Annotated in this window: 37 protein-coding genes; 18 read left to right on the forward strand and 19 right to left on the reverse strand. The window is 65.4% G+C overall.

What is annotated here, in order from left to right:
- The first annotated feature begins 199 nt into the window (after nucleotides 1–199).
- Both N5D45_RS19325 and maiA read left to right on the forward strand, forming a co-directional pair.
- A complete protein-coding gene (locus tag N5D45_RS19325; protein ID WP_043398812.1) occupies nucleotides 200–1,189 on the forward strand; it encodes a fumarylacetoacetate hydrolase family protein in 990 nt (329 codons plus the stop codon).
- Nucleotides 1,190–1,203: 14 nt separating this feature from the next.
- Nucleotides 1,204–1,887: a maleylacetoacetate isomerase gene (gene maiA / locus N5D45_RS19330; RefSeq protein WP_057502877.1), complete on the forward strand. Its 684-nt coding sequence runs from the start codon at nucleotides 1,204–1,206 to the stop codon at nucleotides 1,885–1,887.
- 49 nt (nucleotides 1,888–1,936) lie between these two features.
- Here maiA and N5D45_RS19335 read toward each other — a convergent pair whose 3' ends face one another.
- From N5D45_RS19335 to N5D45_RS19345, 3 genes are read right to left on the reverse strand one after another with little or no spacing between them, the layout of a single operon-like run.
- Entirely contained in the window at nucleotides 1,937–3,397 is a 1,461-nt protein-coding gene (locus tag N5D45_RS19335; RefSeq protein WP_057502875.1) for a UdgX family uracil-DNA binding protein, read from the reverse strand.
- Nucleotides 3,378–4,661, reverse strand: a complete 1,284-nt coding sequence (locus N5D45_RS19340; RefSeq protein WP_057502874.1) for a putative DNA modification/repair radical SAM protein — start codon at nucleotides 4,659–4,661, stop codon at nucleotides 3,378–3,380. Before N5D45_RS19340 ends, N5D45_RS19335 begins: the two co-directional genes overlap by 20 nt.
- Nucleotides 4,662–4,719: 58 nt before the next feature.
- Complete coding sequence (locus N5D45_RS19345) at nucleotides 4,720–5,847, reverse strand: PilT/PilU family type 4a pilus ATPase (protein WP_043398800.1); 1,128 nt, start codon at nucleotides 5,845–5,847, stop codon at nucleotides 4,720–4,722.
- A gap of 121 nt (nucleotides 5,848–5,968) precedes the next feature.
- On the opposite strand from N5D45_RS19345, the gene N5D45_RS19350 reads away from it, so the two are divergent.
- The 10 genes from N5D45_RS19350 (at nucleotide 5,969) to N5D45_RS19395 (ending at nucleotide 17,948) form a co-directional block, all read left to right on the forward strand.
- Nucleotides 5,969–6,334, forward strand: a complete 366-nt coding sequence (locus N5D45_RS19350; protein WP_010480631.1) for a DUF4398 domain-containing protein — start codon at nucleotides 5,969–5,971, stop codon at nucleotides 6,332–6,334.
- Nucleotides 6,331–7,215, forward strand: coding sequence for a hypothetical protein (locus N5D45_RS19355; RefSeq protein WP_109814926.1), 885 nt, complete (start codon nucleotides 6,331–6,333; stop codon nucleotides 7,213–7,215). Before N5D45_RS19350 ends, N5D45_RS19355 begins: the two co-directional genes overlap by 4 nt.
- Nucleotides 7,216–7,539: 324 nt before the next feature.
- Entirely contained in the window at nucleotides 7,540–7,776 is a 237-nt protein-coding gene (locus N5D45_RS19360; protein WP_005407964.1) for a YdcH family protein, read from the forward strand.
- A 300-nt stretch (nucleotides 7,777–8,076) separates the two neighbouring features.
- Nucleotides 8,077–9,447 carry a pyridoxal-phosphate dependent enzyme gene (locus tag N5D45_RS19365; protein ID WP_010480640.1) on the forward strand — a complete coding sequence of 457 codons (1,371 nt, stop codon included), beginning with the start codon at nucleotides 8,077–8,079 and terminating at the stop codon, nucleotides 9,445–9,447.
- A 123-nt stretch (nucleotides 9,448–9,570) separates the two neighbouring features.
- Entirely contained in the window at nucleotides 9,571–10,755 is a 1,185-nt protein-coding gene (locus N5D45_RS19370; protein WP_057502872.1) for a cystathionine gamma-synthase, read from the forward strand.
- Nucleotides 10,755–11,549 carry an ABC transporter permease gene (locus tag N5D45_RS19375; protein WP_010480643.1) on the forward strand — a complete coding sequence of 265 codons (795 nt, stop codon included), beginning with the start codon at nucleotides 10,755–10,757 and terminating at the stop codon, nucleotides 11,547–11,549. Before N5D45_RS19370 ends, N5D45_RS19375 begins: the two co-directional genes overlap by 1 nt.
- A complete protein-coding gene (locus N5D45_RS19380; RefSeq protein WP_279939480.1) occupies nucleotides 11,539–12,894 on the forward strand; it encodes an ABC transporter ATP-binding protein in 1,356 nt (451 codons plus the stop codon). Before N5D45_RS19375 ends, N5D45_RS19380 begins: the two co-directional genes overlap by 11 nt.
- Nucleotides 12,894–16,271, forward strand: a complete 3,378-nt coding sequence (locus tag N5D45_RS19385) for a glycosyltransferase (protein ID WP_164193520.1) — start codon at nucleotides 12,894–12,896, stop codon at nucleotides 16,269–16,271. Before N5D45_RS19380 ends, N5D45_RS19385 begins: the two co-directional genes overlap by 1 nt.
- 156 nt (nucleotides 16,272–16,427) lie before the next feature.
- Entirely contained in the window at nucleotides 16,428–16,898 is a 471-nt protein-coding gene (locus N5D45_RS19390; protein ID WP_197656637.1) for a hypothetical protein, read from the forward strand.
- 54 nt (nucleotides 16,899–16,952) lie between these two features.
- Entirely contained in the window at nucleotides 16,953–17,948 is a 996-nt protein-coding gene (locus N5D45_RS19395) for an acyltransferase (RefSeq protein WP_231298599.1), read from the forward strand.
- 89 nt (nucleotides 17,949–18,037) lie between these two features.
- Here the strand turns inward: N5D45_RS19395 and N5D45_RS19400 are convergent, their stop codons facing one another.
- From N5D45_RS19400 to N5D45_RS19460, 13 genes are all read right to left on the reverse strand, one after another.
- Nucleotides 18,038–19,951, reverse strand: a complete 1,914-nt coding sequence (locus N5D45_RS19400) for a hypothetical protein (protein WP_279939481.1) — start codon at nucleotides 19,949–19,951, stop codon at nucleotides 18,038–18,040.
- Nucleotides 19,948–21,081: a dTDP-4-amino-4,6-dideoxygalactose transaminase gene (rffA, locus tag N5D45_RS19405; RefSeq protein ID WP_082587823.1), complete on the reverse strand. Its 1,134-nt coding sequence runs from the start codon at nucleotides 21,079–21,081 to the stop codon at nucleotides 19,948–19,950. The genes N5D45_RS19400 and rffA overlap by 4 nt, the downstream gene beginning before the upstream one ends.
- A gap of 30 nt (nucleotides 21,082–21,111) precedes the next feature.
- Nucleotides 21,112–21,738 carry a class I SAM-dependent methyltransferase gene (locus tag N5D45_RS19410; RefSeq protein ID WP_010480654.1) on the reverse strand — a complete coding sequence of 209 codons (627 nt, stop codon included), beginning with the start codon at nucleotides 21,736–21,738 and terminating at the stop codon, nucleotides 21,112–21,114.
- 3 nt (nucleotides 21,739–21,741) lie between these two features.
- Nucleotides 21,742–22,107, reverse strand: coding sequence for an EamA family transporter (locus tag N5D45_RS19415; RefSeq protein WP_010480655.1), 366 nt, complete (start codon nucleotides 22,105–22,107; stop codon nucleotides 21,742–21,744).
- A gap of 4 nt (nucleotides 22,108–22,111) precedes the next feature.
- On the reverse strand, nucleotides 22,112–23,335 hold the full coding sequence (locus tag N5D45_RS19420; protein WP_164193514.1) for an acyl-CoA reductase: 1,224 nt from the start codon (nucleotides 23,333–23,335) through the stop codon (nucleotides 22,112–22,114).
- Nucleotides 23,332–24,438, reverse strand: a complete 1,107-nt coding sequence (locus N5D45_RS19425; RefSeq protein WP_164193511.1) for an acyl-protein synthetase — start codon at nucleotides 24,436–24,438, stop codon at nucleotides 23,332–23,334. The genes N5D45_RS19420 and N5D45_RS19425 overlap by 4 nt, the downstream gene beginning before the upstream one ends.
- Nucleotides 24,435–25,835: an AMP-binding protein gene (locus N5D45_RS19430; protein ID WP_010480660.1), complete on the reverse strand. Its 1,401-nt coding sequence runs from the start codon at nucleotides 25,833–25,835 to the stop codon at nucleotides 24,435–24,437. Before N5D45_RS19430 ends, N5D45_RS19425 begins: the two co-directional genes overlap by 4 nt.
- Nucleotides 25,836–26,579 (reverse strand): SDR family NAD(P)-dependent oxidoreductase, encoded by a 744-nt coding sequence (locus N5D45_RS19435; protein ID WP_010480662.1) that lies wholly within the window; start codon nucleotides 26,577–26,579, stop codon nucleotides 25,836–25,838.
- Nucleotides 26,580–26,581: 2 nt separating this feature from the next.
- The gene (locus tag N5D45_RS19440; protein ID WP_010480664.1) at nucleotides 26,582–26,830 is read right to left on the reverse strand and encodes an acyl carrier protein; all 249 of its coding nucleotides are present in this window, start codon (nucleotides 26,828–26,830) and stop codon (nucleotides 26,582–26,584) included.
- Nucleotides 26,827–27,585: an N-acetyltransferase GCN5 gene (locus N5D45_RS19445; RefSeq protein ID WP_010480665.1), complete on the reverse strand. Its 759-nt coding sequence runs from the start codon at nucleotides 27,583–27,585 to the stop codon at nucleotides 26,827–26,829. Before N5D45_RS19445 ends, N5D45_RS19440 begins: the two co-directional genes overlap by 4 nt.
- Entirely contained in the window at nucleotides 27,582–28,505 is a 924-nt protein-coding gene (locus N5D45_RS19450; RefSeq protein WP_010480666.1) for a glycosyltransferase family 2 protein, read from the reverse strand. The genes N5D45_RS19445 and N5D45_RS19450 overlap by 4 nt, the downstream gene beginning before the upstream one ends.
- A 532-nt stretch (nucleotides 28,506–29,037) precedes the next feature.
- The gene (locus N5D45_RS19455; protein ID WP_164193508.1) at nucleotides 29,038–29,979 is read right to left on the reverse strand and encodes an electron transfer flavoprotein subunit alpha/FixB family protein; all 942 of its coding nucleotides are present in this window, start codon (nucleotides 29,977–29,979) and stop codon (nucleotides 29,038–29,040) included.
- On the reverse strand, nucleotides 29,979–30,725 hold the full coding sequence (locus N5D45_RS19460; protein WP_012509979.1) for an electron transfer flavoprotein subunit beta/FixA family protein: 747 nt from the start codon (nucleotides 30,723–30,725) through the stop codon (nucleotides 29,979–29,981). Before N5D45_RS19460 ends, N5D45_RS19455 begins: the two co-directional genes overlap by 1 nt.
- 262 nt (nucleotides 30,726–30,987) lie before the next feature.
- On the opposite strand from N5D45_RS19460, the gene rfbB reads away from it, so the two are divergent.
- Genes rfbB through rfbD form a run of 4 tightly spaced genes read left to right on the forward strand, consistent with a single transcriptional unit; the run spans nucleotide 30,988 to nucleotide 34,389 of the window.
- Nucleotides 30,988–32,043 (forward strand): dTDP-glucose 4,6-dehydratase, encoded by a 1,056-nt coding sequence (gene rfbB / locus N5D45_RS19465; RefSeq protein ID WP_164193505.1) that lies wholly within the window; start codon nucleotides 30,988–30,990, stop codon nucleotides 32,041–32,043.
- 14 nt (nucleotides 32,044–32,057) lie between these two features.
- Nucleotides 32,058–32,945, forward strand: a complete 888-nt coding sequence (gene rfbA / locus N5D45_RS19470) for a glucose-1-phosphate thymidylyltransferase RfbA (protein ID WP_057502860.1) — start codon at nucleotides 32,058–32,060, stop codon at nucleotides 32,943–32,945.
- Entirely contained in the window at nucleotides 32,942–33,499 is a 558-nt protein-coding gene (gene rfbC / locus N5D45_RS19475) for a dTDP-4-dehydrorhamnose 3,5-epimerase (RefSeq protein ID WP_010480673.1), read from the forward strand. The genes rfbA and rfbC overlap by 4 nt, the downstream gene beginning before the upstream one ends.
- Nucleotides 33,496–34,389: a dTDP-4-dehydrorhamnose reductase gene (gene rfbD, locus N5D45_RS19480; RefSeq protein WP_164193502.1), complete on the forward strand. Its 894-nt coding sequence runs from the start codon at nucleotides 33,496–33,498 to the stop codon at nucleotides 34,387–34,389. Before rfbC ends, rfbD begins: the two co-directional genes overlap by 4 nt.
- Nucleotides 34,390–34,522: 133 nt before the next feature.
- On the opposite strand, the gene N5D45_RS19485 is transcribed toward rfbD, so the two are convergent.
- The 3 genes from N5D45_RS19485 to N5D45_RS19495 form a co-directional block, all read right to left on the reverse strand.
- Nucleotides 34,523–35,926, reverse strand: coding sequence for a mannose-1-phosphate guanylyltransferase/mannose-6-phosphate isomerase (locus N5D45_RS19485; protein WP_279939482.1), 1,404 nt, complete (start codon nucleotides 35,924–35,926; stop codon nucleotides 34,523–34,525).
- Between the two features lie 12 nt (nucleotides 35,927–35,938).
- The gene (locus N5D45_RS19490; RefSeq protein WP_057502857.1) at nucleotides 35,939–37,285 is read right to left on the reverse strand and encodes a phosphomannomutase/phosphoglucomutase; all 1,347 of its coding nucleotides are present in this window, start codon (nucleotides 37,283–37,285) and stop codon (nucleotides 35,939–35,941) included.
- A gap of 97 nt (nucleotides 37,286–37,382) precedes the next feature.
- Nucleotides 37,383–40,013, reverse strand: coding sequence for a DEAD/DEAH box helicase (locus N5D45_RS19495; RefSeq protein ID WP_345782136.1), 2,631 nt, complete (start codon nucleotides 40,011–40,013; stop codon nucleotides 37,383–37,385).
- A gap of 158 nt (nucleotides 40,014–40,171) precedes the next feature.
- On the opposite strand from N5D45_RS19495, the gene N5D45_RS19500 reads away from it, so the two are divergent.
- Nucleotides 40,172–40,903, forward strand: coding sequence for a CoA transferase subunit A (locus N5D45_RS19500; protein ID WP_057502855.1), 732 nt, complete (start codon nucleotides 40,172–40,174; stop codon nucleotides 40,901–40,903).
- 1 nt (nucleotide 40,904) lies between these two features.
- A partial coding sequence (locus N5D45_RS19505) for a 3-oxoacid CoA-transferase subunit B (RefSeq protein ID WP_279939484.1) occupies nucleotides 40,905–41,501 on the forward strand: 597 nt, incomplete at its 3' end.

Consider the following 41,501-nt stretch of genomic DNA (forward strand, 5'->3'; position numbering starts at 1 on the left):
CCACACCGCCCCACCCAACTCACAGGAAACCAGAGCCGCTTTGGCATTTGACGTTGCCTTGGCTTGACGCAGGTGCAGGGCTGCAAGCCCTGCCGACCCCCACTACGGTAGGGTGGGCCGATGCCGCGCTGCAGCTTGGCGCCGCCGCAGATTTGATTACACTTGAAACTTGTTTGCCCACGACTCCGGACACCCACCCATGAAGCTTGGTTCTTTGAAGGAAGGCGGCCGCGACGGCACCCTGATCGTCGTCTCGCGCGACCTGCGCCACGGCGTGCGCGCCACCGGCATTGCCGCCACCCTGCAGCAGGCCCTGGAAGACTGGAGCCACATCGCGCCGCGCCTGAACGCCCTGTATGAATCGCTCAACGCCGGCGACGCCGATGGCGTGTTCGACCTTGACCCGCAGGCACTGGCCGCGCCGATGCCGCGCGCCTATGAGTTCGTCGATGGCAGCGCGTACCTGCCGCACGTCGAACGCGTGCGCCGTGCCCGTGGCGCCGAGGTGCCGGAGAGCTTCTACACCGATCCGCTGATGTACCAGGCCACCAGTGCCGGCTTCCACGGCCCGCGCGATGCGGTCAAGGTGGTCAGCGAGGACTACGGCATCGACCTGGAAGCGGAGATCGTGGTGATCACCGACGACGTGCCGATGGCCGCCACCCCGGAACAGGCGGCGGGCCATATCCAGCTGGTCGGCCTGGTCAACGATGTCTCGCTGCGCAACCTGATCCCGGGCGAGCTGGCCAAGGGCTTCGGCTTCCTGCAGTCCAAGCCGCGTTCGGCGCTGTCGCCGGTGTTCGTCACCCCGGATGAGCTGGGTGCGGCCTGGCAGGACAGCAAGGTGCACCTGCCGCTGCTGACCCACATCAACGGTAAGTGGTTCGGTGCGCCGGAAGCGGGCGTGGACATGCAGTTCAACTTCGCCGAACTGGTCGCGCATGCGGCCAAGACCCGTCCGCTGGGCGCCGGCACCATCGTCGGCTCGGGCACCATCGCCAACGAAGACACCAGCAAGGGCGCATCGTGCTTCGCCGAGCAGCGCGTGGTGGAGACCCTGCGCGACGGCAAGCCGAGCACACCGTTCATGTCCTTCGGCGACGTGGTCCGCATCGAGATGCTTGATGCCGCGGGCAACAGCATCTTCGGCGCGATCGAGCAGCGCATCGAACAGGCGGCCAAGCCCTGAGCATGGAGGCGGCGATGGACATCCTGGTTGACGACGGCCCGGTCGGCGACGGCATCGTGCTGTACACCTACTGGCGATCCAGCGCCGCCTACCGCGTGCGCATCGGCCTGGAGCTGAAGGGCCTGGCCTGGGAGGCGCGGCCGGTGCACCTGGTGCGCGAGGGTGGCGAGCAGCACCTGGACGCCTATCGCACGCTCAATCCGCAGCAGCTGGTGCCGACGCTGCTGCATGAGGGTCAAGTGCTGACCCAGTCACTGGCGATCGTGGAATATCTGGATGAGCGCTTCCCGCAGGTACCGCTGCTGCCGGCCGACGCCGCCGGCCGCGCGCGGGTGCGGGCGCTGGCCCAGCTGGTGGCCTGCGATATCCATCCGATCAACAACCTGCGGGTGATGCAGTACCTGGAGCGCGACCTGCAGCTGCCGGCCGACGCCCGCGCGCAGTGGACCCTGCACTGGATGGCCGAAGGCTTCCAGGCCATGGAAACGCTGCTGGCCAACAGCGGTGACACAGGCACGTTCTGCCACGGCGATCGTCCGGGCCTGGCCGACCTCTGCCTGCTGCCGCAACTCTACAACGCACACCGCTTCGGCCTGGACCTGACGCCGTACCCGACCCTGCGCCGCATCGAAGCGGCCTGCCAGGCGCTGGACGCGTTCGACCGCGCCCGCCCGGAAAACCAGCCCGACGCCGCCTGAACCCAAAAAAAGGGGACGGAGGGGATTACGTCGTAAATGCATATACGACTTAATCCCCTCCGTCCCCTTCTTGCAGCAGTTGCGCGAGATCATCGCGGAACAGCGCATAGGCCTGTTCGCGGCGGGCGCCATCGCCCTGCCGCAGCACCCACGCCGGATGCACGGTGGCGTAGCCGCGGGTGCCGTCCTCCAGCGTGTGCCAGCGTCCACGGTCGCGTGACAGATTGACATCACGGCCAAATACCGAGGCTGCCGCGGTTGCGCCGAGGCAGACGATGACCTGCGGCCGCACCCGCGCGATCTCGCCCATCAGCCATGGCCGGCAGGCCTGGATGTGGCGGCTTTCCGGACGCTTGTGCAGCCGGATCTTGCCGCGGCGCTCATGGTGGAAGTGCTTCACCGCATTGGTCAGGTACAGTGCCGCGCGATCGATTCCCAGTTCAGCCAGCGCACGGTCCAGCAACTGGCCGGCCGGGCCGGCGAATGGCTGGCCGCGCAGATCCTCGACGTCGCCCGGCTGCTCGCCGACCACCATGATCCGGGCATCGACCGGGCCTTCACCGAACACCCCCTGCGTGGCCGCTTCCCACAGCGGGCACTGGCGGCAGGCCAGCGCCTGTTGGCGCAGTGTCTGCAATCCCTTGGCGTCGGCGGCGGGCATTGGCGCCAGCGCCCGCGCAGGTATCTTCCGTTGCGGTGCCTGCGCGGGCCGGTCATGCATTTCCTGCACGCGATCGCCCGCATCGCGCACCAGGCGCGGCAGCAGCTGCGCCTCGGGCAGGTGGCGCCAGTACTTGGCAGGCATCTCCTGCATCATCATCCGGGTATTGAGCCGGGCCGGATTGAAGATGCTGGCGTAATAGGTCTGCCACAACGCCTCCCGTGCATCCTCTGCCGGGGCGTCCTCGCGCCGTGCGCCGGGGCCGAAGGCCAGCGCTTGTCCATCCCATGCCACGCTGCGTGACGGCGTCAGTATGGCCCAGTGCATGCCGGTGAAGCGGCGCGCGAAAAACGGCGCCACCCGATCGACGATGTGGTGCTCTGGCTCGAACCACGCGATGAACGCCTCGGGTTGGCCGCGCACCTCCCGGAAGCGCACGAACGCTTTCATCTTGTGGGTATCGCGGCGAACGGCCTGGGCGAGGGCGGTTGCGCGCAGCACGTCGGCATCGGCGGGATTGGTCAGCACCGAGCGCTCGCCATGGGTGATGCGCCACAGCAACCGGTACAGCAGGGCCATGCGTTGCACATCGCGATGGCACAGGCAGGTGGCCGCCAGTTCAAGGAAGTCGCGCGGTACGTTCGGCACGCCGGCATCGGCCAGGACGGGCGCGGAGCTGACCGCCGGCGCATCCAGCAGTGATGCCTCGCTGCCCTCCAGCCAGTCGAGCTGTTCCGGTGCGATGCCGCGCAACAGGGCATCGCGCGCACCGTTGCGCCAGGCCTCCAGCGACCACGGCGGGTCCACCCGCAGCGACCAGCGCTGTGCGTCAGGCTGACGGTGGGGCATCGAACAGCGATCCCTGACGGGGCGGTGGGGCCAATTGGGCGCGCAGCGCCGCCGGATCGTCCAGCGCCCTGCGCGGGTGGTGGTCGGCCAGCAGCACGAATGGCAGCAGTTTGCTCATCGGCGCCTTCAGGCGTGCCACATCGGCAACCCGCAGGCGACCGTGGCGGCGCGCCATCAGCACCCGCTTCACATTGCGCACGCCCAGCCCGGGTACGCGCAGCAGCATTTCCTTCGGCGCGCGGTTGAGATCCACGGGGAAGCGTTCGGGGTGGCGGATCGCCCAGGCCATCTTCGGGTCGATGTCCAGATCGAGCATGCCGGCCTGGGTGGTATCGGTGATTTCATCCACGCCATAGCCGTAGAAGCGCAGCAGCCAGTCGGCCTGGTAGAGGCGGTGCTCGCGCTGCAGGGGCGGCGGCTGCAGCGGCAGCTGGCGGCTGGCATCCGGAATCGGGCTGAAGGCGGAGTAGTACACCCGGCGCATGCGGTAGTTGCCGTACAACGCATCGGCGCTGGCGAGGATCTGCCGGTCGTTGGCGCCGTCGGCGCCGACGATCATCTGCGTGCTCTGCCCGGCCGGTGCGAAACGGGGAGGGCGCGGGCGTGCGCTGCGGGTGGACACCGGCCCGACCACCGCTGGCACCTTACGCGCTTCCTTCGCTTCCTCGATGCGCCAGCGCAGCTCGCCCATCGCACCGCGGATGGACTGTACGGTCTTCTCCGGTGCCAGCGCGCTCAGCCCGGCTTCGGTGGGCAGCTCCACGTTGATCGACAGCCGGTCGGCGTAACGCCCGGCGCTGGCCAGCAGTTCCGGCGACGCTTCGGGAATGGTCTTGAGGTGGATGTAACCGGCGTAGCGGTGTTCCTCGCGCAGTTGCCGTGCTACTTCCACCATCTGCTCCATGGTGTAGTCCGCATTGCGGATGATGCCGCTGGAAAGGAACAGGCCCTCGATGTAGTTGCGCTTGTAGAAGTCCAGCGTCAGCGCGACCACCTCGTCCACGCTGAAGCGCGCGCGGGGCACGTTGCTGGACACGCGGTTCACGCAGTACGCGCAGTCGTAGACGCAGAAGTTGGTCAGCAGGATCTTCAGCAACGAAACGCAACGGCCATCCGGCGTATAGCTGTGGCAGATGCCCATGCCTTCGGTGCTGCCGATGCCGCCGCTGGCGCGTGAGTCGCGCTTGCCCGAGCCGCTGGAGGCGCAGGAGGCATCGTATTTGGCGGCGTCAGCCAGGATGGCAAGCTTGCGGATGGTTTCCATTGCGGAAACCTACGGATCGGCGGTCTCATTGGATGAGACCGCCCCTGAACCCTTCAGGTCAGAACCCGTGGGTGATGCTCGGCGCGCCGGCCGAGAAATCCGCGTAAGGGTCGTGTTCGCCGCTGCTACCTTCGGACAGGCGGAACTTCAGCGCCAGGCCATCGCGCGAGTCGGCCGCGCGCAGGGCCTCCTCCTGCTCGATGGTGCCAGCCTTGGCCAACCGGAACAGGCACTGGTCGAAGCTCTCCATGCCTTCCTCCAGCGAGCCTTCCATCGCCGCCTTGATCTCGTGCACCTGGCCACGACGCAGCAGGTCGCGGATCATCGGCGTGTTGATCAGCACCTCGGTGGCCGGCAGGCGACGGCCTTCCTTGTTCTTCACCAGGCGCTGGCTGATCACTGCACGCAGGTTTAGCGCGAGGTTCATCAGCACGTTCTTGTGCGCGCTTTCCGGGAAGAAGTTGAGGATGCGCTCGATGGTCTGGTCGGCGTTGTTGGAGTGCAGGGTGGCCAGGCACAGGTGGCCGGTCTCGGCGAAAGCGATGGCGGCCTCCATCGTTTCCGCGTCCAGAATCTCGCCGATCAGGATCACGTCCGGCGCTTCACGCATCGCGTTCTTCAGCGCGTTGTGGAAGGCATGGGTGTCCAGCCCGACCTCGCGCTGGTTGACGATCGACATCTTGTGCTTGTGCAGGTACTCGATCGGGTCCTCGATGGTGAGGATGTGGCCGGTGGTGGTGCTGTTGCGGTGGTCGATCATCGACGCCAGCGAGGTGGACTTGCCGGAACCGGTGGACCCCACCACCAGCACCAGCCCGCGCGGGGTCATGATGACGTCCTTCAGCACCTGCGGCAGGTTCAGCTCCTCGATGCTCGGGATGCGGCTGCGGATGGCGCGGATGACCATGCCGACCTCGCCGCGCTGCTTGAACACGTTGACGCGGAAGCGCCCGGCATCGGGCAGGGCGATGGCCATGTTGAGCTCCAGCTCGCGCTCGAACTGCGGCACCTGGCCTTCGTCCATCAGCGAGTAGGCGATCTTCTTGACCATGCCCGGCGGCAGGCCGGTGTTGCCCAGCGGATAAAGCTTCCCCTCGATCTTGATGTAGACCGGTGCTCCGGTGGTCAGGAACATGTCCGAAGCGTTCTTTTCGGTCATCAGCTTCAGGAAGTAGCCGATATCCATTGCGAATTTTCCCCAACGAAACGGCCGACGCCCGTTGCCAGCACGGTGTCGGCTTGACGACAATGGCCGTGAACCGACAACCGGTACGGCCTCCCCAATGAAACGACTTAGCTTCGCACGAATGCGCCATGGCCTGTATGTGATGGCGTTTGCATTCGCACTGTCTGCCCCCGCCTGGGCGCAGGACGGCGCACTGGAACTGGCCCAGGCCCGGCAGGCGGTCGACAAGGCCACCCAGGCCGATGCCGACCAGTACGCCCCGGACCTGATCGGGCTGGCCCGGCAGGGGCTGGAGCAGGCCCAGCGCGCCGCCGGCGACCGCCGCGAGCGCAAGAACGCCCCGGCGATCGCCCTGCGCGCCGCTGCCGATGCCGACCTGGCCCGCGTCCGCAGCGAGGAAGCCACCGTGACCGCGCAGCTGCAGCTGCGCCGCAACGAGGTCAACCAGCTGCAACGCCAGCTGTCGACCGGGGAGGACCGCCGGTGAAGCCGATGACTGCCGCAACCCTGGCCGCGCTGCTGGCGCTGCCGCCCCTGTCCATGGCCGCCGACAACCCGATGGTGGCGCAGCTGAGCCAGCGCCTGATGGCCATCCAGGCCAATCCCGACACCGCTGAGCTGGGCGCCTTCGAGCGCATGCAGGCCCAGCAGGCCATCGCCACCCTGGACAAGGCCAAGCGCCGCGACCAGGAGCTGGCCACCTACCTGGCCGAGCGCCGGGTGGAGATCGCCGAGACCGCTGTGCGCACCGCCCTGGCCGCGCGCGAGGTCGACCGCCTGGAGCGGACCCGCAGCGACCTGCTGATCGAGGCCAGCCGCCGCGACGCCGCCCGCGCCCGCCAGGAAGCCGAGCAGCTGCGCATGCAGGCGCAGATGCAGGCGGAGGAGGCCGAGCGCCTGCGCCAGGCCGCCGAGGCCGAAACCCTGGCCCGCCAGGACGCCGAGAACGCCCTGACCAGCGTGGCCGGCAAGCAGCAGCAGCGCCTCAGCGCTGCCCAGCAGAACGCCGCCAAGCTGGCCCGCGAGGAAGCCGAGCTGGTGTCCGGTCAGAAACTGCCGGCCTCGAAGTTCGATGGTCGCGGCGAAGTCTTCACCTTCCGTGGTGACGCGTTCACCGCCGGCGCCTCCAGCCTGTCCGGCGGGGCCCGCAACCAGGCCAAGGCGTTGGCCGAATACCTGAACATCGGCAAGAAGGGCCGCCTGCGCATCGAGGCCTACGACAACGCGAACGGCGTAGGCCAGAAGCGTGCCGAAGCGCTGCGCGATGCGCTGGTCGCGGCCGGTGTCGCCAGCAACCGGATCCAGCTCGCTGGCAAGAAGGCGGCCTCCACCCAGGCGCGTTCGGCCGAGGTCATCATCGCCCCGTAATTGCTTGATATTGTTTGTTTTTCGTTGCGATGAGCATTCAGCCTGAACCCCGCCCCGGCGGGGTTCGGTCTTTTTGCCGCAGGGGTCTTGTTCCCCGCCTTGAGCAGGCGTAGGGTCAATCGTCCGGGACGCAATGCCGCGGACCGGACGATGGGAGGGCCGGGCCGATGCAAACAGGGCGCGAACCGCAGCGAATCGACGTGCGCAGGCCAGTGCCGCAGGTCGTTGCAGGCGTCCAGGTGGCCATCGACCGGCGCTCCTCCATGAACAACGCCCCGTGCCTTGCGGCCGGGGCGTTCGTGTATCTGTCGAAGGAGGTCCATCATGTTTGAAGATCAGCCCCAGAGCGAGATCGACGCCCGTCGCGCGCGTGATCCGGAGTTCAGGGCACTCCATGACCAGCACCGCAAGTTGAACAAGAAGTGCATGGACGCGGAGTTGGGTGTACTCCCGATCGATGATGTCACCCTGGGTCGCATGAAGCGCGAAAAGCTGCTGGCCAAGCAACGACTTCTGCGAATGTACGAAACACCGCTCCCAACGACGTCCCCCACGCTTTGACGCACCCCGTCACGCCCGGAACGGCGTGACCCGGCCATCGATGGCCCCGCCGGGCGCTTCTGCCCCGGCATCGCGGCACCGCCGATGAGGCGGCCGCGCCAAGGCACCACAAGCGGTGGTGCCTTGGCCTGCAGGCACGACTCACCGATGCGGGCGGTACCGGTCTCCTCGTCGATCCGGGGCCGTCCGCATCTCTTTTTTACGGCGGGCACGCCGCTGCCGCAGCGACCTGACTTTCATCGCCATCCGTCGGATAATCATCGGTCCGGCCCTGCGTGGCGCGAACCGAAAGTCCTCCGAATGCCCATCCATTCTTCCGTCCTCGAACTCATCGGCCAGACCCCGATCGTCAAGGCCCAGCGCCTGGACACCGGCGTCTGCGAGCTCTACCTGAAGCTGGAGAGCGCCAACCCGGGCGGATCGATCAAGGATCGCATCGGCCTGTCGATGATCGAAGCGGCGGAGAAGCGCGGCGACCTGAAACCTGGCGCGACCCTGGTCGAGGGCACCGCTGGCAACACCGGCCTGGGCCTGGCCCTGGTGGCCCAGCAGAAGGGCTACAAGCTCATTCTGGTCGTTCCCGACAAGATGAGTCGGGAAAAGATCTTCAACCTGAAGGCGATGGGCGCTGAAGTGCGTCTGACCCGCTCGGACGTGGCCAAGGGCCACCCTGAGTACTACCAGGATCTGGCCAAGACCATTGCCGAGCAGACCCCGGGCGCGTACTTCATCAACCAGTTCGGCAACCCGGACAATCCGGCCGCGCATGAATTCGGTACCGGCCCGGAGATCCTCGAGCAGATGGGCGGCGACCTCGATGCCATCGTGTTCGGCTGTGGCAGCTCCGGCACCATGACCGGCCTGTCGCGCGCCTTCGCCAAGCTGTCGCCGAAGACCGAGCTGGTGCTGGCCGACCCGGTTGGCTCGATCCTGGCCGAGTACATCAACGACGGCAATCTGAACGACAAGTCGGGCAGCTGGCTGGTGGAGGGCATCGGCGAGGACTTCCTGCCGTCGATTTCCGATTTCAGTCGGGTGAAGAAGGCCTATGCCATCACCGATGCGGAGAGCTTCCACACCGCGCGCGAGCTGCTGGGCAAGGAAGGCATCCTGGGCGGCTCGTCCACCGGCACCCTGCTGGCTGCGGCACTGAAGTACTGCAAGGAACAGACCACGCCGAAGAGGGTGCTGGTACTGGTCTGCGACACCGGCAACAAGTACCTGTCGAAGATGTACAACGACTACTGGATGCTGGACAACGGCTTCCTGCAGCGCCCGCAGCACGGCGACCTGCGCGACCTGATCCTGCGCCCGTACGGCCAGCGCGACACTGTCGTGATCGGACCGAACGACCTGCTGACCACCGCCTACCAGCGCATGAAGCTGTACGACGTCTCGCAGCTGCCGGTGATGGACGGCGACCAGCTGGTCGGCATCGTCGACGAAAGCGACGTGCTGCTGCATGTGTATGGCGATGAGGCACGTTTCCGCGACACCGTCGCCACCGCGATGGTCAGCAAGCTGGACCGGCTGGACGTGAAGTCGCCGATCGAGGCGCTGTTGCCGGTGTTCGACCGCGGCCAGGTGGCGATCGTGATGGACGGCGACACTTTCCTGGGCCTGATCACCCGTATCGACCTGCTGAACTATCTGCGCCGTCGCGTGCAGTAAGCCGCTGATCGCAGACGTTCGCTGCTGAATCCCGGTTTATCCGCGTCAAAGGTCGTTAAGGCCGCGCTGGTAGACTTCCGCACCTTCGATGGCGCCGCGTGTCGGCGCCCCTCAGGAAAGAACATGTCCAACGCTACTTCCCAGGATCGCGCCCTGGCCCTGGCCACGCTGGCCATCCACGGCGGTCAGTCGCCCGATCCCAGCACCGGCGCGGTGATGCCACCGATCTACGCCACCTCGACCTATGCCCAGTCCAGCCCGGGCGAGCATCAGGGCTTCGAGTACTCGCGTACCCACAACCCGACCCGCTTCGCCTATGAGCGGTGCGTGGCGTCGCTGGAAGGCGGTACCCGTGGCTTCGCCTTCGCTTCGGGCATGGCGGCCAGCTCGACCGTGATCGAGCTGCTGGACGCCGGCAGCCACGTGGTGGCGATGGACGACATCTACGGCGGCAGCTTCCGCCTGTTCGAGCGCGTGCGTCGCCGCACCGCCGGGCTGGACTTCAGCTTCGTCGACCTGACCGACTTGGCCGCGTTCGAGGCAGCCATCACGCCAAAGACGAAGATGGTCTGGATCGAGACCCCGACCAATCCGATGCTGAAGATCGTGGACATCGCTGCGGTGGCCGCCATCGCCAAGCGCCACGGCCTGATCGTGGTGGTCGACAACACCTTCGCCTCGCCGATGCTGCAGCGCCCGCTGGAGCTGGGCGCGGACCTGGTGCTGCACTCGGCCACCAAGTACCTCAATGGCCACTCGGACATGGTCGGTGGCATGGTCGTGGTCGGCGACAACGCCGAACTGGCCGAGCAGATGGCCTTCCTGCAGAACTCGGTGGGTGGCGTGCAGGGCCCGTTCGACAGCTTCCTGGCCCTGCGTGGCCTGAAGACCCTGCCGCTGCGCATGAAGGCGCACTGCGCCAACGCGCTGGCCCTGGCCCAGTGGCTGGAAAAGCATCCGGCGGTGGAAAAGGTGATCTACCCGGGCCTGCCGTCGCACCCGCAGCATGAGCTGGCGACCCGCCAGATGGGCGGCTACGGCGGCATCGTCTCGATCGTCCTCAAGGGCGGTTTCGAGGCGGCCAAGCGCTTCTGCGAGAAGACCGAGCTGTTCACCCTGGCCGAGTCGCTGGGTGGCGTGGAAAGCCTGGTCAACCATCCGGCGGTGATGACGCACGCCTCGATCCCGGTCGCGCGGCGGGAACAGCTGGGCATCAGCGATGCGCTGGTGCGGCTGAGCGTGGGTGTGGAGGATCTGGGGGATCTGCAGGTGGATCTGGAACGGGCGCTGGTGCAGCAGGCCGGCTGATGGGAATCCTCTCGGTTTTCGGCAAGCATCGTTCGCTGACGTTCGAACTGAGCCAGCGCGAAGTGCTGGGCCGCTATCGTGGCGCCAGCTTTGGCCTGTTGTGGTCATTGATCAGCCCCTTCCTGATGCTGCTGGTCTACACCCTGGCCTTCGGCTTCGTGATGAAAGGCCGCTGGCCGGGATCGACCGGATCGACCACCGACTTTGCACTGATCCTGTTCGCGGGCCTGACCGTGCACGGGTTCTTTGCTGAGTGCTTCACCCGCGCTCCGCAGTTGATCGTAGCCAACACCGGCTACGTGAAGCGTGTGGTGTTCCCGCTGGACATCCTGGTGTGGAGCATGACTTTCTCGGCGCTGTTCCACCTGTTGATGAACATGGTGGTGCTGCTGCTGCTGCAGCTGGCGATCAAGGGCAGTATCCCGGCTACGGCCATCCTGCTGCCGGTGGTAGTCATCCCGCTTGTGATCCTCACCGCTGGCGTGGGCTGGATCGTCTCGTCGCTGGGCGTATACCTGCGTGACATCGGCCAGTTCGCCGGGGTGATGGCGGCGGCGATGCTGTTCCTGTCTTCGGCCATCGTGCCGGTCGAATCGGTGCCGGAAAGCTATCGCATCGTGTTCGAGCTGAACCCGCTGACCTTCATCATCGACCAGGTACGCGAAGTGGTGATCTGGGGCCGCCTGCCCGACTGGGCCGGCCTCGGTGTCTACACCCTGATCGCCTGCGCGGTGGCTCTGCTGGGCCATCGCATGTTCAACAAGCTGCGCGTGGGGTTTGCCGATGTCCTCTGAGCTGACCGACGGCGACATCGTCATCGATGTGCAGGGCGTGGGCAAGGCGTACCACATGTACGAACGCCCCTCGCACCGCCTGTTGCAGGCCCTGGCCGGCAAGCGCAAATCCTTCTACAAGGATTTCTGGGCGCTGCGTGGCGTCAGTTTCTCGATCCGCCGCGGGCAGACGGTGGGTATTGTCGGCCGCAACGGCTCGGGCAAGTCCACCCTGCTGCAGATGATCGCCGGCACCCTCAACCCGACCGAGGGCCGCATCACAGTCAAAGGGCGGGTCGCGGCCCTGCTTGAGCTGGGTAGCGGCTTCAATCCCGAATTCACCGGGCGTGAGAATGTCTATCTCAACGCCACGATTCTCGGCCTGACCCGGCCGCAGATTGAAGCGCGCATGGACAGCATCCTGGCCTTCGCCGACATCGGTGAATTCATCGACCAGCCAGTGCGCAGCTATTCCAGCGGCATGTCGGTACGCCTGGCCTTTGCCGTGATTGCTCATGTCGATGCCGACATCCTGATCATCGACGAGGCGCTGGCCGTAGGTGACGCCTTCTTCTCGCAGAAATGCATGCGCTTCCTGCGCGAGTTCCAGAAGAACGGAACGCTGCTGTTCGTCAGCCATGACGCGGCCGCGGTAACCAACCTGTGCGAAAGCGCGGTGTGGCTGCAGCACGGCCAGATGCGCCTTTCGGGCACGTCGCAGGAAGTGATCGAAGCGTACATGACCGAGCAGCACGTGGTAGGCCGTCGCGAGGCGGGCGTGGACGACGTGGTGGTCGAAAAGAAACAAAAACGCCTGGCCACAGATGCGCCGGACTTCCGCCTGGAGGCGCTGCAGGCCGCTGGCGCCAGCAACCGCATCGCGTTGTTCCAGTTCGATCCGGACAATGTAGGGCAGGAATTTGGTGCCCAGGGTGCGCGCATCGTTGATGTGGCGCTGAACGATGAGGCGGGGGCGCCGCTGGGCATGGCCGAGGGCGGCGAGCTGGTCCGGCTGCGCATCCGTGTCGAACTGGTGCAGGCGCTGGACAGCGTGATCGTCGGCTTCTACTTCAAGGATCGCCTGGGGCAGCGCCTGTTCGGCGACAACAGCTACTTCGCCTGCAAGGACAGCCCCGTGGGCGGCCAGGCGGGTGAAAGCATCGTCGCCTCGTTCCTGTTCCGCATGCCGGTGATGCCATCCGGCTCCTACATGATCGATGCTGCGGTGGCCTCCGGCGACCAGCACGATCACACCCAGCAGCACTGGATCCACGACGCGCTGGAGTTCCGCGCGATCGACGAGACGATGCGCTTCGGCCTGGTGGGCCTGCCCATGCTGGCCATCGATGTCACCAAGGAATCCTGATGATCGAGTTCACCGGCGAACGTTTCGTCCCCACCGAACAGGGTGTCATCCGCCAGGAGCACCTGCACCGGTATGCGTGGTGCCTGCCCCTGGTGGAAGGCAAGGACGTGCTGGATGTGGCCAGCGGCGAAGGCTATGGCAGCGCGATGCTGGCCAGCCGCGCGCGTTCGGTCAGGGGCGTGGACATTTCCCATGACGCCGTTGCGCACGCTGCGGAGCGCTACGCCGACCGCACCAACCTGCAGTACCTGCAGGGGTCGGCTGCAGCGATTCCGCTGCCGGACGCCAGTGTTGACGTCGTGATCTCGTTCGAGACGATCGAACACCTGTACGAGCAGGAAGAGATGATGGCCGAGATCCGCCGCGTGCTGCGGCCGGATGGTGTGATGATCATGTCCTCCCCGAACAAGGAGGTTTACTCCGACCGCGCTGGCTACCACAACGAGTACCACGTGAAGGAGCTGTACCTGGGTGAGTTCCAGGCATTGGTCTCGCGGCATTTTCCTGCCTCGCGCCTGTGCGGGCACCGCATGTCGGTCTGTTCGACCATCACCCTGCTCGATGATGGTCCGGCACAGCCGGTGTACCAGGCGTTGACCGATACCGGCGAGGGTGTGCAGGAGCGCGCCGCGGTGATTCCCGATGCGGTGTACTTCGTCGTCGTGGCCGCAGCCGATGCCTCGCTGCTACCGCAGTTGCCCGCGTCCATCCTGTATACCGAAGCCGAAGACCTCTACGCCCACCACCATGAAGTAGCGCGTTGGGCGCAGGCGCAGGACGCCGAAATCGGTGAGCTGCGCGGCCATGTGGTACGCGAGCAGGGTGTGGTGGCTCAACTGCATGGCCAGCTCGATGCGGCGCGTGAGCAGCAACAAGCGCAGCAGGATGCACTGGCTGCCGAGAAGGCCAGGGCCGACCGCCTGGAAAGGGCGATGGCCGAAATCTGGGATGCGCGCGCGCACCTGCAGCAGCAGATCAACACCATCTCCGGTCTGACCGATGCCGCGCGCAGCGCCCTGCAGCAGCAGCATGCGCAGATCGAGCAGCTGATCCAGCGTTCCGGGGTCACCCAGCCTGCGGCGGCAGGAGGGCTGGCTGCGGGAGGAGAGTCGCAGGACGTCTCAGCGGTACTGGAGTCGTATCGTGCCGAGCTCGAGTCACTGCAGGCCCTGACTGCCTCGCTGATCGCCTCCCGCTCCTGGCGCATCACCAAGCCGATCCGCTTGGCAGGCCGCGTGCTGCGAGGCGAGTGGCACGCGGTGTTGCAGTCATTACGCAACTCCGGGTTGGCTCGCCATCCCTTGATGAAGCCCTTCGTTCCGATGGCCAAGCGCATGCTGCTTAGCCAGGCAGCAGCGGTTCCTGCGCCGCTGGATGGGCTGCTGCTGGAAGAAGTACACCGCGACCCGCAGTCGGTGCAACAGAGCCTGCGTTTTGCCGATGTCGTAGATCCGGTCGTCAGCATCGTCATTCCTACCTACGGCAACTACGAGCAGAGCCTGGCCTGCGTGGCCTCGATCGCGCGCGTGGGTGCACGCGTATCGTTTGAGGTACTGGTACTGGAGGACGCTTCCGGTGATGCGCGGATCGATGCGCTGGGCAGCATTCCGGGCCTGCGCTATCACGTCAATCCGAAGAACCTCGGTTTCCTGCGCTCCTGCAACCAGGCGTTGACCTTGGCCAAGGGCCGTTACGTCTACCTGCTCAACAACGACACCGAAGTGCGACCGGGCTGGCTGGATACATTGGTGGACGTTTTCCAGTCGCATCCGGATGCCGGCCTGGTGGGCTCCAAACTGGTCTACCCGGATGGCCGACTGCAGGAAGCCGGTGGCATCGTCTGGTCAGATGGCAGCGCGTGGAATTTCGGGCGCCTGCAGGATCCATCCCTGCCGGCCTATGGCTATCTGAAGGAAGCAGACTACATCTCCGGTGCCTCGATCATGCTGCCGCTGCAGCTGTTCCAGGAGCTCGGTGGCTTCGACGAGCATTTTGCGCCTGCCTACTACGAAGACACCGACATCGCCTTCCGTGTGCGCGAGCGTGGGTTGAAGGTCTACATGCAGCCGGCATCGGTCGTGGTGCATTACGAAGGCGTGTCCAGCGGCACCGATGAGGGCAGTGGGGTCAAGGCATGGCAGGCGGTCAACCGTGACAAGTTCCTCGCACGCTGGATGCCGACCCTGGAGCAGGGCCAGTTCGCCAATGGCGAGCATGTGTTCCTGGCGCGGGACCGTTCGCGCAACAAGCGCCACGTGCTGGTGGTGGACCACTATATTCCGCAGCCTGACCGCGATGCCGGCTCGCGTGCGACCTGCCAGGTGCTGCATACCCTGCTGGAAGAGGGATGCCAGGTAACCTTCTGGCCCGCCAATGCCTACTACGATGACCAGTACGCGCCGCCACTGCAGCGCAAGGGCATCGAAGTGATGCATGGGGTCGGCTGTGTTGGCGCGGCTGGGTTCGAGGCCTGGATGACCGCTAATGGCCAGTATCTGGACGTGGTGATTCTCAACCGGCCACATGTGTCGGCTGAGCTGGTAGCCAGCGTACGCCGCCATAGCAGGGCCACCCTCGTCTATTACGGACACGACATCCATCACCTGCGCATGCAGCAGCAGCTGCAGCTGCAGCCGGATGAGGACCTGGCACGTGAGGCCGCGCGCTTCCGTGATTTCGAGTACGCCCTCTGGCAGCAGGCAGATGTGGTGTTGTATCCGTCCACGGACGAAACCGCCCATGTACGTGCGTGGCTGGCCAGCCATGCGCCATCGGCCGGGACCCGCGCCGAGACCATTCCGCTGTACGCCTATGAGCCTGTTGCCGATGCCGATGTGCCGGGCCCGGAGCAACGCCATGACATCCTGTTCGTCGCCGGCTTCGCGCATGCGCCCAATGTCGACGCGGCACAGTGGTTTGTCAGCGAAGTGCTGCCCCGAGTGCAGGCACAGGTACCGTCGGTCCGGTTGAGCCTGGTTGGCTCCAACCCGCGTCCGGAAATCCAGGCGATGGCGTCTGAACGCATCGATGTGACCGGATACGTCAGTGACGAAGTCCTGGCCGGTTGGTACCGGCGTGCGCGCGTGGCGGTTGCGCCGTTGCGTTTCGGCGGGGGGGTGAAGGGCAAGGTGCTGGAAAGCCTGCGCAATGGCCTGCCGTGCGTGACTACCTCGATTGGCATGCAGGGCTTGGGCAATGCGTCGGCATTCATGCCCACCGCTGAGGACGCTGAAGGCATGGCTGCGCAGATTGTGTCGCTGCTGGGCGATGATGCGCGGTGGCAGCAGGTGTCTGATGGCGGCCGAGCATTCATTGCACAGCACTACTCCGATGACGCACTGCGCCGGATTCTGACCGCCGCTGTTGCGGCACGCTGAGGCACCGTTTCGTCCCCGCCCGCACTGACGCTGGCGGGGACGAGGCCAGTCGCCGGGGCTGCGGGGGACGTGAACGCGGGCTTTACGCTGTGGTGCGCATGGGTAAGAATGCCTCGTTTCCGCCGCCCTCCGGTGGCGATGGGTAGGGAGCACTGCATGGGGATTCAATCGCGCGCGCTGCTGGCATGCGTGCTGGCGCTGGCCCTGACGGCCTGTTGTGACGAGGCTGGCCGCCGTCGCGCAGGAGCTGTCGGAACCACGTCCGAGGCGCCCGGCATGCAGGCTGCTGTGACTGACGCGTCCGTTGCCGGCCTGAACCTGGTCCATGCCAGTGTTGCAGGCATGATGGTCGAACCTACAGTACTCAAGCTGGATTGCAGCGGCGCGGCCGGTGCGTCAGCCGAGGTGCAGGTGGTATGGAAGTCCGAGGTTCCGAACGCCGCCTTCGTGCAGATCACGGTTGGCAGCCTCACGCAGACACCCAAGGTCTGGGTGGAAGGTGCGGCTGCTGGCACGGAGGTCACCGGACCATGGATCAATGACGGTTCGGTATTGACCTTCAGTGACGGCAACGGCAATACCCTTGCCACTGTTCGCGCGGTAGCCACCGCATGCCCGTCCCGTTGACGGCATGCCGACCCTGCGTCCTCGTTTCCTGCCCATTGGAGCAGTTCCTTGAAAATGCCTGTGTTTGGATTCGGCGCAAGCCGGTTCGTCCTCGCGTCATTGGTCGCGGCGTCCCACTTGTGGTCGAACATGCCGCATGGATATGCCGCCTACGCGGTATGGGCATTCTTCGTGCTCAGCGGCTTCCTGATGACGCTGGTGTTGACCACCAAGTACGGCTTTGATCGCACCGGCCTGAAGGCATATGCGTTCAACCGCTTCATGCGGATCTTCCCGCTGTATTGGCTGGCCGCGATCATGGGCCTGCTGACGCTCTGGTACTATGGCAGCGTCGGCATTGACCTGCGCCCGATCAATGGCGAGTTCCACATGCCTCGTGGCCTGCAGGATTGGGCCTACGTTGTCACGCTGTTCCCGGGCATTACCCGCGGAGGCCTGCCGGTTCCGGTGGCGAATGCGCTGGCCATTGAAGTGGGCTTCTATCTGTTGATGCCGATGATGGCAACCTCACGTGGTGCAGCCGCACTTGGTGTGGTCATCGGCGCCCTTATCAATCTCAAGCTTGGCATCCATCAGGACAGCTTCGGTGAGCGCTACGCCACCTTCCTGCCTTGCCTGCTGCCGTTCGCGACGGGCGCCCTGGTCTGCCATTACCGTGAATCCCTGGCGCGAATCCGCATGCCGGCCATCAGCTGCGCGGCCTGGTTACTGCATGGAGCGGTCTGGTTCTTCGTGCCGAGCTGGCCGTGGGATTGGGGCCTGTATGCGTCCTTGCTGCTTTCGGCGTGGATGGTGGTGTCACTGCATCAGCAACGTGGCGGCAAGCTGGACAAAATGCTGGGCGACCTGAGCTATCCGATCTATCTGATCCACACCACGGTGGCAGCCTGGTTCGTCTGTGCCTGCGGATTCACTCGTCCGTTCACAACCTTTTTCCTCCCAGCGTTCGCGGCCACAGTCGCGCTTTCGTGGCTGATCGTCGTGTTGATCGATCGCCCCTTGTCGCGGCTGAAGCGCAAGCCGCCCACGCACGTGGTTGAAGCGCGCTGAGAAAGGGCAGCGCCAGGAAGGCTTAAGAAAGCCGGTGCGCTGAAGTCCGCACCGGCTTTTTTTTTTGGCCGGGGTGTTGTGGCTCAGCGTCAGCGTGCTGTGGAGTTGCTTGTGCAAAGAGGCAGATCGAGCTGCTGCTGGGCCAGGACCCCTTGGCTGTCCGAGCGGACCAATGACAGTACCGAGTGATCGGGGAGCGCATGCTCCACGGTCAGCGCTGGCTCCGCCGGATCAGTGCTTGCCAGCAGCGTGCGTTGCGCACCGACCGAATCGACCCACAGCTGGGCGCCGAATGGTGCCAGGTCACGGGTGTCCAGGTGGATGCGCACCGGCTGTACAGCGGAGGTGTCATCGGCGCAGGATCCGGAAAGCGGCTCCGCAAGCAGCGATGCCTTGACCGGCGCGCCAGCGATTCGATGATCGAAGCGCTGCTCCTGTACCGCCCCGGGGCCAAAACCCGGCACCGTTGCCAGTGACGGATACAGGCGGTTCCGGATCTGGAAACGGTTGGAGAAGATATTCAGCTGCTTGTCCACCAGCAGCGAAATCAACTTGACCCGCTCTTCCTCGGGGTAACCGCACACCGTCATGATGTCGGGGCAGGCGGTCGGCGGCGTGCGCGGATCGGTGGCCAGGCGTTGCATGGCCAGGGCGGTGTTCTGCCAGTAGGGGATCAGGTAATGCGGCAGCTTCCAGTTGTAGCGCGATGCCTGCCACTGCACGGCCAGCAGGCCGGCGATCAGCAGCAGGATGCCGCCCTGCTCGACGAAGCGGGCCTTGGGTGATGTGTGCGCCGAAGCCGGCGCCGATGCACCGGAACGTGTCAGCCGGTAGTGGAACATCACAGCGATGGCGACCAGATTGATCTGATAGGACATCACATAGCGGGGCTGATGCAGGTAGTTCCAATCGAATGCCGGCACGCGGCTGAGGATGATGCCAGCGGTCAGTGCATACGCAACCAGCATCAGGAACGTGGCCATCGCCAGTGTCCGGTTGTAGGTACGCCTCCGCCAGGCACCGAATACGGTCACCCAGAAGAACACCTGCAGGGCCAGTACGGCTCCGGCGCAGACCAGGACCGCTGCCTGCGTGGCCTTGGGGAATCGAGCCGACAACAGTTCCAGATGGATCAGGCCGTCCGAGAACGGAATCAGCAATCCTTTCAATGCATCGGCGGTCAACAGTGATTCGGCAAGGCTTCGGCTGGGCAGCATGGTTGCACCCGTGCCTGCCCGCATGGCGACCCACCACAGGAAACCCCGGACCAGCATCAAGGCGACCACCGCAGCAACGAGGGCGGTTGCCTTGTCGCGCCGCGAGGCGGTGAGCAGGGGCACGCAGGCGAGCGCGGTTGCGATCACCATTACCAGCGCGATCTCGTCGGTACACAGCCCCAGCAGCAGCGTGGCAGCAAACACGAGCCACGGGCGGGCCTGCTGCAGCTGGGTCATCACCAGCGAGAAATACAACGCGCCCAGTAGCAGTGGGATGTATCCAAGCGTTGCCAGCGGCCAGGTGAAGATGTTGGAGCTGTTGAGCGACAGGCCCAGCGCGAAGACCAGGCCGATGCACAACCAGGCGTACGCATTGCGCATCGGACTGGCCAGTGCGTGGCGTGGCATTTCACGTGCCACGGCACAGCACCAGGCGATACCGACGAGGATTCCGATCAGGCCTTCAACGCGGAAGTCCATGTCGAAGTACTTGGTGTGGAACAGCAGTACCAGTTTCTGCAGCGGTTGAGCATGGTCGCCCACGCCGCGCTGCATGAACAGGTCCAGGAAAGTCAGCGAGCCGTCGAAGTAGCGCGGCAGAAAACTTTCCAGGAAATACCAGGCATCGGACTGCACCAGCGGTGTAGCGACAGCATCACTGAACAACAACGCGTTGCAGGAGGCGGCGATTGCAAGCAGCACGCCGAACGCGCGCAGCATGAACGCGAGCGACCCGATGCCAGGCCGGGTCAGCAGCCTGGCGGGTGCCTTGTGGGCCTCACTCATGCGTACTGCCTCAGTGCCGCGTCGGCTGCCTCCATGACCGCGTCCAGTTGCGGTTCCACGCCAATCCATAGCGGCATGCGCACCAGCCGCTGGCTGATGTCATCGGTCACGGTCATCGGCGAGCCGGTGCGACCGTAGGTCGTGCCCGCCGGAGAGGAGTGCAGGGGGATGTAGTGGAATACGGTCTGCACGCCCCGCGCCTTCATCTCCTGGATGAACTGGCTGCGAGCTTCCAATGACGGCAGCAGCATGTAGTACATGTGCGCATTGTGGCTGCAGTGCGCTGGAACTGTCGGACGGGTCAGACGTCCTTCTGCTTCGTGCGCGGCCGCCCATCGGTGGTAGCGCTCCCAGATGGCAAGGCGGCGCTGGGTGATGTCCTCGGCCGAGTCCATCTGCGCGGCCAGGAATGCAGCGGTGATCTCACCGGGCAGGAAGGAAGAGCCCAGGTCCACCCAGGTGTACTTGTCGACCTGGCCGCGGAAGAAGCGGCTGCGGTTGGTGCCCTTCTCGCGGATGATCTCGGCGCGCTCGGCATGCTGGCGGTCGCGGCACAGCAGCGCCCCACCTTCGCCGGAAATGATGTTCTTGGTCTCGTGGAAGCTCAGTGCGCCCAGATCGCCGATGGTGCCCAGCGGGCGCCCCTTGTAGGTGGACATGATGCCTTGCGCGGCGTCTTCCACCACTGCCAGGCCATGCCGTGCCGCAATGTCCAGGATTGCATCCATTTCGCATGAGACGCCGGCGTAGTGCACTACGCAGATGGCCTTGGTGCGTGACGTGATGGCCGCTTCGATGAGCGTCTCATCGATGTTCAGGGTATCGGCGCGGACATCGACGAAGACCGGTACCGCACCGCGCAGCACGAATGCGTTGGAGGTGGAAACGAACGTGTAGGACGGCATGATCACTTCGTCGCCCGGAACCAGGTCCAGCAGCAGGGCCGCCATTTCCAGCGCAGCAGTGCACGAGTGCGTCAGCAGCGAAGCCTGCGCGCCGGTACGCTCGTTCAACCAGGCGTGGCACTGCTTGGTGAACGGGCCGTCGCCACTGAGATGACCATTGGCATGGGCGTGGGTGATGTTGACCAGCTCCTGGCCAGTCATGTACGGCTTGTTGAACGGAATCACTGCTGCTCCTGAACGTGACTGGGCCGCAGCTCAGCGCACGCATTCCATGATGTAGTGGGTGTAGGGTACGTAAAGCATATCGCCCCTGACCCGGCCCGATACCGCCGAGAATTCGGCTTCGGCCAGGGCCCGATAGGCGTCGGGGGTGCGGATGCTCTGCCCGCGGTCACGGGCGATCAACGCGTGTGCGATGGCTGATTGGCCTTCGACATAGGCACCGTCAAGCGAGATGAAGCGGCCGCCTGGCTTGAGCGCCGCGCGCGCGGTACGCATCAGCGCACGGGCGCGGTCGTCGTCGAGATGGTGGAGGATGCCGATGGCCAGTACCAGATCGGCCTGCTGCTGCTCGCCACCGGTCAGCTGGTAGTCGGCCACGTCCATGCACTCGAAGCGTGCACGCCCACCAAAGCGCTGGCGGGCCGCCTGGATGTAGGCTTCGGAGAGATCGAAGCCGACGTAGTGCAGGCCATCGGGCATCTGGCTGAAAAGCTCACCCGTGCCGCAGCCGATGTCCAGAACCCGGTCACCGGCACGCGGCCTTATGTGATCGCGGATCAGCCGGGCGCGGGAGCGTCGGGCCCCCAACAGGTTCTGCAGCAGGTCGTAGACCGCTGGGTGTGATAGCACTGCGTGCAACCCATCGGTCTTCTGCGACATGGTTCAGGCTCCGGAGCGAGACAGGACGATGACGCCCAGGATGATCAAGGCGGTGCCGGCGATCTTATGCGAGTCGAAGGACTCGCGGAAGAGCCATACGGCAAGGGTTGCCACCAGTGGGAAACTCAACGCGGTGAAGGGATAGGCCTTGCTCAGCGGCATCCGGCCGATGGCCGCCATCCAGCACAGTGAAGCGCCGAAAGCCGCCGCGAAGGCACTGATCACCCAGGGATTGAGCAGCAGGGTGATGACCGCGCGCGGGTTCAGGCCGTCGATGGTCGCCCCGGGATTGAGGCTGACCTGCCACTTCAGCATGAGCTGGCCGTAGACGGTCAGCAGGATGGTCAGGGCAATGAAAACATAGCTCATCGGATCAGGTCGCAGGCAGGGTGATCTTGCGGGTAAGGACATCGAGCAGGTCGGTGCCGTCCCAGACCGGATGGAAGTCCAGGGCGCGGCCGAATGGTACGACGCGGTCGATGGCACGATTGCGGAGGCCGCACAGGAAGCCGCGCAGGTCGGACGCCGTGAAACCATGCTGGACAAGCGTCTGGTCACGGTCGTCGAGTTGTGGCGCCAACGCATCCAGCGTGGGCAGCTCGATCTCCACCACCAGGCCGTGGCCAGACTGGATCTCGCGGATCCCGCCATCGGCACGCGAGGCTTCCAGGCGCAGCGGATACAGGCCGATGGCATCGGCGGAATGCACGCCATGCCCGGTGGCCGCCAGCAGGTTGGCATCGGTCACCCGGGCCATCAGTGCTGCGGGCTCGTCGTCCAGGCTGGCGGCCTGGGTGCGTACCGCCGGCCAGAAACGTGCCTTGGCCGCTGCGGTCTCTGCCTCGTCGCCAACCCAGTACAGGGTGCGCGGCGAAGAGCAGGCCTGCTGGCCGAACCAGAGCACGTCGTTGCAGAAGCGATGGGCGAGTTCCTGCAGATCGGCATCGTTGGCTTCGACCAGCGTGCCTGCGCGCATGACAGCCACGCCGAACCGGTCCGGGAAGGCCAGCTCGAGAGCCTGTGGCGCGATCGGCAATGAGCGGATCTTGGCGACCGTGGCGTCACCGCCCCAGATGATGCGCGCATGGCAGTGACGGGAGATCGCCGTGGTGATCGCATCGTCATGCGGATACGTCAACAGTACCGCACGTTCCAGTACCTGCGGATGCAGGCCTTCATGCTGCATGTCATGCAGGATCGAGACCAGCGCATCGCGCTGGGTGCTCTGCTTCTGCGACAGGCGGGCCACATTGGTGTTGCCTGACAGCACCGACATCAGCCAAGCGTACGCGAACAGGACGTCCACGTTGGCCGGAGCAAGATGGAAGACCAGTCCTCGGGCCAGATCCAGCTCGGTCGGGCGCGTTCCGATGCGCTGCGAAAGCTGATTGACCGCGGCGCCGCGGAACCAGTGGGCAAGGGTGGCCAACTCGGGATGCTGGCGCAGCTGCGGCAGTGTGAATACGCGACGGGAGAAGTCCGCAACGAACTCGCGCAGTGGCGCGCTGAACGGCAGCAGCGGTGGCAGTACCGACAGGCGTGCCAGTTCCGCATCCAGCGTGGCGTCCGGGTGGATCGAGAAGAGCAGTCTGGTCATGCGTTGGGTACCGTGCGGGTATCGCTGCAGCCGCGGATTTCCACGTTCTTGATACGGCCAAGCACGGCGAAGTGCTTGCCCGGGCGGCCGCAGGCGCAGTCGTCCTCGCCATGAATCACGCCAAGGTCTTCGGTCAGCAGGCTGTGGCCGGGATAGCTTTCGGGCAGCAGGCTCAGCACCTGGATCGCACCGGTGGTGCCATGTGGCACCGGATGCAGGTCCTGCAGGTCGCGAACGATCACGTCGGCGTAGGCCGGCGCGTGCAGGTGGCCATGCTCACATTCGAAGAAGATCGAGCCGACCTGTTCAACCATGCCGTAGTAGTTGTGAACGCGTTCGATGCCAAAGGTCTGCGACAGCGCGGCCTTGTAGGCAACGTTGTCGACCTTCTGCTCGTCCATTTTCTTCCAGCCGCCGCCGTGCACCAGCATGCTGCCGGCCGGGAAGCGGATCTGCCGGCCATCACGGCGTGCTGCCTGCACGAACGATTGCCAGACGATGAACGTGAAGCCGAACAACAGCACGGGCTCATCCGGATGTGCCTGCAGCCATTGCTCCAGTGCAGTCCAGTGCGGTTGCAGGTCTTCGTCCAGCAGATACAGATGGTCACGGCCGAAGTTGGAGAAGCCGAGGATGCCTGCGGCGCGCGCGTTGAAGCGGCTGCGATCACGCAGGAAGCTGGAATCGTCGACCACCAGCATGCGCAGGCGCCTGTTGCCCGCGAAATGGGAGAAGATGCGGGTCAGTGCGCGGGTCTGCGCGCGCGCGGTGTCGGCATCGAGGAAGATGCGGGAAACCGCGGCGCCCGTGGTGCCACTGGACACCAGTGTGCGCGACACCTTGTCGTCGTCGATGCTCTTGAGGTCCAGCAGCTTGAACATGCGGACCGGTAACCACGGCACCTGCTCCAGACTGGCCGCATCGTCGGCCGGCCATAGGCCGTCGAGGATGCGTGCATACGGCGCGCACTGCGCTTGATGGTGGCGGGTCAGTCGATTGAGGCCTTCCAGCAGCCAGGCACGTTTCTGGCTGCGGTCCAGGCCGAAGACGTCGACTTCCAGGGCAGCGGCCGCGTTGGCAGCCGGCGCGGCGGGCAGGGTCACCTTGCAGCTCCTTGTCCGGCCATCTGCCGGAGACTCTGGTAATCCACCTTGCCGCTGGCCATCAGGGGCAGCGCATCCAGATGGAGGGTACGGACGTGGCCACCGAACAGCTTGTAGCGTTCCTGCACCAGCTGGCGTACCTGCGCCTGCTCGGCGACCTGGGCACCGTGACTGAATGCCACCAGGTCGTCGTCGTCGCCCGAGCAGACGATCTGCTGGCGCAGCGCTGCCGACAGCATGGCCTCGACTTCGTCGAGGTTGACCCGGTTGCCGGAGATCTTCAGGAAACGCTTGGCGCGTCCGGTGATGTAATGGAAGCCGTCCTCGTCAACGCGGGCCAGGTCGCCGGTGCGCAGCACTCCCTGCAGCTCGTCACCCTTGGCCAGATCGGCACGCGTGGTGGCATAGCCCATCATCACATTGGGGCCGGAATAGACCAGTTCGCCAGTCGCTGCATCCACTTCCATGCGACCTCCAGGAACCGGTACACCGATGCTGCCGACCTTGTCGATGATGCGTGCAGCCGGAACATAGCTGATGCGTGGAGAAGCCTCTGTCTGTCCGTACATCACGAAGAACTCCAGGCCATGGGCCTGGCTGGATTCGGCGAAATGCGCGACCAGTTCATCGCGCAGGCGGCCGCCGGCCTGGGTCAGCATGCGCAGGCTGGGCAGCTGCAGGCGGGCCAGACCCATGCGCCGCAGGATCTCGAAGGTGGCCGGAACGCCGGACAACGAGGTGATGCCGTGGCGACGGGCGCTGTCCCAGAACTCCCGGGTCATCAGGCTGTCCTCGCTCAGCACCACCGAGCCGCCAGCGGCAAGGTGGCTGTTGAGGATGGACATGCCGAACGAGTAAGCCAGCGGTAGCGTAGTGATCGCACGATCATCGGCACGCAGGCCCAGGTACTGGACAATGGCGTTGGCATTGGTGTCCAGACCCGCCGCGGACAATCGCACCAGCTTTGACGAGCCGGTACTGCCGGACGTGCTCAGCAGTAGCGCCAGATCGGCGTGTGGTACTTCGTTGACCGGGCCCGCGACGCGCAGATGCAAGGCCAGCGCCTGGCCCTGATGCACGGTCTGGTAGCCATCCGGCGCGGGACCCGTGGCGGCGACCCAGTCAGGCTGGTAACGCATCACCAGCGCTGCCAGCAGTTCCGGATCGGTGTCGGGTTGCAGCAGTAGTGGAACCTGGCGCCCGCTGCGCAGAGCGCCCAGGTAAAGCGCCACGGCCTCGGTATGGCTGGGCATGCACAGCAGGCCCATGCCGCGTCCTTCGGGCAGCCGCGCGGCGTGCTGGTCGGAAAGGCGGGCCAGCGACGCGAAGTCCAGCGTCTGCCCGCCATCGATCAGCGCGATTCGCGACCCGTGTTGTTCAAGGTTCCAGAACGGCATTCAGACCACCATTTGTCCGTCGATGCCAATTACCTGCCCGGTGACATAGGCGGAGGCATCACTGAGCAGGAAGCCGACCAGTTCGGCCACCTCTGCAGGGGTGCCGGCGCGCCCCATCGCAATCGAAGCGACACGCTTGGCGTGCGCGGCCTCCGGCATGCTGCGCGTCATGTCGGTATCGATGAAGCCCGGTGAGACCGCGTTGACGCGGATGCCACGCGGTGCCAGTTCCTTGGAGGCCGAGCGGGTGGCGCCGACCAGTGCGGCCTTGCTGGCAGCGTACAGGCTGAGCCCGGCGGCACCGTTGACGCCCATGATCGACACCAGATTGACGATGCTGCCTGCGCCACTGCGCGCCATCAGGCGCGAGGCGTACTGCATCGCCATCAGCGGTGCCTTGACATTGACCGCCAGCACCTTGTCGATGTCCTCTGCACGGATCATGCCGAGCAGGCCTTCGTGCAGCACACCTGCATTGTTGACCAGCCCATCCAGCCGGCCGAAGCGGGCGAAGATCTGCTTGAACAGGCCCGCGAGGGCATCGGCATCGGTCAGGTCGAGCGCGGCACAGAGCGCAGCCGGTGCACCCAGCGCCTGAATCTGTGCATCCAGCCCGGCCAGTGCCTCTTCATCGCGGGCTACCAGTACCAGCTGCGCATGCCGGGAGGCCTGCTGCAGGGCGATCTCGCGACCGATGCCGCGCGATGCACCGGTGACCAGGATGACGGGTGCGGCGCCGGCCATGCTCAAACGGCTGCGCCGTGCTTGCGCAGGATTTCGCGCGCTTTGCCCACCGAGCTCATGTCGATCACTTCATCCATATCGATCATCACACCGAAGGCTTCTTCCAGTGCGGCGACCACCGACATATGGGCGATTGAATCCCACTGCGGGATGGTGTTGTAACGCAGATCGTCGCTCACGCTGTCGGCTGCGATGCCCAGCACACGGGCGAACACGGCAACGACCTGATCTTCGGTAACGGTATCGTTCATAGGAATTTCCTGAACCCAAACAGGGTGCTGTTGAAGTGGAAGCCAAGGCGGGCATACAGATTGATGATGCCCGTATTCGCGGCGGAAACGAGGGTCGTGCAGTGCGGGATGCCACGCGCGCCCAACGATTCGAGCGCGGTGATCCACAACGGGAGGGCAAGCATGGCGTAGGGACCTGAAGCGCCGGTCAACAGCAGTTCGCAGTTGCTGCGGTCTGCAGCAATGCGTTCGGCATGGAAGCCGATGACGCGGCCGCGCGATTCGGCCACGTAGGCCAGTCCCCCGGTGACCATGTCTTCGATCCAGTTGGCGGTGCGCAACGCGGCCCGCTGGGGGTCGATGGCGGGATCTTCCAGGAAGCGGCCGTGCGCGAAGTCGGTGGCGGCAATCTGCCGCAGCTCGGCCACATCGCCAGCGACTGCGGGACGTAGCGTCGGCAGCATGCCGCGCGGAACCTGGGGCAGGTTGGCGAAGCCGCTGCGCGAAACGGTCAATGAGGTCTCCACGAAGGCGAAGCCGTGCTGGAGCAGGGCCGCCTTGGCCACCGGTTGTGTGGCGTCGATGCGGCCGAAGAGGTAGTGCACCGAGTGGTTGGCGCACCAACGCTCGAGTTCGACCAGCAATGGCGCTGCATGTGCCGCGGTGGCGACGTCCAGTGCGGTCACCTCTGCGGTAACGAAGCCGAGGGCGCGCTCGTCCCAAGGGGTCAGGCGCGCGGCGATCCGTCCTTCGCCGTTGTCGATGAGCAGGTTCATCGGGCTTCCTGTGCATCGTTCACCGCGTCGGCGACGATGTAGTACGGGCGCTTCTGCACATTGCGGAACACTTGGCCGACATACAGGCCGACGACGCCCAGGCAGAACATCACCAGGCCGCCGATCAGCCAGACCGAGCCGATGATGGAGGTGTAACCGGCCACTTCGATATCGCCATCCCACCAGCGCAGCAGGCTTAGCGCCACCAGCACGAAGGCGACCAGCGAACAGGCGATCCCAGTGCCGGCCACCATGCGCAGTGGCTTTTCCGAGTAGCCCAGCGCAATGTTGGTCGACAAGGTAAGCAGCTTGCGCAGGGTGTAGGAGGTTTCGCCCACGGTACGGGCCTGGTGCTGGACCGGTAGCTTGCCAGTACGAAAGCCGGCCCATTTGACCATCAACGGGAACGAACGGTCTCGTTCGGGCATCCTGCATACCGCATTGATGACCTTGCGATGGTAGATGCCGAAGTTGGCCGTGCTGGGGTCCTGCGGTACGCCGGTGAGCCAGCCCAGCAGGCCGAAAAAGGCCCACGAAGACAGTCGCTTGAGCGCTTTGTCCTGACGTTCCAGGCGTTGTGCGAACACAACATCGAGTTGTTCTTCGTTGGCCTTGCGGTACAACGCGGGAATTTCGCGGGGAACGTCCTGCAGATCGCAGTCCATCACTACCGTCCAACGACCACGTGCGTGCTCTATCCCGGCCGAAATGGCCGAATGCTGGCCAAAGTTGCGCGACAGGCGCAGGCCACGCAGCCAGGGCCGGGTAGCGGCCAGTTCGGCGATCCGGGCCCAGGCGCCGTCGGGGCTGGCGTCGTCGACCAGGATCATCTCGAAGCTGACGCCCAGGGTTGCGATCGCGGCCTCGACCTGGTCCACGAGGTCTTCCAGGCATCCCTGGCAGCCATAGACAGGTGCCACGACCGAGATTTCCAGTGGGTGTTCTCCACCATACGGCGGAGAGGGCGTCGCTTCTGTCATGGCGTAGTGGACCCTTGCGCGCCCTGCCTCGGCACGTGAATGACACCGCGATGGTGTGCGAGGAGGCAACAGGGAGTCTCCCGGCCTTCCGCCGCGCGCCACGATCAGTGTCGGCAGTCGTCGATTATAGCTTTACCGGCTGCGTGCACAGCGGCCCATCGCCATTCATGGGCCCTGCGCGGGGCAGCGCCCTACGGCTCCATCGCGTGGCCTGCTCGTAGGCCGAAGCGGACCCGCAGGCAGGTCCAACCGGCTGCCACATCACGGGTTTCGGGAGCGAGCATCGAGCTCACTCTTCCATTCATCTACATGATTGCGGCATGACGCGCCAGGCGTTTCCGGCTGCAGCAGGAAGCTTCCGGGACGTGGATGCCGGAAGACGGCCGAACGTACCAAGAGACAGCAGAAACCCCCGGCGGAACGGATGCTCCAACCGGGGGCAGGGCCTGCGGCTGCAGGGATCGGGCCTGCGTCAGCCCAGCGCGGCTTCCAGCTCCGGCAGGAGCGCAAACAGATCCCCCACCAGGCCGATATCGGCGATCTCGAAGATCGGCGCGTCGCCGTCCTTGTTGATCGCGACAATCGTGCCCGCATCCTTGATGCCGGTCAGGTGCTGGATGGCACCGCTGATACCCACGGCCACGTACAGCTCCGGCGCGATGATCTTGCCGGTCTGGCCGACCTGCAGGTCGCTGGGCACGTAGCCGGCGTCGACCGCGGCACGCGAGGCACCCACGGCGGCACCGAGCTTGTCGGCCAGCTGGAAGATGACCTTGAAGTTCTCTTCCGAACCGACACCACGGCCGCCGGAGACCACGCGCTTGGCGCTCTGGAGGTCCGGGCGGTCGCTGGCACCGGCGGCCAGGCCGACGAAGCGGGTATGGGTCGGCAGGGCAGCGTCAACGCTGGCTGCTTCGATGGCGGCGCTGCCGCCCTGGGCAGCTTCCGGCCAGGACGCGGCGCGCACGGTGGCGACTACGATCTGGTCGGCCGGTGCTTCCACGGTGATGATCGCGTTGCCGGCATAGATCGGGCGCTTGAAGGTGTGGCTGCCTTCGACGCTCATCAGGTCGGAGACCTGGTTGACGCCGAGCAGGGCGGCCACGCACGGCATGAGGTCCTTGCCGAAGGTGGTCGACGGGCCGAACACATGGGTATAGCCCTTGGCCAGCTGCGCGATCTGCGGTGCCAGTATCTGGGCGATGGCCTGCGCGTTGGCGGCATTGGCCACGGTCAGGACCTTGGCGACGCCAGCGATCTTCGCGGCGTCGGCGGCGACGGCGGCCGGGTCGGCGGCCAGCACCAGCACGTCGATGCTGGCACCGCTGATGGCGGCGGCGGCACTGACGGTCTTGGCGGTGGCGGCGTTGAGCTTGCCGTCGTGGTGCTCGGCGATGACGAGAATCTTGCTCATTACAGCAGCCCCTTCTGCTTGAGTGCGGCAACCAGTTCGGCCGCGTCCTTGACCATCACACCCTTGCTGCGCTTGGACGGCGCGGCGTACTGGGTGGTCTTGAAGGTGTCGGCGGCTTCAACGCCGAGGTCGGCCAGCTGCAGGGTTTCCAGCGGCTTTGCCTTGGCCTTCATGATGTCCGGCAGCTTGATGAAGCGCGGCTCGTTCAGGCGCAGGTCGGTGGTGACCACGGCCGGCAGATCCACTTCCAGCGTTTCCAGACCGGCGTCGACTTCACGGGTCACCGTGGCCTTGCCGTCGGCAATCTCCAGCTTGCTGGCGAAGGTCGCTTGCGGGCGGCCCCACAGCGTGGCCAGCATCTGGCCGGTCTGGTTGGCGTCGTCGTCAATGGCCTGCTTGCCGAGGATCACCAGGTCCGGCTGTTCCTTCTCGATCAGCTTGAGCAGGGTGCGCGACGCAGTCAGCGGCTGGATGGCCTGGTCGGTGACGACATGGATGGCGCGGTTGGCGCCCATGGCCAGGCCGTTGCGCAGGTGCGCCTGGGCGTCGGCCGGGGCGATGGTGGCAACCACGACTTCGCTGGCGATGCCCTTGTCGCGCAGGCGCAAGGCTTCTTCCAGGGCGATTTCATCGAAGGGGTTGGGGGACAGCTTGACGCCGTCGGTGACCACGCCGGAACCGTCCGGCTTGACCTGAATGCGGACGTTGTAGTCCACCACGCGCTTGTACGCGACGAGGATTTTCATCTGGTACGGGGTCCTTCAGTAACAGGGAGAACGTCCGGTCCTGGAACAGCAACCGGTTCGGGGGTGGGACCCCGATTCTAGCTGGCTTGGGGTGACCATGCGAATGCGTATGGTTATGTTGCGGCGCGGCAAAAATGCACCTCCGCGAGCGCGTGTTCACGTCACGCAGGCGGTCGTGAAGGCCATCGGGATGTATCCTGTCACGCTGCGCTGGGGCGCCCGTGGGCGCTCCTTGGATGAATTTCGATCAGGAGAACAGGTAGTGCCCACATGGCTTGTCACCGGCGGCGCCGGATTCATTGGCGGTAACTTCGTTCTCGAGGCCGTCGCGCGCGGCGTCAAGGTCATCAACCTCGATGTGCTGACCTACGCGGGCAACCTGAAGACCCTGTCCAGCCTGGACGGCAACCCCAACCACTTGTTCGTGCAGGGCGATATCGGCGACCAGGCCCTGGTCGCGAACCTGCTGGCCGAACACCGGCCGGATGCCGTGGTGAACTTCGCCGCCGAAAGCCACGTTGACCGCTCCATCGACGGTCCCGGCGCCTTCATCCAGACCAATGTGGTGGGCACCCTGGGCCTGCTGGAAGCGGTCCGTGACTACTGGAAGGCGCTGCCGGCCGAACAGGGCGCGACCTTCCGCTTCCTGCACGTGTCCACCGACGAGGTGTACGGTACCCTGGGCGAGACCGGCAAGTTCAGCGAAACCACCCCGTACGCCCCGAATTCGCCGTACTCGGCGTCGAAGGCCGCTTCGGACCACCTGGTCCGTGCCTTCCACCACACCTACGGGCTGCCGGTACTGACCACCAACTGCTCCAACAACTATGGCCCGTACCACTTCCCCGAGAAGCTGATCCCGCTGGTGATCGCCAAGGCGCTGGCTGGCGAGCCGCTGCCGGTGTACGGCGATGGCAAGCAGGTGCGCGACTGGCTGTTCGTGTCCGACCACTGCGAAGCGATCCGCACCGTGCTGGCCAAGGGCCAGGTCGGCGAGACCTACAACGTCGGCGGCAACTCGGAAAAGCAGAACATCGAAGTGGTGCAGGCCATCTGTGCGCTGCTGGACCAGCGCCGCCCGCGCGCGGATGGACAGCCGCGCAGCAGCCAGATCACCTACGTCACCGACCGCCCCGGCCATGACCGCCGCTATGCGATCGATGCCTCCAAGCTGAAGAACGACCTGGGCTGGGAACCGGCCTACACCTTCGAGCAGGGCATCACGTTCACCGTCGACTGGTACCTGGACAACCAGGAATGGGTCAACGGCGTGCTGGATGGCAGCTACCGCCTGCAGCGCATCGGCACTGCCGCCTGAGGCCGGGAGATAACATGACGCAACGCAAGGGCATCATCCTGGCCGGCGGTTCCGGCACCCGGCTGTATCCGATCACCAAGGGCGTCAGCAAGCAGCTGTTGCCGGTGTACGACAAGCCGATGATCTACTACCCGCTCAGCGTGCTGATGCTGGCGGGCATCCGCGAAGTGTTGATCATCAATACTCCGCACGAACAGGCGCTGTTCCAGCAGCTGCTGGGCGACGGTTCGCAATGGGGCATGGACATCCAGTACGCGGTGCAGCCGAGTCCGGATGGCCTGGCCCAGGCCTACCTGATCGGCCGCGACTTCGTCGCCGGCAAGCCGAGCTGCCTGGTGCTGGGCGACAACATCTTCCACGGCCACGGCCTGCGCGAGGTGCTCAAGCGTGCAGACGAACGCGTGCACGGCTCGACCGTGTTCGGCTACTGGGTGAATGATCCGGAGCGCTACGGCGTGGCCGAGTTCGACCAGAGCGGCAAGGTGATCGATCTGGTGGAGAAGCCGGAAAAACCGCGCTCCAACTATGCGGTGACCGGCCTGTACTTCTATGACGGCAAGGCCAGCGATTACGCGGCCGAACTGAAGCCGTCGCCGCGTGGTGAGCTGGAGATCACCGATCTCAACAAGCGCTACCTGGAAGAAGGCAATCTTCACCTGGAAGCGCTCGGCCGTGGCTATGCCTGGCTGGATACCGGCACTCACCAATCGCTGCTGGAAGCCTCCAACTTCATCGAGACCATCCAGACCCGCCAGGGCCTGCAGGTCTGCTGCCCGGAAGAAATCGCGTTCGGCCAAGGCTGGATCAATGCCGAGCAGCTGGAGGCGCTGGCTGCGCCGTTGATCAAGAATGGCTACGGCCAGTACCTGCACACGCTCGCCCAGCGTGGAGTCGTTCCGTGAAAGTAATTGAAACCAAGTTGCCCGGCTGCGTGGTGATCGAGCCGGCCGTGTTCGGCGATGCCCGCGGTTATTTCTTTGAAACCTGGAATGCCGAGCGTTTCGCCGCGCTGGGCCTGCCGGATCGTTTCGTGCAGAGCAACGTGTCCACCTCGGCGCAGGGCGTGCTGCGTGGCCTGCATTACCAGTGGCCGCGCCCGCAGGGCAAGCTGGTCAGCGTGCTGGAAGGCGAGGTCTATGACGTGGCCGTGGACATCCGCCGCGGCTCGCCGACCTTCGGTCAGTGGGAAGCGGTGGTGCTGAGCGCTGAAAACAGGAAGCAGTTCTGGATTCCGGAAGGCTTCGCGCACGGGTTTGCCGTGCTCTCCGAACGTGCACTGTTCAGCTATCTGTGCACGGACGTCTACGTCAAGGAAGCGGATGCAGGTATCCGCTGGAATGACGCCGATATTGCGGTGGACTGGCCGGTGAGTGCACCGACCCTGTCGGCCAAGGACGAGACCGCGCCCTTCCTGAAGGACATTGCCGAAGACCGCCTGCCGGTCTACGTGCCATGACCGTTCTGGTGTTCGGCGGCAATGGCCAGGTCGGCCAGGAACTGCTGCGCGCGCTGGCGCCACTGGGCAAGGTAGTCGCGACCACCCGCAGCGGGCAACTGCCCGACGGAAGTGCCTGCGAGATGGCTGATTTCGGCCAGCCCGACAGCCTGCCGGCGCTGCTGGATCGCCTGCAGCCATCGGTGGTGGTCAACGCGGCCGCCTACACGGCGGTGGACCGTGCCGAGCAGGAGGTCGATGCGGCCTTCGCCGCCAACGCGCAGGCGCCGGGCGTGATCGCGCGCTGGTGCGCGGCCCATGGCGTGCCCTTGGTGCATTACTCCACCGACTACGTGTTCGACGGCCAGGGGCGTGCGCCCTACCGCGAAGACGAGCCGACCGCGCCGCTGGGCGTCTATGGCACCAGCAAGCGCGATGGTGAGGATGCAGTGCGTTTGGCCGGTGGCCGCCACCTGATCTTCCGCACGGCGTGGGTCTATGCCTCACATGGCGCCAATTTCCTGCGCACCATGCTGCGCGTGGGATCAGAACGCGAACAGTTGCGGGTAGTGGCCGACCAGATCGGTACGCCCACTCCGGCTGCGCTGATCGCCGATGTCACCGCGCAGGCGCTGCAGCATCCGGGCCACTTGTCCGGAACCTGGCATCTGACGGCCAGTGGCCAGACCAGCTGGCATGGGTTTGCCGAGGCGATCTTCGCCGAAGCGCTGGCTAACGGTGTGTTGGCGAAGGTGCCGGCCGTCGAGGCGATTCCCAGTTCCGAGTATCCGACGCCGGCCAAGCGCCCGGCCTGGTCGGTGCTGGACAACCGCAAGCTGCAGCAGGATTTCAACATCGTCCTGCCGGCATGGCAGGACGGATTGAAGCGGGTGATGGCTGAAATTGCCTGACCGGGTAGGCGACCACCGTTGGTGGTCGCGTGGATCCACAGTGTGCCGACCAACGGTCGGCACCACCCACCCCGACCAACGGTCGGCACCACCCACCCCGACCAACGGTCGGCACTCGCTGCAGGGCGTCGGCTCAACTGCGCCCGTACGTGTCCTCGAACCGCACGATGTCATCCTCGCCCAGGTAGCTGCCCGACTGTACTTCGATCAGTTCCAGCGGCAGTTTTCCGGGGTTGCGCAGGCGGTGGGTCACGCCCAGCGGGATGTAGGTGCTCTGGTTCTCGCTGAGCAGGATCACTTCGTCGCCGCGGGTCACTTCTGCGGTGCCGCTGACCACGATCCAGTGTTCGGCGCGATGGTGATGCATCTGCAGGCTGAGCGTGCCGCCGGGCTTGACCGTGATGCGCTTGACCTGGAAACGCTCGCCGTTATCGATTGAATCGTAGGCGCCCCACGGGCGGTAGACCTTGCGATGCCAGGCGGCCTCGCTGCGGCCTTCGGCCTTCAGTTGGGCGACAACGGTCTTGACCTCCTGCATGCGGTCTGCCTTGCCGACCAGCACCGCGTCGTCGGTCTCGACGACGATCACGTCATCCAGGCCGACCAGTGCCACCAGGCGCTGTGCATAGGCATAGGTGTTGCGGCAGTCGATGGCGATCACATCGCCCTGGTGGGCGTTGCCGTCGCCGTCCTGCTGCGAGACATCGCGCAGCGCCGTCCACGAGCCGACATCGTTCCAGCCGGCGTCCAGCGGAATCACCACGGCGTCTGCGGTTTTTTCCATCACCGCGTAGTCGATGGAGTCGGAAGGAACCGCAGCGAAGGCGTCCTTGTCCAGACGGGTGAAATCCGAATCGCGACGGGCCTGCTGCCAGGCCTGGCGGCTGCCGGCCAGCATGTCGGGCTGGAAGTGCTCAAGTTCCTGCAGGTAGCGCGAGGCCTTGAACAGGAACATGCCGCTGTTCCAGTAATACTGGCCGCTGCTGACGTAACCGGTGGCGGTCTCAAGGTCGGGCTTTTCGACAAAGCGCTCGACCGCACGCAGGCACTGGCCATCGGCGGCCTTGATATAGCCGTAGCCGGTTTCCGGACCGGTCGGGACGATGCCGAAGGTCACCAGCTTGCCGGCCTCGGCAGCGCTGGCTGCAGCCTGCACGACTGCGCGGAATGCGGCCTCATCGGTGATCACATGGTCCGAGGGCAGCACCAGCAGCAGCGCATCGGCGCCGTCGCGGGTGGCCTCCAGGGCTGCGACCGCGATCGCCGGCGCCGTATTGCGGCCCACCGGCTCCAGGATGATGCCAGCCGGCTCGGTGCCGACCTGCTGCAGCTGCTCGGCAGCGACGAAGCGGTGCTCCTCGTTGGCGATCACCAGCGGGCCATGCGCGGCGATGGGAGCGACGCGCTGCCAGGTGGCCTGCAGCATCGTCAGCTCGCTGGCCAACGGCAGGAACTGCTTGGGGTAGGACTCGCGCGACAGCGGCCACAGGCGGGTGCCGGAGCCACCGGACAGAATGACGGGCTGGATGATGCTCATGGTCGTCCTTGGTTACTGCTGAAGGAGGTGGGAAATTTCATCAGTGCGGGCCTGCATCAGCCCTGCGTCGCCGCGGGCTTCAACGTTCAGGCGCAGTAGCGGCTCGGTGTTGGAGCTGCGCAGGTTGAAGCGCCAGTCGCCGAAGTCGGCACTGATGCCGTCGGTGTGGTCCAGTACCGGCGCTTGCGCCGCGAAGTGCGCCATGACGCGGGCCACAGCGGCCTTGGCATCGGCCACCTTGAAGTTGATCTCGCCACTGCACGGATAGGCCGCCATGCGGTCTTCGACCCAGTCGGCCAGCGAGCGGCCGCTTTCGGAAATCAGCTGGGCGATCAGCAGCCACGGGATCATGCCGGAGTCGGCATAGGCGAATTCGCGGAAGTAGTGGTGGGCGCTCATCTCACCGCCATACACCGCATCCTCGGCGCGCATCTTTTCCTTGATGAAGGCATGGCCGCTCTTGCACAGCACCGGTACGCCGCCCGCCTGCTCCACCATCTCCACGGTGTTCCAGACCAGGCGAGGGTCATGCACGACCTTGCCGCCGGGATTGCGCGCGAGGATAGCCTTGGCCAGCAGGCCGACCAGGTAATAGCCCTCGATGAAGCGGCCGGTGTGATCGAAGAAGAAGCAGCGGTCGAAGTCGCCGTCCCAGGCGATGCCGAAGTCAGCACCATGCTCGCGCACGGCGTCGGCAGTGGCGGCACGGTTTTCCGGCAGCAGCGGGTTGGGAATGCCGTTGGGGAAGTTGCCGTCGGGTTCGTGGCAGATGCGGATGAACTCGAACGGCAGGTGCGGGGCCAGCAGGTCGACGATGGCGCCCGCGCCGCCATTGCCGGCATTCACCACCAGCTTCAGCGGCGTGAGCTTGCTGGCATCGACATAGCTGAGCAGGTGCTGGATGTAGGCGCTCTTGTCATGCTGGGCGGTCTGCCCGGCACGCGGCGGCTGGGCCTCGGACATATCGACGGCGACCGCATCGGAGATCGCGAACAGGCCGGTATCGGAGCTGATCGGACGGGCATTCTCCTTGACCAGCTTCATGCCGTTGTAATCCATCGGGTTGTGGCTGGCGGTCACCATCACGCCGCCGGCCGCGCCGAGGTGATCGGTCTGGAAGTAGACCTCTTCGGTACCGCACAGGCCGATGTCGATCACCTCGCGGCCGGTACCACGCAGGCCTGCGGCCAGCGCATCCTGCAGCGCCGGGCTGGTCAGGCGCACATCGTGGCCGAGGACCACCGGACCGGGAGCGAGCTGTGCGGCCAGGGCGACGCCGATGCGGCGGGCCAGGTCTTCGTTCAGTTCTTCCGGCACACGGCCGCGGATATCGTAGGCCTTGAAGGCGGGCAGGGGCATCGATCAGATCCTTTGTGAGCTCAGCCCCCAATTGTAGTCCCAGTCCCGTATGGGAATCGTTTCCATCGGGGAACGCCACCTGACTGGCGTTCGGGGGTCAGGCTCGCGTCGACCGTTTGCCCGCTTTACGGGAACGTTTGCCGGGCAGGCCCGGCAACGGCGCCAGCAGCGCCTGCACGTCTTCCTCGCTGAAGCGTGGCCCCGTAGCACCGCCGCCTTCGAGAATCGAGTCGGCCAGCGTGGCCTTGCGTTCCTGCAGCTCGGCGATCCGTTCTTCAATGCTGCCTGCGGCGATCAGCCGGTAAACGAACACCGGCTGCTGCTGGCCGATGCGATGGGCGCGGTCACTGGCCTGGTTTTCGGCCGCCGGGTTCCACCAGGGGTCGAAGTGGATGACGGTGTCGGCGGCGGTCAGGTTCAACCCGACGCCACCTGCCTTCAGGCTGATCAGGAACACCGGCACCTCGCCCTGCATGAAGCGCTGCACCGGCGTAGCCCGGTCCTGGGTGTCGCCGGTCAGGGTCACATAGGCCAGCCCGAGCTCCTCCAGCGCCTGCGCGATCAGTGCCAGCATGCCGGTGAACTGCGAGAACACCAGGACCCGCCGGCCTTCCTCGACCATCGACGGCAGCATGTCGCGCAGCAGCTCCAGCTTGGCCGAGCCGGCATTGCGTGCCGGGGCGTCGCCCGGCAGCAGGCGCGGATCGCAGCAGACCTGGCGCAGCTTCAGCAGGGCATCCAGCACCACGATATGGCTGCGCGCCAGCCCGCTGCCGCTGATGGCCTCGCGCACCTGCTTTTCCATCGCTGCACGCACGGTTTCATAGAGATCACGCTGGCCGCCCTCCATGTCCACCGCGCGGGTAATGAGGGTCTTGGGCGGAAGCTCTGACGCGACCTGGTCCTTGCGCCGGCGCAGGATGAAGGGACGCAGGCGCTGCGCCAGCAACGTGGCGCGACGGTGGTCGCTGGCACGTTCGATCGGATGGCGCCAATGCTGGTTGAACTGCTTCTCGCTGCCGAGCAGGCCGGGCAGCAGGAAGTCGAACTGCGTCCACAGCTCGCCCAGATGGTTCTCCAGTGGCGTGCCGGTCAGGCACAGGCGATGGCGGGCCTGCAGCGTGCGCAGGGTGATGGCCGCGCGTGACTTCGGGTTCTTCACCTGCTGGGCTTCATCCAGAATCAGCAGATGGTAGGCATGTGCCTGCAGCGCCTGCTCGTCGCGCCACAGCAGGGGATACGTGGTCAGCACAAGATCATGCTCGGGAATCGCCTCGAACAGTGCTTCGCGCGTCGGTCCGTGCAGGGTCAGCACCCGCAGGCCAGGGGTGAAGCGTGCGGCTTCGCTCTGCCAGTTGTGCAGCAGCGAGGTCGGCACCACCAGCAGCGCCGGCTGGTCCAGGCGGCCACTTTCCTTTTCGACCAGCAGATGCGCCAGCGTCTGCAGGGTCTTGCCCAGCCCCATGTCATCGGCCAGCACGCCGCCCAGACCCTGCTGGCGCAGGTACTGCAGCCACGACAGGCCTTCACGCTGATAGGGACGCAGCGTCGCCACCAGTCCCGCCGGTGGCGGCACTTCACCCAGTGCGGGTGCCTGCATCAGGCGCTGCACCAGCGCCTGGGTGTCCTTGCGCCCCCGGAACTGCAGGCGCGCCGTATCCCGCAGCGCCTGCAGGCGGCCACGGTCAAGCGCTGACAAGCGCAGCGGCGCGCCACGCTGGGCGAACAGGTCCGCCAACAGCGCCATGATCGGCTTCAATCGAGCGGCCCGCAGTGCCAGGCGGGTGCTGTCGCCTGCCATCAACAGGATGTTCTCGTCATCGCCGATGGCGTCCAGCTGGCCACGCATCCAGCGGGGATCGGACTGCAGCACCTGCTGCAGCAGCGGAACCATCGACACGTTGCGGCCTTCCACCTGGATGTCCAGGCCCAGGTTGAACCAGCCCGCATCCGCCGGGTCGGCCTGGATGTCCAGGCCGATCTCATCCACCCGGGTGATGCGATGGCGGAAATCGTCGTCCGTCTCCACCTTCCAGCCCAGGGCTTCCAGGCGCGGCACGTCGTCCAGCAGGAACCGTGTCCAGTCATGGGTGCGCAGCTGGAACTGCGGGCCTGCGCCGTCCAATGGCGCCCGTGGTTCCACGTCGCGATGCAGTCCCACCGTGCGCAGCTCGGCCTCGCGCCGTGACTCCTCAACCAGGTCGCGGGGCAGCAGGGCGAGCTGGCCCTCCGGATCGTGTGCGAACAGGCTCGGATCATCCAGGAACCGCATGTGTTCGTCGTATTCGAAGGCCACGGTCGCGATATCGGCCCATTGCGAAGGGTCGCGGGGGCCGAGCCACGGCGGACGGAACTCGACCGTGTGCAGGCGCAGGACGGGCGTCATCGAACGGATCAACAGCGTTGGCAGCGTGCTGCTGTCGTCGGGCATGGGGGGCGTATGGTCGATCTGCTGCAGCATCTGCGCCAGCACAGCCGCCACGTGCATGCAGTCGTGGCCGAGCAGGCAGGAACACCGGTTGCGCAGCAGGCTGCGCGGATGGCGAAGGCTGGCGGCCAGGTCGATCTCCACCCGGTAGGAGTACTTGGCCGGGATCTTTACCTCAGCGACCAGAATGTCACCGAACAGACGCATGCTGTGGACTTCCGACAGGCCATGGTCGCTCATCTCCAGCGTCCGGCCTTCCATCCAGCGGAGCAGGTCTTCTTCGGTGTAGGTATGGGCCATCAACGAGGGTGGGGCGGGCACGGGGCCGACCATTGGCAGGGGAACCCGGCATTCTACGGAACCCTGTGCGATGCCCGTGCAATGCTGCGGCGCATCCAGGCCCTCCGCCGCCCTCCAGCTAGAATGCGGTCATCCTCAACGTGCAGGGTAGTACAGCAATGCAGCAATCGACTTCCACCGGCAAGCGCGGCAAGCGCTTCGCCAGTGCGGCGGAGGCCCTGCAAGGGGTGGTCGCCGATGGCCAGACGCTGGCCGTGGGCGGCTTCGGCCTGTGTGGCATTCCCGAGGCCCTGATCGCCGCGCTGCGCGACAGCGGTGCCAAGGGCCTGACCGTGATCTCCAACAATGCCGGCGTCGATGGTTTCGGACTGGGCCAGCTGCTGGAAACCCGGCAGATCAAGAAGATGATTTCGTCCTATGTGGGCGAGAACAAAGAGTTCGAGCGGCAGTTCCTGGCCGGCGAGCTCGAGCTGGAGTTCAACCCACAGGGCACCCTGGCCGAGCGCCTGCGTGCCGGCGGCGCGGGCATTCCGGCGTTCTTCACCGCCACCGGCTACGGCACGGTGGTGGCTGAAGGAAAGGAAACCCGCGAGTTCGACGGCAAGCACTACGTAATGGAAACCGCGCTGCGCGCCGACGTGGCGCTGGTCAAGGCGTGGAAGGCTGATGAAGCGGGCAACCTGGTGTTCCGCAAGACCGCGCGCAACTTCAATCCGGCCTGCGCGATGGCCGGCAAGGTCTGCATCGTGGAAGTGGAAGAGGTAGTGCCGGTTGGCGCCATCGACCCGGACCAGGTGCACCTGCCAGGCATCTATGTACACCGCATCGTGCACAACGCGCATCCTGAAAAGCGTATCGAACAGCGCACCATCCGCGCGGAGGGCAACTGACATGGCGTGGACCCGCGATGAGATGGCGGCACGTGCCGCCCGCGAACTGACCGATGGTGCGTACGTGAACCTGGGCATCGGCCTGCCGACCCTGGTTGCCAACCACATCCCCGAAGGGGTGGACGTGTGGCTGCAGTCGGAAAACGGCCTGCTCGGCATCGGTCCGTTTCCGACCGACGCCGAAGTGGACGCCGACCTGATCAATGCCGGCAAGCAGACCGTCACCGCGCGTGCCGGTGCCAGCTATTTCGGCAGCCACGACAGCTTCGCGATGATCCGCGGTGGCCATGTGAACCTGGCTATCCTCGGCGCCATGCAGGTCACCGACAAGGGTGACCTGGCCAACTGGATGGTGCCGGGCAAGATGGTCAAGGGCATGGGCGGTGCGATGGACCTGGTGGCCGGCGTGCAGCGCGTGGTGGTGCTGATGGAGCACACCGCCAAGAACGGCGAGCACAAGATCCTGACCGAATGCACGCTGCCGCTGACCGGTGTCGGCGTGGTCGACCGCATCATCACCGACCTGGCCGTGTTCGATGTCACCGACAAGGGGGTGCTGCTGGTGGAAGCCGCACCCGGTGTCAGCGATGACGAGTTG

It is taken from the genome of Stenotrophomonas sp. GD03819 (assembly GCF_029841665.1).
GTDB classification, from domain to species: domain Bacteria; phylum Pseudomonadota; class Gammaproteobacteria; order Xanthomonadales; family Xanthomonadaceae; genus Stenotrophomonas; species Stenotrophomonas geniculata.

Coding starts and splice junctions, on each gene's coding strand:
- N5D45_RS19325 (WP_043398812.1), top strand. CDS start 200: ATGAAGCTTGGTTCTTTGAAGGAAGGCGGCCGCGACGGCACCCTGATC.
- maiA (WP_057502877.1), top strand. CDS start 1,204: ATGGACATCCTGGTTGACGACGGCCCGGTCGGCGACGGCATCGTGCTG.
- N5D45_RS19335 (WP_057502875.1), bottom strand. CDS start 3,397: ATGCCCCACCGTCAGCCTGACGCACAGCGCTGGTCGCTGCGGGTGGAC.
- N5D45_RS19340 (WP_057502874.1), bottom strand. CDS start 4,661: ATGGAAACCATCCGCAAGCTTGCCATCCTGGCTGACGCCGCCAAATAC.
- N5D45_RS19345 (WP_043398800.1), bottom strand. CDS start 5,847: ATGGATATCGGCTACTTCCTGAAGCTGATGACCGAAAAGAACGCTTCG.
- N5D45_RS19350 (WP_010480631.1), top strand. CDS start 5,969: ATGCGCCATGGCCTGTATGTGATGGCGTTTGCATTCGCACTGTCTGCC.
- N5D45_RS19360 (WP_005407964.1), top strand. CDS start 7,540: ATGTTTGAAGATCAGCCCCAGAGCGAGATCGACGCCCGTCGCGCGCGT.
- N5D45_RS19365 (WP_010480640.1), top strand. CDS start 8,077: ATGCCCATCCATTCTTCCGTCCTCGAACTCATCGGCCAGACCCCGATC.
- N5D45_RS19370 (WP_057502872.1), top strand. CDS start 9,571: ATGTCCAACGCTACTTCCCAGGATCGCGCCCTGGCCCTGGCCACGCTG.
- N5D45_RS19375 (WP_010480643.1), top strand. CDS start 10,755: ATGGGAATCCTCTCGGTTTTCGGCAAGCATCGTTCGCTGACGTTCGAA.
- N5D45_RS19380 (WP_279939480.1), top strand. CDS start 11,539: ATGTCCTCTGAGCTGACCGACGGCGACATCGTCATCGATGTGCAGGGC.
- N5D45_RS19385 (WP_164193520.1), top strand. CDS start 12,894: ATGATCGAGTTCACCGGCGAACGTTTCGTCCCCACCGAACAGGGTGTC.
- N5D45_RS19390 (WP_197656637.1), top strand. CDS start 16,428: ATGGGGATTCAATCGCGCGCGCTGCTGGCATGCGTGCTGGCGCTGGCC.
- N5D45_RS19395 (WP_231298599.1), top strand. CDS start 16,953: ATGCCTGTGTTTGGATTCGGCGCAAGCCGGTTCGTCCTCGCGTCATTG.
- N5D45_RS19400 (WP_279939481.1), bottom strand. CDS start 19,951: ATGAGTGAGGCCCACAAGGCACCCGCCAGGCTGCTGACCCGGCCTGGC.
- N5D45_RS19410 (WP_010480654.1), bottom strand. CDS start 21,738: ATGTCGCAGAAGACCGATGGGTTGCACGCAGTGCTATCACACCCAGCG.
- N5D45_RS19415 (WP_010480655.1), bottom strand. CDS start 22,107: ATGAGCTATGTTTTCATTGCCCTGACCATCCTGCTGACCGTCTACGGC.
- N5D45_RS19420 (WP_164193514.1), bottom strand. CDS start 23,335: ATGACCAGACTGCTCTTCTCGATCCACCCGGACGCCACGCTGGATGCG.
- N5D45_RS19430 (WP_010480660.1), bottom strand. CDS start 25,835: ATGCCGTTCTGGAACCTTGAACAACACGGGTCGCGAATCGCGCTGATC.
- N5D45_RS19435 (WP_010480662.1), bottom strand. CDS start 26,579: ATGGCCGGCGCCGCACCCGTCATCCTGGTCACCGGTGCATCGCGCGGC.
- N5D45_RS19440 (WP_010480664.1), bottom strand. CDS start 26,830: ATGAACGATACCGTTACCGAAGATCAGGTCGTTGCCGTGTTCGCCCGT.
- N5D45_RS19445 (WP_010480665.1), bottom strand. CDS start 27,585: ATGAACCTGCTCATCGACAACGGCGAAGGACGGATCGCCGCGCGCCTG.
- N5D45_RS19455 (WP_164193508.1), bottom strand. CDS start 29,979: ATGAGCAAGATTCTCGTCATCGCCGAGCACCACGACGGCAAGCTCAAC.
- N5D45_RS19460 (WP_012509979.1), bottom strand. CDS start 30,725: ATGAAAATCCTCGTCGCGTACAAGCGCGTGGTGGACTACAACGTCCGC.
- rfbA (WP_057502860.1), top strand. CDS start 32,058: ATGACGCAACGCAAGGGCATCATCCTGGCCGGCGGTTCCGGCACCCGG.
- rfbD (WP_164193502.1), top strand. CDS start 33,496: ATGACCGTTCTGGTGTTCGGCGGCAATGGCCAGGTCGGCCAGGAACTG.
- N5D45_RS19485 (WP_279939482.1), bottom strand. CDS start 35,926: ATGAGCATCATCCAGCCCGTCATTCTGTCCGGTGGCTCCGGCACCCGC.
- N5D45_RS19490 (WP_057502857.1), bottom strand. CDS start 37,285: ATGCCCCTGCCCGCCTTCAAGGCCTACGATATCCGCGGCCGTGTGCCG.
- N5D45_RS19495 (WP_345782136.1), bottom strand. CDS start 40,013: ATGGCCCATACCTACACCGAAGAAGACCTGCTCCGCTGGATGGAAGGC.
- N5D45_RS19500 (WP_057502855.1), top strand. CDS start 40,172: ATGCAGCAATCGACTTCCACCGGCAAGCGCGGCAAGCGCTTCGCCAGT.